This is a genomic window from Calothrix sp. NIES-2100, assembly GCF_963875285.1.
GTDB lineage: Bacteria > Cyanobacteriota > Cyanobacteriia > Cyanobacteriales > Nostocaceae > Aulosira.
In genome coordinates this window covers 4,552,064-4,609,734 of sequence record NZ_CAWNLA010000001.1, presented here as the reverse complement: position 1 = coordinate 4,609,734, position 57,671 = coordinate 4,552,064, and the positions used below count along the sequence as shown (strand labels likewise).

Genomic DNA, 57,671 nt, shown 5'->3' with positions numbered 1-57,671 from the left:
TGCTGAATTTAATTTAGATACGTTGTCGATTGTTTGTGATCAACCACCTGAAACGGTTTTTCAAGATTTACAAGCAGTAATGCAAGTTGGATTAATTCAACCCCTCTCTGAATTAGATGAAAACTTGTTGATTCAAGAGTATAAGTTCTTGCACGATCGCGTGCAGCAAGCAGCTTACACTTTAATTGATGAGTCGCAAAAACAAGTTGTTCATTTACAAATTGGTCGCAATTTACTAGAAAAAACTTTGCCAGAGAGACTAATAGATAGGCTGTTTGAAATTGTCGATCATCTGAATTACGGGATTGAGCTTGTCACAGAACAACCAGAAAGAAATGAAATTGCTCGATTAAATTTAATCGCAGGTCAGAAAGCAAAAGCGGCGATCGCTTATAGTGTAGCAAAAAAATATTTAGCGACAGGACGAGCATGGCTGGCAGCTTCAAGCTGGCAAACAAACTATGATTTTACTTTAGAACTACATTCAGAAACTACAGAAGTTTCATTCCTATGTGGTGATTTTGCAGATGTAGAATCCTGGATGGCGATCGTTTTACAATCAGCTAAAACGGTTCTTGACAGCGTAAAGGTTTACGAAGTCAAAATTCAGACCTATATCGCGCAGGAGCAGCTATTGGAAGCGATCAATACTGGATTGCAAGTCTTACTGCAACTGGGGATCAGTTTTCCCAAAACGCATAGCCAGTCAGATATTCAGCTTGAACTTGACACAATCACATCACTCCTTAAGGAAAAGCGGAGCGAGGATTTGGTTCATTCGCCGAAAATAGCTGAACCGGACAAGTTGGCGGCGATGCGAATCTTATCAAGTATCATGATTGCTGCCCATCTTGCTGCCCCGGATATGCTGCCATTGTTTGCATCAAAACAGGTCAGTTTGTCAATCCAATATAGCAATGCCTTGGTGTCTCCCTTTGCGTATGCCTTGTATGGATTCATTCTTTGTAGGACGGTGGGAGACATAGAGTCTGGCTACGAGTTTGGGCAGTTAGCTTTAAGGCAGTTGTCACAACCTGATACCCAAGCACTCAAAGCCAAAACATTGTTGAGCGTGAATATTTTCATCATTCACTGGAAAAAGCATTTTAGAGAAACATTGCAGCCATTACTAGAAGGCTATCAAAGTGGATTGGAAACAGGAGATTCAGAGTTTGCTGCCTACTGTGCTGAAGTTTACTGCTTACTATGTGTCTTTGTAGGTAAGGAACTCGTGGAGCTTGAACGCGAGATCAGAATGTACAGCCAAGTAATCCGTCAACTCAAACAGCAAGCAGCACTGACTTGGACTCAGATGCATCATCAGGTTGTCTTAAATTTGATGGAACGCTCGGTCAATCCTATCTGTCTAGTTGGCGAAGCCTACAATGAGGAGAATAGACTGCGACAAAATGAAACAGAAAATAATGGAACCTCAATCTTTTTCGTACACTTCTACCAACTTTTTCTGTGCTATTTATTTTATGAGTATTTCCAAGCAGTCGAAAACTCAATTGTAACGGCACAGTATGTGAGCTATGTAGCATCATCACCTCCTGTTCCTTTGTACTATTTCTATAGCTCTCTGGCAAGACTCGCAACCTATCTTGAAAGCAACACTCAAGCGCAGTCAGAAATTCTTAAAGAAGTTGCAGTTAACCAGGAGAAAATGCAGCTATGGGCACATTATGCGCCCATGAATCATTTGCATAAATACCACCTAGTCGAGGCAGAGAAAGCACGAGTTTTAGGTCAATTGCTTGAAGCAGAAGAGTTCTATGAGCAAGCCATTGAAGGGGCTAAAGAAAATGAATATGTACAAGAAGAAGCATTAGCCTATGAATTAGCAGCAAAATTCTACCTATCTCGTGGGAGGGAAAAGATTGCCCGAACCTATATGAAAGAAGCTCACTACTGCTATGAACGTTGGGGAGCGACGGCGAAGGTCAAGGATTTAGAAACTCGATATCCGCAGCTATTTCCTCCATCATCGAGCATGGCTCATACGCCAATACCAAAAACTTCTGTCACCACCTCTAATCATTCAGACATCGCTTTCGATTTGGCGGCGGTGATGAAAGCTTCCCTTGCTATTTCTAGTGAAATTGAACTGGAGCAGTTGCTTAGTTCCTTGATGAAGATATTAATCGAGAATGCTGGCGCACAAACCGGATTTTTACTTTTGGAAAAATCCGGAGAATGGGTAATTGAAGCTTCTGGTGAACTAAATGATGTGGCTGGCGAAAATATTTATTCTACACAAGTACTGCAATCTATCTCAACGGCAAATCACCTGCCTGAATCAATTATTAATTATGTAATTCGGACTCATGAATCTGTGATCTTAAATGATGCAACTCGTGAGGGTCATTTTATTAATGAGCCATATATTAAACACAACCAAACTCAATCACTTCTGTGTTTACCACTGCTGAATCAAAGTAAGCTCGTAGGAGTATTGTATTTGGAAAATCAATTAGCATCTGGGGCATTTACACCGGAGCGATTCTCCGAAGGAGACGCTACGCGATCGCAAGTTTTACATCTGTTATCAACCCAAGCAGCGATCGCTATTGAAAATGCCAAACTCTACTCCAAACTACAAAAGAGCGAAAGTCAGATGGCACAATTCCTAGAAGCAGTGCCAGTAGGAATTGGAGTCGTAGATACACTAGGTCGCCCTTGCTACGCCAATCAACAGGCAATTCAACTATTAGGCAAAGGAATTATTCCTGGTGCTACACCAGAGCAACTTGCAGAAATTTATCAACTTTATCTAGCGGGAACAGAGCAACCATATCCCATTGAGAACTTGCCAGTGATGCGGGCGTTGAAAGGCGATCGTACAAGAATTGACGATTTAGAAATTCGCCAAAACAATGCGATCGTTCCAGTTGAAGGGTGGGGAACTCCAGTATTTGACGAACAGGGCAATGTGATTTATGCGATCGCAGCTTTTCAAGACATCAGCGAACGCAAACAAGCAGAGCAATTACTAGCAAATTATAATCGTACCTTAGAGCAACAAGTAGCTCAACGAACAGCCGCTTTACAGAAAAGCGAGGCAGAACTGCGCGAGAGAGAACAGGAACTAAGATTGATTACCGACGCTCTCCCCGCTTGTATCTGTTATATAGATACAGATCGGCGCTATCGATTTGTCAACCGAACTTATGAGGTCTGGTTTAACCGTAGTCGAGATGAAATTTTGGGTAAGCAGGTTCGTGAAGTCATGAGCGAGGCAAGTTTTGAAATTATTGAACCGTACATGAATCGAGCGCTAGCAGGGGAGATTATAACCTATGAGGCAGAAGTCCCTTTCCCGTTGGGCAAAAAGTATCTTGCTGTCACCTCCATTCCCGATTTTGATCGCCACGCTCAAGTTAAAGGATACTATGGTTTGATTGCAGACATTAGCGAACAGCGCAACGCTGCACTACGGGAACGCCAACGTGCTGAAGAAGCATCAATTCTACAAGAGCGCAACCGCATGGCCAGAGAAATCCACGATACACTAGCCCAGGCTTTTACTAGTATCATCGTTCACTTAGATGCTGCTTCCCAACGTCTTATCCTCGATCCAGATGCTGCCCAGTCACACCTCAAAACAGGCCGCATCTTGGCGCGTTCCGGGCTGACGGATGCCCGTCGCTCAGTAGAAGCGCTCCGTCCGCAGATATTAGAAGAAGGGGATTTACATAGCGCACTTGACCGCCTCGCGTCTCAGATGTTTTCTCATACATCAGTGCATGTCGTCTGCGAAGTGATCGGCAAACCATATACTTTACTTAAAGAGGTGGAAAGTAATTTACTTCGCATTGGGCAAGAAGGGTTAACCAATGCCTTTAAGTATGCCAATGCCAGCGAAATCCGCGTTGAGTTGCGGTATGAATCATCGCAAGTCGTCTTGCAAATCAAAGACAATGGGCAAGGGTTTGAAAGCCAAAGTTTATCAGTCAGTCGGGGCTTTGGGTTACTGGGAATGAGTGAACGCGCCCAACGCATTGGAGGAGAATTGACGATTGTTAGCCACTTGGGACAAGGCACAGAAATTGTAGTGAGAGTACAAACGCCATGACCGAAAATGAAAAGGATACAGAGCCATTTGATACAGAGCCAATAAGTTTATTTATGAGTGTCTTTAATTTTGAATTCGGAGCAAAGCGACGTGACCCAATGCTCACCCACTACACCTGACTCCTCTGTAATCTGCATCTTGATCGCTGACGACCATCCATTTATGCGAGAAGGTCTAGCAGCTGTACTCGATTATCAACTGGATATGACTGTGGTTGGGCAAGCCTGCAATGGCTACGAAGCAGTAGAATTGTTCCGCCAACATCAACCCAGTATCACATTAATGGATTTGCGGATGCCGGAACTCAGTGGCGTGGAAGCGATCGCTTCCATTTGCGCTGAGTTTGCCGACGCTCGAATCATTGTCTTGACAACCTATGACAGCGACGAAGACATCTATCGGGGACTGCGAGCAGGCGCAAAAGGTTATGTTTTAAAAGATGCAGAACCAGACGAACTACTGACAGCAATTCGGTCAGTTCACAGAGGTCAGCAGTACATTCCCCCTGCCGTGGGCGCAAAACTAGCAGAACGGTTGCGGAGTCCAGAACTGAGTGATCGCGAATTGGAAGTGTTGCGCCTGATGGCAACAGGTAAGAGTAACTTAGAGATTAGCATTGCTTTGGCGATCGCTGAGGGAACGGTCAAATTCCATGTGAAAAATATTCTAGGCAAACTGGGAGTAAGCGATCGAACTCAAGCGATGATTGTTGCGCTCAAGCGCGGTATTATTACACTTTAAGAATTCAGCCAAAGCAACAGAAGAATAAATTCAGAATTATCACCTGCTCTTGAGGATAGTTTGTTTCTAGCCCTAAGAGTAAGTTGATCCCTATCCCTAAGAGTAAGTTGATCCCTATCCCTGTTGTTAGTACAAAAACTCCCCACAAGGGATGCGACAAAGTGGGGTCAATTTTTATATTCTTAGAATCAAGAAACGATATTCAATTTCTTAGTATTATTTCTAGCATTTTCATCGCTAAGATGCTATCCACATAATGCATAAAACAGCAATGAGTCAGACAAGCGATAGCAACAAGTTGCTCATGCCTATTTCAGAACAGGATCACATTCAAGGAGTAATAGAGGCATCAGTTGTTTTAGTGGAATACGGTTATTATCAATGTCCTTCCTGTCGTGAGGTTTACAGAATGATTCAAGCGATTCAGCAACAGATCCCCTTGCGCTTTGTATTCCGTCATTTTCCCCAAATTCATCTTCATCCCCAAGCTCAAAAGGCATCAGAAGCGGCAGAATCCGCCGCCGCGCAAAATAAGTTTTGGCAAATGCACAACATTTTATTTGAGCATCAATCTGCCCTTAACGATGGATATCTTCTAGAGTATGCCAGTGCAATCGAGCTTGACATTAATCGATTTCTGCGAGACATGACAGATCATGTTCATGCTGAACGGGTGACTCAAGATATGCAAGGTGGAATACAAAGTGGTGTTAGCAGTACACCAGCTTTATTCGTTAACAAAATTCGCTATAGAGACGCTTGGGATACAGAGAGATTACTCGCAGCGATTCTCGACTAGAAGCTACGCCAACACACAAGCTAGAAATAAATCTTAAAACAATTCGCAACTTTTGGAGACGCTAAAAGCGAAAGCTCCGCAACGCTTTCGCAATTACGTTTTGTGATGGGGATTTAAACCCAGACCCAAAATATGGTGCTTGTAGAAGCAGGGGACTTAAACCCCCAAAGTTGGTTAAATTTAAGCTAAATTCTCACAACTAAAGATTCTCAAATATTTCACAGGTTTCAACAGGAGGTTCATAAATGAAGATTTTTGTTGCAGGCGCAACGGGAGTGATCGGTCGGACGCTAATCGCGCAACTGCTAGCGCAAGGACATGAAGTAGTTGCGTTGACACGTTCTCTAGAAAAAGCACAAACTTTAGCGGAACAAGGTGTGGAATTGGCGATCGCAGATGTGTTCGATGCCGATGCTGTTAAAGCTGCCATCACCAGCACTCAGCCGGAAGTAGTGATTGAACAACTCACTTCCCTACCCAAAACCTATACTAGCGAGTCCATGAGCGCAGCATCAGGCCTGAATACTCGCATCCGTCGAGAAGGGGGTGCTAATGTGCTGGCGGCAGCACAAGCGTCTGGCGTGCGCCGTTATCTGAGGCAGTCGATCGCATTCTGGGCGATTCCCGGTACTGGATTAGCAGATGAAGAAACGCCACTAGCTTTTGATGCCTCGCCTGCGGTAGCAGCAGATGCTCACATAGTCACTGAAATCGAGCGTGACTTACTAGGGAACCCCAACCTAGAAGGAATTGCTCTGCGTTATGGCTTCCTTTACGGGCCTGGTACATGGTTTGCTCCCGATGGCGATGTTGCCCAACAGGTGCGCCAGCAACAGTTCCCGATTGTTGGGAATGGGGAAGGTGTCTGGTCATGGTTACACATTGAAGATGCAGCGATCGCCACAGTTGCAGCAGCAGAGCGAGGCAACCCTGGCATTTACCTGATTACGGACGATCACCCCTTAACAGTGCGCGAGTGGCTCTCAGCTTATGCCCAATGGCTCAATGCTCCACCACCTCCGCAAGTATCGGTTGAGGATGCTTTGCGAATTAGTGGTGCGGATGCTGTTTATTATGGTACTCAGATGCGAGGCGCATCGAATGCTAAGGCAAAACGCGAATTAAATTTTCAGCCTCGACCCTTGGAATGGATGGTTAACACCGCCGTGGCTCATGCCAGTTAAAAATTTAAGGGAGAGAAAGATGAAGATTGCTCAATATGGAACAGCGATCACGGTCATCCATGCAATCGTACATGGATTACATGGTTTAGCACACGTGGAAATCCCTGTTCCCCTCTCAATACTTCAGAGTTTATTTGTGGGTATTGTGATTTATGCGATTCCCATCATTGCAGTCATTTTACTTTGGACACAGTTTTACCGCATTGGTAGCTGGCTCTTGCTCTTTTCAATGGCAGCATCAGTCATTTTTGGAATCTACAATCATTTGATTGTGATTAGTTCGGATCATGTGTCTCAAGTTTCCTTTACAGGTTGGGGTCTGCTATTCCAAATCACAGCCGTCCTAACATTAGTTTTGGATGGATTCGGCTGTTGGGTTGGCATCTGGGCATTGAAAACGATTCAGGAACCAGAAAAGGTTATATGAATTGTTTTGATTATTTTAATCACCATCATCTGTTATTGTTTACTTGCTTGCTTCCAATTTAGAGCAGTTTTCTTTCATTAGAAATACACCCTAAATTAGCCAACTTCTCATTGTACGGTATCTAAATGAACCACATACTCAAGAATAAACGCGCACTCATTACTGGAGGCAGTCGCGGCATTGGGGCAGCGATCGTCAAACGTTTAGCAAGTGAAGGTGCTGATGTCGCTTTCACTTATACCAGTTCACCCGACCGGGCTAACGAAATCGTGCAGGCAGCGCAAGCATTAGGTGTCCAGGCTCTTGCCATCCAAGCCGACAGTGCCGATGCCAGTGCAGTAGTCGCAGCTGTTGAAGAGACTGTGAACAAATTGGGCAGTATTGATATTCTCGTCAACAATGCGGGTGTGCTAGCGATCGGCCCAATCGACGATTTCACACTGGCTGACTTTGATCGAACTTTTGCCATTAACGTGCGTGCGGTGTTTGTGGCGACGCAAGCCGCAGTCAAGCACATGAAAGCGGGCGGACGCATCATCAACATCGGCAGCACTAATGCCGAACGTATGCCATTTCCTGGTGGCGGTGTATATGCCATGAGTAAATCTGCTCTGCAAGGGCTTGTGCAAGGACTGTCGCGTGACCTTGGCCCACGCGGGATTACGATCAACAACGTGCAGCCCGGGCCGATCGCTACAGATATGAATCCCTCGGAGGGGGAGTTTGCTGAGATGCTCAAAAAGCAGATTGCGGTAGCCCGCTACGGCACGGTTGACGAGGTTGCGGGGCTGGTTGCTTATCTGTCCCGCCCTGAGTCCGGTTACATCACCGGCGCAAACCTGATGATTGACGGAGGGTTCAGCGCATAACTGTTTAGCGATCGCATTTATTTCTCATAGAGGTTGATAAAATATGTTTGATCTTGACCAAACTATTAAAGACCGCCACTCAACACGTAAATTCTTACCCCAACCAGTGCCACGGGCTTTGCTCGATGAAGCCCTGACTCTAGCGCAGCTCGCACCATCGAATTCAAACATCCAGCCGTGGCGATTGGTGTTTGCCCAAGACGGATGCCGCGATCGCTTGCAAGAGGCTTTGCTAAACCAAGCCAAGCAGCAGCCCACCGTCTCTCCTCTGCCTTCTGCCTTTCAGCATTACCGCCAGGAACTAGGAGCGCAAGTCTACGGTGCGATGGGGATTGCTCGTGACGATAAAGTGAACAGACAGTTGGCCGTTCTGCATAATTACGAATTTTTTGGCGCACCTGTAGTTGGTATCGTCTGTATGCACCAAGATTTGGGCTTTGCCGATGCTTTAAGTGTAGGGATGTATTTACAAACGCTGGTGTTAAGCCTAACCGCTCGTGGCATTGGCACTTGCGTAGAGGTTTCGCTAGCGACTTATCCCGAAATCATCCGCAACGAGTTGAACATTCCACCGGAATTATTAATCATTTGTGGTTTAGCCGTTGGCTATCCTGATCCTGATTTCTGTGCTAATCATTTGCATATAAGCCGTGAGTCCGTTGAGAAAAACGTCTTGTTTCAGGGCGATTGACATAAGGCTGGATTTTTTTCTACTAGTGGTTTGTCAAGTAAAGTTTGAAGGGTAAAGGAACGAACCGCGAAGACGCGAAGTACGTGAAGGAAGAAGGAAAGAAGAGAAATTGAAGAATTTATCTACTCGTCAAAGTTGATGTAACAGAACACTAGTGGTCTGTCCCATTAATTTTGAAAGGTAAAAAAACGAACCGCATTCGACGGAGTTGTTCCCGCAGGGTAGACGCGAAGTACACGAAGGAGGAAAGAAAAGAAGAGAAATGGAAAAGTTAATTTACTCATCAAAACTTTTGGGAAAGACCACTAGACGTTAAACGCAAGTCTAAAAGAGTATCTGCATTCCTACTGTCATCAATAAATGATTTCCGCTGAAGTTTTTTATTTATAAGAAAGTAAAGATGAAGATTTCTCAATATGGTTTAAAAATTCTTTGATTTGTTTGATTCAGGAGGTTTTATGTTTAGAAAGATTCTAGCTGCGATTGACCGTTCTCCAAATGGTAATGCTGTTTTTGATGAAGCTCTTACTCTAGCAAAGGCAACTAAAGGAAGCCTGATGCTGTTGCATATCCTATCTAGTGAAGAAAAGGATAGCCCCCAAACACCTACACTGCTTACTGTCGAATACCACCCATTGAATGGAGAATTTCTAGAGGATTATTGGAAGCAGTGGCAAACTTACGAAGAAGAGGGTTTCAAGTTATTGCGATCGTATACAGAAGAAGCAACCAATGCAGGGGTAAGTACTGAATTCACCCAAAATTCTGGCAACCCTAGCCGGAATATATGTGAAGTTGCTCGAACTTGGGGCGCTGACTTAATTGTGATCGGTCGTCGAGGACATTCTGGTTTGAATGAATTGATTTTAGGCAGCGTGAGTAATTATGTTGTTCACCATGCTCCTTGTTCGGTGCATATTGTTTATACTCCAGTTCCTCTTAAATCGGAAGTACCCGTAGTCAATGAAGCTCAAGTAGTTCATTAACAAGGGTAATGCAAAAGTTAGATTCATAAACTTCAAGCTTTTGCCTTAGTTGTTGTCGTGGAATTGAAATTGTTCTCAAGTAAACGCTAATTCAGGAATTTTTGACATGGATAATGTAATAGCCCCGACCAATTCACCTGTTGTAAAGCCACCCGAAGTTACATTAGTTCCCAATAACTCACTATTGACTGAGACCCCAGAAGAAGGACGACAACTAGCAGTCAAAATGTCACGATTAATTATTAAATTGACTCAGCCGGATGAAGAAAAACGCAACCAACTGCGAGATGTTTATGGCAATGATGCCATGATGCTGATTGCAGTTGGACAGACGGTTGCAACAGAGTTTGCCACGATCGCAGCTGCTAATAACTACTGGCGCAAGTAATATCTCGAAATCGTCAAATCAGTGATTTGTTCTGATTCTAGAGGAATACAGTATGAAAGTTTTGATTCAAGCGATCGTCAGTTTTTTTGTATTTATTGTCGATTTCGTCTACGGAAATCGTTCTTACCCTCGGTTTTATGTCCTGGAAACCATCGCTCGCGTTCCTTATTTTTCCTATCTCTCGGTACTGCATCTTTACGAGACGCTGGGTTACTGGCGCAAAGCTGACTTGTTGAAAGTTCATTTCGCCGAAACCTGGAACGAATTACATCATTTGTTAATTATGGAATCAATGGGTGGCGATCAGTACTGGATTGATCGCTTCGTCGCTCAACATATTGCAGTGGCGTACTACTGGGTGGTTGTCCTCATCTATATGCTGTTTCCCAAGTATGCCTACTACCTAATGCAACTTATTGAAAATCATGCCTACCATACCTATGACGACTACTTGAAAGCCCATGAAGCAGAACTGAAAGCTCAAAAAGCGCCTAAAGTCGCAATTAACTACTACCGTGATGGCGATTTATATATGTTTGAAGAAACCCAGTTTACATCAGATCATAAATTTCGCCGCCCGAAAGTGGATAATCTCTACGATGTATTCGTGAATATTCGGGATGACGAATGCGAACACGTCAAGACAATGGAGGCTCTCCAGCTACCAGAAGCACGGCAAACTTTCAAAAGTCCCCATACGGTTTTTGAATTGGTGACAACCAGTGCCGATCAACAGGATTGATTCTATAAAGTTCCTATTTGATTTTTGAACAACTAAACCATAAGGAAAATTATGAAAACACTACTGAAAAGATCCACGCTATTTCTTGCTCTAACAACCTGTGTTTGGGTTAATTACTCCTTAAGAGCTTCTGCTGATTCTACTGCTGGCTTAATCCTCAGTATGAAATGCCAGGGTGGATACAATGTCAATGTTTGGAAAAGGTATTCTTCGGGTGAACTTCTCTACCGTTCTACAAGTTCGCACGGTGATTTGAGTTTAAACAAAGGAACTAGCAAAGCGACAGAAGGCGTTCGAGTGTATAAGTTTCAAAGTGGCAATTATAAATACTGGGTATGGGACGGTACACTAGATAGCCAGCAGTCTGGAACTTTAGAGGTCTATCAAGACAATCGTCTCCTAATGCGGCAGGCTTGTACAAAAAGTTGATGGGGAGGTAAGAGCTGCTTCCTTGGGTGACTCAAACCCATATTTCCCCCTTCATTCCACAGTAGTTCTTAATGGGGTCATTTCCCTCTACTTCCTGCCTCTTCATTGAAACCCCGATCAAGCTAGCTCTGACTTTTTCTATTTTAACTATGAGCTAGCTCAAAGAAATTATTGAGAAAAATTGTCAGAGTAAAGGTAGTTTAAGGCTATGAGGATAGCAATATGGCTCTTACAAAAGTAAACACAAATATATTCCTTGTGGAAACTCTTGCTAAACTCTACCTAGAAGCCAAACCAGCCGAGATTTCTGACGAAACCATCACCCAACTCTGTGACTGGCTCATGGGTGAATTCCACCAATTACCTTTAAATCTGCAATTCTCTGATTATATGCGTTACCACAACGCTCTTGAGATGTTTGCCGATATTAGACTTCAGCAACTTTGGGTATCCGCCGATAGTTACGATTCTTCCGTTTATCCCAATCCGATCTATGGATTTATTTTTCAGGGAATGCACGATTATGACCACTACTTGACGGATAGCGACTTCAGCTTGAAGGGGGAAATCGTGGCTTATAAATTCACTGCAAAACGTGCGCCTTCTTTAGACATTCAAAAGATTCTCTACTCCGAAATTGTACTGCGATCGGCTGCCAATCTTTATTTAGGATATGCAGCTAGTCCTAAAATTGTTTTTCTATGAGCAATGACACAAAAGAACGATCATGAATAACTGTTCGTATTGCTCTTACCCATTACTCCGACATATCCAGCACCATGAAATTTGCTGGTTTTGTTCCCGCCGTTGGACAACATTACCTGTCTTTTTTGAAGTATTAACCGAACGATGACACAAACTACTCTCAATCTGACAACAGCACCAAGTCATGTTGTCCTGGCGGCTGCGGGTAAAACGGTTCTCCGTCCGGGTGGACGCGCCGCTACGGAACAACTCTTGCAATGGGCGAATTTCAAAAGGGGTGAAACCGTTTTGGAACTCGGTTCTGGGTTAGGAAATAGCGCAATTGTTTTAGCAAAATGTTACAACCTCCAGGTGATTGGTATTGAACAAGATTCCAACCGAGTAGCGATCGCCCAAGCTAAAGCCCGATCAGCTGGCTTAGATCATCGGGTTCAGTTTATTCAAGGCAATATTTTTCAGCTAGAAACTATTTCGGCATCGTTTAACTATGTGTTAGCAGAAGCCATTTTGACGATGCAAACCTCTGCTGGCAAAGCCAAAATTCTGACAGGTGTGCGCGATCGGCTTAAAGTTGGTGGCAAATTTCTCAGCCATGAACTGCTAGCGCGTGACCATTTAGAATCGCTTCGCCAAGACCTGACACAAGTGACTTGTGTGAATGCTACACCACTGCCAGAACGAGACTGGATCGACACCTTCGCTCAGGTAGGGCTAACAGTAACACAGCGGCAAATTGGTGCAATGAGACTGCTTGAGCCGGTTCAGGTACTAAGAGATGAAAGAGTAATTCACACGGTTCAGATTGCCTGGAATATTTTGACTCAGCCTGTGATTCGCGATCGCATCATCAAGATGCGGCGAGTCTTCACTCAACACCAACAAGACTTGGGCTACATCGCTTTGTGTGCTGTTAGAGAATTGTAATCAACCTGGAAATGATAGGAGATAAATCATGGTGTATCCCTCAAAAAATAATACTGAAATGACAGCTAATCTGCGGGAATTGGCAGATTACACGAAACCTGGAGTGACTCGCAAAGCTTTAGTACAAGATGAACAAAACAGTTTCTCTTTACTCTGTCTCACTGCCGGAACAAAAATGCCTGAGCATACTGCTCCTCGGAATATTTCGGTGACTGTAATCGCAGGACGCGGAGTACTCACTTTGCAAGGACGTGAAATTACTTTGCAGCCAGGGGTATTTGTTTATTTACCCGCAAACACCCCCCATGCGCTCCATGCATTGGAAAATCTTGCATTTCTGCACACATGAAGTTGAATATACAAGTGAGAATGTCATGACTCAATACGATTATGTGGTGATCGGTGCTGGTTCAGCAGGTTGTGTTGTTGCCAATCGTTTGACAGAAGATGGTGAAACAACCGTGTTGTTACTCGAAGCAGGCAATCCGGCGACTAAACCAGAGATCCAAATTCCTGTGGCTTGGCCAAGCTTGCTAGGAACGGAGGTTGATTGGGCTTACTGGAGTGAACCAGAACAACACCTCAATGGGCGGAAAATTTTGTGTTCGCGTGGCAAAGTCACTGGCGGCTCTAGTTCACTCAACGCCATGATATACATTCGAGGCAATCGCCACGATTTCGACTGTTGGCAAGAACTCGGCAATCCCGGCTGGAGTTACGAAGAAGTATTGCCTTACTTCAAGAAATCAGAAAACCAGCAGCGAGGCGCGTCCGAATTTCACGGTGTCGATGGAGCCTTGAGCGTTACTAATCCGCTTGCGCCTGCTGTCATATCAGAGCAATTTATCGCAGCAGCAGAGCAACTCGGCTACGCCCGCAATCCCGATTTCAATGGCGCACAACAAGAAGGTGCGGGATTGTATCAATTAACTATTAAAGACGGGAAGAGACATAGTGCCGCCGCCGCATTTCTTGTGCCGATTCTTGATCGTCCTAATTTAACAGTTCAAACTGGTGCGTTAGTGACTCGACTATTGTTTAAGGGAACTCGCACGGTTGGGGTAGAATACCTGCACCAAGGAACGCTGCAACAAGTTTATGTCAATCAGGAAGTGATTTTGTCGGCGGGTGTATTCGATTCTCCTAAACTGCTGATGCTTTCTGGAATTGGCAATGCAGAGCATCTGCGATCGCTCAACATTTCTGTGGTTGCTGATTTACCCGGTGTCGGTGAGAACTTGCACGATCACCCATTGGTTGCTGTTGGCTACAAGTCTACCCAAGCGCGACCCGCGATCGCACCTACTAGTAATATAGTCGAAGCTGGGCTATTTCTGCATAGCGGTAAAAGTAACGAAGTTGCACCAGACTTACAGTTCCTCTTTAGCCCGGCTCTGTTGTCTCCAACCCTTACCCATGAAGTTTCGGGAGCCACATTGGTTGCTTGCTTAATCAAACCTCAAAGTCATGGTACTGTGACGTTGCGCTCAAAAAATCCGCTCGATCCAGCCGTTATTCAAATGAACTATCTTCAGTGTGAGACTGATTTACAAGTGTTGGTAGAAGGCATTAAGATTGCCCGTCAACTTGCTCATTCGGCTGCCTTCGATCAAGTATTGGAAGAGGAAGTGGCTCCCGGTAAAGATATAATCAGTGACGAAGCACTTGCTGCTTACATTCGACAAACGGCTAATACCTATTGGCATCCTGTAGGTACGTGTAAAATGGGCAACGATCTAATGGCGGTGGTTGATGCTCAACTTCGAGTTCACGGGATTGAAGGATTGCGCGTTGTCGATGCTTCTGTAATGCCAACTATTCCATCGGGAAATACGAATGCATCTACAATCATGATTGGTGAAAAGGCAGCCGACTTAATTAGATCTGCAGGCTACACATTTCAAAGCAAGAGTGCCAAGGTGAATTAACGCTTTTACAAGCCTTCAAAGCAGTTTTTAATTGTGAAAAGACAAGCGATTGCTCCCGTCTCACCAACCCAATCCCCACTTATAACCGTGCTTCCCTCGCCCTTATTGAATTTCAACAAGTTTGCTTTGAACCCTCCACAATATTGACGTAACTCGCTTTACAATTGCTTTTACAACAATCTATCGAGCTAATTTTTTTGTACTGCTGAGTAAGATTGCCAATTACTTGAACATTAGTGAGAGATAAGGTTAGTTTGAGTAATTCTGTTTTGTCTTCTTCGCTTAATAACACTGGATATTTACCCTTTATTCTGCTTGCTACAAGAGACTGGAGGTTAGGATTCAGTACATTTATATCAAAGGCTACTCTTTCACCGCTCTCAGAAATTGGCGAAAAAGAATACTCATCTTTGTTATCAAACCAATGTCTACTTACATAAGTGTATTTTCCCTGGTGTTGTCCAAGAAAAGGGTATTTGAAATGTCTTTCCCATAAGTCAGATTTAGGATTTTCGTAATCCTGTTGAAATTCTTCAGGTAGTCCTTGCTGGTTATTTGGCCAAATAGCAGCATGATCTACAACAAAAACTGTATCTAATTGAATAACTCCCTGATTAGCAGCATCTCCGCTACAGAAAAACAAATATGATCCTCCTGTAACGTATGCAGTATTGCTGGGAGACCTTTTTAATTGTGTAGCATGGCAGTATGAGTAGAGCCATCTTTGTGAAAATACAAATGGATCTTCATTCCCACCTGGGCTATCTACCCAAACATGACCTTTCCAATCAGTAACTTGATTGTTAATTAATACTTGTCCATGCACTTCAGTTTTTTGCCTTGCATAGTCTGGATGAAAAATTAAGTAATGCAGTGGTTTCATAAATAACTAGGATTTAAACAAGCTTAAGTATTAATTAACTTAACTAGTAAGCTAAATCTTCAGTAATTACAATATATTTATCTCCTCGTGTTAGCTAAGGGAAAAGGCATAAAACCAAGAAAATTTTAGATATCGATACTATTGAGGCACAACAAGTAGATAGTGACATTTAAAACATGATCACACTTTGCTTGCAGTGTTACTGCTGCATAGGAAACTGCTGCATCATCTCGGCTAACGCCACAGCCTCACCATCTGCCGTGTATACGACCTCACCCGACATCGCAATCACAATCCTGTTTTTCCTCGCCCACTCAAACCAAGCGATCGCCTCCGACTTAGCCTGCTGCACCTCCGGTTTCCTCCCCTCCTTACAAGCTGCCACAAACACAGCCTCCGGCGACTTGATCCCTTTCCAAGTTCGTATCGCTTCTTTGAGATAGGCGATCGCCCCCGGTACATTCTGCCAACACCGTTTGACGGTACGTTAAATCTCTGCATTGAGACGAAACTGCGGAGTACAGGGTATTTCTCGTAGCTGTTGCAGCACTGATTTTTCCATAGATTCTGTAGCGCAATAATCATCCTCATCATCAATTGAGTCTATGCTTTGAAAATCTGATGTAACAGGGGCGGCGGAAGAATGATCCTCATGAGTATTTCTCTCGTTAGTCGAGTTATCTTGTTCTATCTCTTCAACGAAGTGAGTAATTTCAACTAACTCTGGTTCTGGGGTATAACAAACCCCTTCCTGGTCATAGTCCAAAATCTCGGCTTTCACTTCCTCACTTTTTTCAAGCTCAACAGCAGAGTGTTGTTGTGGCTTTGAAGCTTGAGTATGGTTTCTGTGGTATTGTTCTGCATTGAACGTGGCTTGTTCAGTTTTGCGCTTGCCGTGTTCTAATAGTCGATTCAGTACTTCACTGTTTAATTTATACTGCCAAGTTCGATCCTGCCCATTACCAGGATTTTTCTGCTTTGAGAGAATCCCCATTTCCTCAAGCAGTGTGATCGCACTCCTAATCACATGAAGACTATGCTCACCCATCAGGTCAGCGTAAATTCGCTTGAGTGGCTGGTAAACCCAAGGGGTGCGATGATTTTTGAGCTTCCACTTTGTCCAATGTCGAAAATACTCAATCAGCTTGGCAGCACAGAAGTTACCAGTAATGTCCAGATACTCTCGCCGCAATATCACCAGCACCGATGCTTTTTCGGTAGAGACAACAGTACTCATTTGTTGCCTCCAATATGCGGACGAAAAGTTAGATTAATTCGCGTGCTAACCAATTTCTTGGTCTTCGGAACTTGATGTAAGTGTGTGGACTGACAAACGGGGTGCATAACCAGCAAACTCCCATGCTCCAGCCAGAAATCAGTCGGCTTCCCTCCGATGGGCTTGATTTGGAATTTGCGAACTGAACCTAAACTAACAGATGCGATCACCGGATTTAGGCCCATCGATTGCTCTTCATTCCAGCCTGGGGGTATGAAGTCGGCTGATGGGGGCAGGAGGTTTTGGATTTGGGATTGCAGTTGAGCGTTAGCGAAGCTTAACGAAGTTATCGCTTTACCTTGATCTGCTATTTTTTGCTCTAACTCGACAACCCGCAACTCGACTGCGTTTGATAACGCTAGCTTTGCTTTTTCAAATGCTTTGACCAAATGCCGCTTGCACTGCCTAACCCGTTCGGTGTTACGACTGTAGGTCATTAACAAAGTTGCTTGGGGTTCAGTCAGTAGAGCATATTTTACTGAATTGCTTGCTCCGACTGAATTTGTGACAGTCTCCGTTTCAAACGCGACCTGTCCCCAGTCCTCTTCTATCTCATCAATATACTTGTCTAGTGTTGCTAAAAAGTTCTTGTGCTGGATACCTAAATCTTCCGCTATGAGTCTCGAATCAACTACCAACACCCCAGAATGCTCAACAACTGATAACTCGATAACTGATGTTGAATTTTTCACTTTACACCCGCCTAATCAACAATTTGTGGGTTACGGTGATCGTTTCTAAATCTGCAAAATCTGCTAGTACAGTGACGGTAATTCCACTGACCCCATCATTAGTACATTAGTACGGGTACAAAATCTCAATTCATCTTTGATTTGAAATGTCAATGCGTCCATACTAGACATTTCCAAATTTTGACGCAGTAAAATTTCGGGGCATTGCAACCAGGCCGCACCCAAATGAGTTGAGTCTTCAAAACTGGTACGCTAGTAAGAAATACTCATCAAATACCAGATTTGAACGACCACTTTACGTTCTCTTGAAGGATCGTTTCTAATTTTGGTTATTGGCAAATACTGAAAGCAGCAAGTTGAATGGATTCTTTAACAGTCAAGTTATTTGTTACTTAACCATTTGAAGACGCAAGATAGAGTCTGCTTTCTCCTCAACGCTTTTAACTGGCTTTTGTTTCGTTGTCTTCTTCCCAAGCAAACCCAAGCATTTTCCTCTCTTTACAGGCAATAACTTTTGAAATTGGTCATTTGTTAATGCTAGTTCTTAGCTCAATGATAGATTAGACATGACTACTATGACTGATAGTGGCGTAGTTAAGGCGATCGCATTGCTTTGGTCGGCGGGCGGTCGCTTCTAGTGTTTAGGCTGCTTTCAGTAGATCAACTTCAGCGCTTTCGCCCGAAATTTTCCTCTTGTTTCCTAAAATCTCTGTTTTTGCTGGGGAATCGAAAGTAACACCTTTTTCTATCTTTGATCTTTTTGGTGGCTCACCTTCCTCAAGCAAATCTCCTGGTTTGCAGTCAAGGGCTTCACAGAATCGTGCAGCTGCTTCTAGTGTGAGTGATTTAACCTTATTTTGTTCAATTTTTTGGATGAACTGAGGACTGTAACCAGTTTTTCTAGCTAGGTCGCTGGTGGGTCAACAGAGCGTCATCAGACCATCAGCAGCAAGTACCCTGTGATTCTGCATTCGATGCCGTGTGGTCGTTGTCGATGGTCGAAGTATTGCCTAGTCTCGAAACTAGGTCTTGTGAGGAGTTGTTGGATCAGCCGTTTGATCAACTGACAACTGAGGAATGGAAGCGGCTTATCAGTAAACCAAAAAGTTTTTCCCCAAAGAGCGATCGCTAATCACTCTTACGTAGAACAAGGTAGTGTAAACTACTAAATGCATAATTAATGCTTATACTGCTCTTTTGGGGTTCAAAAAATGAAATGATGAAAGTAGTGTGTAGCATATTGGCTCTTAAAATTGACTGTTTCATCAGAAGAACTGGTTTTAACAGACTCAGAAACCCTTGAAGAGGTTATTGAGTGTTTAGTAGAAAATTTTTCCATTGAAACTCAGGGGGGATGTGACCAACAAACTTTATTTGAGATTCTTATAAAAGCAGCCAGCAGTGGAGATAGTATTGAGAATACAGCCAAATTATTAAAAAATGTTCCTACAGCTAATGATATTAGATATCATCTTAATAAAATCAACAATTTTGAGGAGTTAGAGACACGAATTAATCAAGCATTGAAAAGTCGAATTCCTTTAGGTTTAAAAAAAGGATGTTTAAAAATAGCGATTGATTTAAATTTAATTTGTTATTATGGTAAGCCAACATTCTTAGAATTACCATACATATATAAAAGTGAAGCTAAATCTGGTACTCATTCATTTTTGACGGCTGCAACTTTATATGTGATTAACAAAAACAAGCGTGTAACTCTAGCCGTCAGAGGTGTTCGCCGACTAGATACTAGTGTAGCGATAATTACTTATTTATTGGCGGAACTTGAATCCCTTAAAATAAATGTAAAAAAACTCTATTTAGATAGGGGATTTTTTAATACTCCTGTAATAAGATGGTTGCAAGCATTAGATATTCCATTTATGATGCCTGCTATCAAGACAGGAAAAAAGGGAGGAATTAAACAGTTTTTGAAGGGAAGAAAAAGCTATAAAACTACCCATACTATTACAAGAGACAAAGATGACTCAGTCACCTTTGACTTATGGATTGTCTGTAAATATAGAAAAGGAAAGCGTAAAAAATATGGGGTGCAATACCTTGCTTATGTTACTTATAAAATCCAAACTAATTTAGATTATATATATCAGGATTATCGAAAAAGATTTGGCATCGAAAGTAGTTATCGGCTGCAAAATCTTTGTCGAATTAGAACAAATAATAAAAATCCCGCATTAAGATTACTATTCGTTGGTATATCTTTTCTTTTAGTTAATATTTGGGTTAACCTCCTCTGGCTTAGAATAAGTCGGAAAAGGCTCATGTTGCCGATTAATTTACCGGACACTTTTCGTACTTAAACAGATGTTAGCCTTTTTATCTCAAGCCCTACAGCGTAAATATCAAGTAGTAGAAAGCATTTATATTCCACGACTGTTAGCACCAACAAATTATCAATCAGCTAATCATAAGTAATCATTATCCATACTATGTCTGCTGGTTAAAGGAGCGAGTATTAAAAAGTATCGTAGGCTACAAAATATTTAGCGATCGCTCTTTGGGGAAAAACTTTTTGGTTTACTGCTGATGGCAGATGTTGAATAGTACTTTTTCTCTTCGGTGGCAAATTTTTTGCTTGTTTTATCCCAACCCTACCTGATTTGAATTCAGTGGGGTGTTTATTTTACCTAGGAGTTTTATTGAAGTATTTTTGCCTGGTTTTGCAGTTTTCATAAAACTTGATATTAGTCAGACGTAATTGAGATGTGGGTAAATTTCTTTGTCAGGTCTATGTTTTGGGCGTTACAGTTCCGGTTGAGTTCCGATTTCCTTCCGGAACTCAGCTAACCATATGCATTCTGTTGCAACAAGACGGTTAAGGAAAATTTTCCACAAGCGTTAATAGTTTTGTGAAGTAGAGTTTAGGTACTCTTGTCTGTGGCGCATCATCATTTCAAGCACGATGGCACTGGCACTACTTATTACGTCTGCGATCGCTTGAATTAAAAGTTTAAGTTCGATTGGTTTAGCGATATGTCGCTGAAATCCTGCCGCCATTGACTGCTGATAATTAATTTCTCCGGCATCAGCAGTAAGTGCGATCGCTCTTATTGTACAGAGCATCTGGTGAGGGCCGATGAGGTCAATGGCAATGCGGGCTTAATTTTGTTAAATAAATTTATTTGCATTTATTAAACAAGAAATTTTACTATTAAAGTATTAAAAAAAATAATAGTCTCTAAAAATTTGAATTTCGCTCTTTAAATTTACTCTATGGAACTTTCGCATAAATTTGAATACGCTCTGGTTGCTATGTTAGAAATTGCCAAAAGCTACGAAAGTAGAGAACCACGACAGATTAAAGAGATAGCAGAAATACAAAATATACCTGTTAGGTATCTGGATCAACTGCTGGGGATATTAAGAAGTGGTGGTCTAATTAAAAGTATACGTGGTGCCAAAGGTGGCTATATTTTAGCACGAAAACCTAAAAATATCACAGTGCTTGATGTTTATAGATGCATTGAAAGGTTAGATGATGTTGTATCAGTTTTTGAAACTAAGATTCAATCACCAAATGTGGCTCAGGAAATCTGGCAAGAAGCAACTGATGCAGCTCAGTCGGTTTTACAGAAATATACGCTCTTTGACCTTTGTGAAAAACTAGCAGTTCGCAAACAAATGGAACTTATGTACTATATTTAGTATAAAGATTATGTATCATGTTAGATATTTAATTTTATATTGAAGTGTTATAAACAACCAGAATTTCATAGCTTACTAAAAGCTGCACAGTTGGATATAGAAAGTGAACCAAATTTCGTTTTAGTCTGGTGTGGGGAAAGATGATTACTAAAGCTACACCACAGATTCGGCATATGGCAATCCGCTCTTGTATTTGCGAAATCTTACATCAAGGGTTGTGGACTGTTAACTGTTGACAGCTAACAGCTAAAACCGATATGTGTTCATAACTGAAATAAGTTTTTTTCAAGTTAAGTCAAAAAAACCTTAACTTTTCTACATCGACACAGAAGGCTAGAAGCTCTATAAGTATGACAGTCAACTTTATGATGCAATGCATCAATTGAGAATTTTCAGGTAGAGGATTACCCGTGCAAAAGCTTACTTCATCCTATGAATATCAAGTTGGTGGTCGCCTCAGAGTTGATGCACCCAGCTATGTAGTACGACAAGCTGACGAAGAACTCTACAATGCTTTAAAGGCAGGTGAATTTTGTTACGTTCTCAATTGTCGGCAAATGGGTAAATCTAGTTTGCGGGTACAGGTGGCTAAACGTCTACAAGAGGATGGAATTGCTTGTACAACGGTTGACCTGTCAGGTATAGGAAACAGCAACATCACTGCTGACCAATGGTATGCAGACATTATCATGCGGCTGATGCGGAGTTTTCGGTTGACTACGCAAATTAATGTCCGTGATTGGTTAGCGCAAAGACAAGACCTGTCTCCAGTGGGTCGTTTGGGTGAATTATTGCAATCTGTTTTACCGGAATTTATTAATCAATCGATTGTAATTTTTTTCGATGAAATTGACAGCACAATCAGCTTACCATTTAATACAGATGACTTTTTTGCCTTGATTCGTTCTTGCCACGAACATAAGCGTTTTACTTTTGCACTGCTGGGAGTAGCTACACCTTCAGATTTAATTAGTGATAAAACTCGCACACCTTTTAATATTGGTAGAGCAATTGAGTTAAATGGGTTTAATATTGCGGAAGTTCAACCATTAGAAATAGGGTTAGCGAATAAAGTCGAAAATCCCCAAGCTGCACTGAAGGAAATACTTGTTTGGACGGGAGGACAACCGTTTTTAACTCAGAAACTTTGCCAATTAATTGCACAACATTGGCATGGGGGAATAGGAAAACAGAGAAGCCTTTCTGCCATAGAATCGCCCTACCTGAAGAAACTGATGCAGGAGATATTGATTCCCAGTGAGGCTATAGCGGATCAAGTTTCTACAATAGTGCGATCGCATATCATAGATAACTGGGCTTCCCTGGATGAACCACCCCATTTAAGAACCATCCGTGACAGATTACTTTGCAACGAACAACGAGCTAGTAGATTATTAGGACTATATCTACAAATCTTACAAAATGGTGGTGTACCTGCTGATGATTCGCCAGAAAAAATTGAATTACTTTTATCGGGATTAGTTGTTAAAAAACAAGGTAGCTTACAAGTTTATAATCGCATCTATCAAGAAGTTTTTCATATTGAGTGGGTAGAAAAGCAATTAAAAAAGTTACGCCCTTACGCAGATTTAATTAATGCTTGGGTGAAATCAAATTACCAAGATGAAACCAACCTGCTACGAGGACAAGCCCTCAAAGATGCTCAAGCTTGGGCGAAAGGCAAAAGTTTGAGTAACATGGATTATCGCTTTTTAGCCGCTAGCGAGGAACTAGAAAAACGCCAAGTACAAAGTGCGCTCATAGCATCTCAACAAGCCAATCAAATTCTCCTCAACGCTGAACAGCAAGCGAAACAAACGATCCGCCGGGGAATGATGGGGTTATCGGTGCTGTCTGTTGTCGCTGTGACTCTCTTGGGAATCTCCGGGTTACTTACATGGCAAACTGCACAACAAAAGCGACAAGTAAGCTTGGGTGAGATTAAAGCCTTAACGCTCTCATCAGAAACAGCTTTTGAGTCTCATAATACCTTTGACGCTTTACTTGAAAGTCTCAAAGCTGGTATTAAGTTAAACCAGATGGGCTGGGATAATGCAGATACAGATTTAAAGGTGCAAGTAGAAAAGACCATTAGCCAATCTCTCTACTGGGTACGGGAACGCAACCGTTTAATAGGACATGGGGATGTAGTTACAAGAGTTAAATTTAGCCCCGATGGGCAAAAACTCGCCAGCGCCAGTTGGGATAAAACCGTGAAAATTTGGCAGCGTGATGGTAAGTTACTCCACACCCTACGCGGTCATACAGATGCAGTATGGAGCGTGAATTTTAGTCCCGATGGTAAGATGTTAGTTAGTGCCAGTCGAGATAAAACCGTGAAAGTCTGGCGTGTTGAAGATGGTAAAGAAATTATCACTTTCAATAATCAAGATTGGGTAGCTTGTGTCGGATTTAGCCCCGATAGCAAGACAGTGGCATCAATGGAATGGAATGGGACAATGAGACTCTGGAACCTACAAGGACAAGAGTTAAAATCTTTCCGTACCCATAAAGCCCCAGTCGTCGCCATTCATTTCAGCCCCAAAGGACAAATGATTGCTACCGCCAGCCGGGATGGTACGGCGAAGGTTTGGAGTTGGGATGGTAAAGAATTGTTGAACCTGGGAGGGCATGATAATTGGGTAATGTATGTTAATTTCAGCCAGGATGGTAAAAACCTGGTGACGACGAGTCGAGACAAGAGCGCGAAAATTTGGGATTTAAACGGTAAACAATTGGCGACACTGCGCGGTCATTCTGATACTGTTGCGAGTGCAGTATTCAGCCGCGATGGTCAAATTATCGCTACCGCCAGTTGGGATAAAACAATTCGACTCTGGAATCGCAAAGGCGAGGAATTGCAAGTTTTGCGAGGACATACCGATGCTGTTTGGGGGGTGAATTTAAGCAAAGATGGAAAACTTCTAGCTAGCAGTGGCGAAGATGGAACTGTGAGATTGTGGAATATGGATAACGGGGAAGCCGGAAAATTCCAATCCCTAAGTTTTAATCTTGGTGAAGCGGCTGCGGGAAGTGTTAGTTTTAGTCCTGATGGTAAAATTCTGGGTACAACTGGTCGTTACACAATGGCGAAACTCTGGAACCGTCAAGGACAGGAATTAGTGACACTGAACGGTCATAGCGATACCCTCAGAAGTTTGCAATTTAGTCCTGATGGACAAATTATTGCTACCGCCAGCCGAGATAAAACCGTCAAACTGTGGAATTTATCTGGAAAAGAAATAGCAACTTTGCGCGGACATCAAGCAGATGTGAGAAGCGCAACTTTCAGCCCCGACGGTAAAACCATTGCTAGTGCAAGCTGGGATACAACAGTTAAACTGTGGAATTTAAATGGTAGAGAAATCATGACTTTGCGCGGACATCAAGCTGGTGTGAGAAGTGTAAGTTTCAGTCCTGATGGTCAAATGATTGCTACCGCAAGTGAAGATGGAACTGCTAAACTCTGGAATCTTCAGGGAAAAGAATTGGTAACACTCAAAGGACATCAAGCTGGGATACAGGCTGTAAGTTTCAGTTCTGATAGTCAGCTTATCGCTACCGCCAGTAAAGATAAAACCGTGAAACTGTGGAACCGAAAGGGTAAAGAACTATTGACTTTGCGGGGACACGGGGGTGAGGTGAATGCTGTAAGTTTTAGCCCAAATCGAGAGACGATTGCTACAGCGAGTGAAGATATGACAGTTAAGCTGTGGAACCGTAAGGGAGAAGTGCTGCAAACCCTTGCAGGGCTTGATGCTGGGGTTAAAAGCGTGAGTTTCAGCCCAGATGGTCAGGTTTTGGCTTCTTCTGATTCTCTGGGTAAAGTCACTCTTTGGAATTTAGATTTTGATTCTAGTCCAGAGAAATTGTTGGCGCAGGCTTGTAATTGTGTGAGAGATTATTTAAAAAATAGTGCAGATGCTAAGGAGGAGGAAAGGAGTTTGTGCGTAGGCGTAGCCAGTCGTAGACATCGCATTGGTACAGTAAAAGTATCTCAGTAATTAGCTCTTGTATTGCAGAAAAGTGCTGAAAATGCAGTGACACGATATCTTAGAAGTGGGAAATACTATAATGAATGCCCATGTCTGCTAGAGATGTCTTTCATGAGGTTGTGAAAATAGCTTTACAAAAGGACGGTTGGCAGATAACTCATGACCCACTTTTGTTTAACGTGGGTGGGGTAAAAATGTCAATTGATTTAGCAGCAGAAAAACTGATTGCAGCAGAAAGAGAAAATGAAAAAATTGCTGTTGAAGTCAAGAGTTTTCTAGAGAAATCTTCTGCTATTTCAGAATTCCACACAGCGTTGGGACAATTTATCAATTATAGAGGTGCATTAAGGCGACGAGTCCAGAGCGAATTTTATATTTAGCAGTACCTTTGACGACTTACAGAACATTTTTCCAACTTGATTTTCCCAAGAAAATGGTAGAAGAAAATCGAGTCAAAATGATTGTTTATGATGTTGAAAACGAGGTGATTATTGAATGGAAAAAATAGTACGATATCGCCAGATTGTACAACAGATGCTTTCAGAGTATGGTAAACAAAAACCTGCTTACGGAAATATTGAAGTTGAGACAATTTTTGACACCGAACGAGACCATTACCAAATTGTTTATGTAGGTTGGGAAGGTCAAGAATGGGTACACAGTTGTATCATACACATAGATATTAAAGGTGGTAAAATTTGGCTGCAATGGAATGGTACGGAGGATGATATTGCAGCTGATTTAGTGAATGCTGGAGTTCCAAAGGAAGATATTGTTTTAGGATTTCAGTCACCATTTATGCGACAGTTTACCGAATATGCTGTGGGTTAACGTGGAAATGTTAGCATAATGGGCTGTAATGAAGTGCGTAGATGTAGACCATCTTAGGCATAGCATTGGTACGGTAAAAGTATCATAATTGCAAATTAATATTCAACATTGTCAATTAATATTCAACCAAGGAATTTCAGCGAAGAAATCTGTAAGTTGCTGAAGTTTCTTGACAATCTCCTCAATGTGTTCTTTAGATTCAGGGGTGGCAGAAGTAATATCCCTAAGATGTGGAAGATATTTGTTGCTCCAGTCAACTTCTACTGCATCAGCACCCTTCTCAAAACTATTAACAGTATCTTGCCAATATTCATCAATTCCTTTTAAAAACTTTTGGCATATATGTTGTTCCTCAAAATATTTAACTGTTTGCTTTGCTAAACGCTTTTGCCAAGAGTCACCAAATAAACCCCATACTCCAAAAGCAATTGCAGCAGATAAACCTATAAAAAGCACAATAGGGCCACCAATAGCCGCAACAGCAGCAATAACTCCAGCAGTCCCACCTGTAAAACCAAAACTAATACCGAGTGCTGATAAAAAGCTGACCAATTTAGCAACTAAGATGTAACCACCAAGATTTCCCAGTGCTGCTGCCCAAGCAGATAAGGCTCCGATACTACCTAGACCTGCAAGTCCACCTAAAAAAGCACCTAGAAAATCAAAAGGTATGTTTATACATACATTTAAATTCGGAAGCTTTACTTCATATGACTTCAAGAAATCTTCAATTTCATGTCTGAATTTATCAGAATTTACTTTTATGATTTGTTCAATTTCATTTTGAAGTTTCTCAACTAGATAACCAGCAAGAAACTCCTTTGCTTCTTTCTTTTCGTCATATTTGTTGCGGATAATGCTTTCTACAGACTCTACAGTAAGTAGTTGCTGTGCATAGTTTTGAAATGAAGTTCTCGTATCTTGTTTTAAATCTTGAATACGTTGATAAACTTTTTCGCGTTTCTCCTTAGTTTCTTGTTGACGACTAGATTCATTTGCTTCAAGTGCTTCTAATTGCGATCGCTGTGCATTTTTTACTTCTATATTAGTAAGAGTTGTTTCGTATCCCTCAATCAAACTAAGGTACTTTTTTGTGTTATCCTCCTTTACTGCTTTCATTTCTCTGTCAATACGATGCATACGTGCTTCAGGGAGAGATTCACCCAATATTTTGGTCAATTCATCAAATAGATGCTGACATCTATCGGGCCTTTCTGACCAAAATGTGAAAAGTCTTTGTCGTAAATCTGCTTCAGTAATAGCGCGATTTATTTGTACTCTCCGACGCTCTAAAACCGTTTCGCTTAGGTTGTTGTATAATCTTTTTGCAGCTTTCTCTGATATTCCTTTCAACTCTTCGTCAGAGATACTGGGATCAGCATGGGTCGCTACAATGAAAAGATTCCCCAGCGTCGGAAAATTACTGCATTCAGTTTCTGGGTTAGGAAGTGAACGTAGTAAGCTACCTAAGCGGATCATGTCTTCACCTTTAATATGACCCTTAGCTAGTGAAGCATACAGCAAGACATCGGCTATTTGTGCCGCGCTAGTAGCCTTCTCAACATCCTTGGACACTTCATCAGGCTGATCGGAGTAGCCTGGAAGATCAATTAAATTGCAGGCTCGTAGTAGGGGAGAATCTAGATAAACTACGGCTGCATGGGCAGGGATCTCATCATTATTGCCATGTACCCCATATTTTTGCAAAATGTCTAAACTTCCAGCTTGGATACAGCAATTTTTGTAAGCTTCCTGCTCATCCAAGCGTTGTAAGTCAATGATTTGCTTACCTTTCTCATCTTTGAGCCAAAAGTCCTCATCAACAATCAAAACATCATCTTTGCACCATTCAGGACGGTCTTCGATGTGACGAATAAATGTAATTACTCGTGTTGCAGGCTGATAACCAACTGGCAAATTTTTGCTACCCAAAAGAGCGTTTGCCATATGTGATTTGCCTGCGTCAAAGCCTCCAGTTAAGACCACATTAGGCTTTTGCTTGTAAAGCTTTAGTCGTTTTTTGAGATCATTCGGAGTAGCTGGTTGTGTTGGCAGATTCAAGGTGTCTACAGGAGAAGCCGCATCAATGTACTGATTCAGTAAGTTCAGCCTGCGATAAAGTTCAGTATATGGAGTCCCTGGATCAATCGCTTTAAGTGGTGGAATCGGTGCTGACATAGCAGTGACAATGTCAACCCCAAATATTTGCAGCCATTTTATTAAAAGCCCCATTGGAACTGTTTCAGGAGCCTGTTCATAAAGACAAACTTCTTCGTGAGAGATGCCCAGGATATTAGCAAGCTGTTCTTGACCCATGCCTGCCTTCTGACGATATGCCCGCAAATCAATATTCATCTGTGGTTCTAATCTTTTTAGTAAAAATTACTTATTCAGTTGTATAAAATAATTTATTTTATGGCGAGTAGAAATTACCCACCCCATTTTAGAAAAGTTTAGGATAAGCACCAATTAGCAAATATAATACCTTTGTTACACTCACACAATATAATTAAACCTTTAGCATAATTACATTCACAGACTAGCGATCGCATTACCCATACCCTACAACCTGATAATTATGGTAGGCAAAGCTGTACATCTTGGTAGCATTGAGTTAAGTACCTGTCAGCAATGGAGCGAGTGCGATGTACGCAGCCGTTACACAACCACTGACTTTTGAAGAATTTCTTGCCTGGGACGATGGTTCAGGTAGAGATTTTGAGTTATTGGATGGGATTCCTGTGCCATTATCAGAACCAAATGCCAATCACGAAGATTTAATCCAGAGGCTGTGTGCCTACCTTGAAAATTACTGTCAAGAAAATAACCTGCCGTATGTGTCGCGCCAGTCAAAGCAGGTGCGGCTCAAAACAGCACCACCAGAAAAAGAAAAAAGCCGAAAAGCTGATATTGTCATATTTGCTAGGGAAGAATGGCTGCGGATGAAAACTCTCTCTAGTTCTGCGGCTGCATATATTCCACCACCGGGAATCATTGAGGTTGTTAGTAACAATTGGAAGGACGACTACCTAACAAAACTTGCTGAATATGTTCGCGTAGCGTCTCGAAGAGAGGATTTAGGCGTTTTAGAGTACATCATTGTAGACTATGCGGCTTTTGGTGGTATTCGCTTCATTGGCTCTCCCAAACAGCCAACGGTTACAATTTACCAACTTGAAGATGGTGAGTATTTACCCCCAAAGGTGTTTCAAGGAAATAATCGAATTGATTCGAGATTGTTTCCCAACATTTCCTTAACGGCTGAACAGATTTTTGCCATGAGTCGCTGATTGCCAAAGAAGGAATTTACTATTGGTAGCTTGATCCAAACCTTTTTGCGGAACTGAAAGTTAGTGAAAAGTTAAGTATCTTTTGGCTCAAAAACTGCATAACTTTTATATATCGACCTAAATAAAGGTAAATCTTATTGTGATATCAGTAAACGCTAGTCATTCACAGAGATTAACTTATGCTACTGTCTTATCGCGGTTTTTGTTACGAACCAATCAGCACCAAATTACCTAAGCAGCAAGATTTTACAACTGCAAAGTATCGTGGTGTTAGTTACAAGGTTGTCAAACCTATAACGATTACAAATCAATGCAAATCTCAGTTTAAATATCGCGGTGTTACCTATATTCAGTAGTCAATGAAAAAAATGTAGGTTTTGAATAATGATGCATTTACAATTAGCTATTCAAGCTCAAGTTTATCCCAGAAAACAAAATGATATTGCAATCAATCCGCTAACAGGATATTTAATCATTTCTTTACCGCTAATTGTACTTTTAGCAATTACTGGGTATCGCAAGTGTCAAGCGCAAATTCTCCGCCGCCGAATTACTAAGTTAGAAAAGTTGTGGCTTTTAAATATTCCAGAAAAAACTTCCTAAACTTCTAAACTACAGCACCCAAAGATTGCAGCGTTAAAATCGTCGCATCTGTTAACCCTTTCACGCCAGTAATATTCATCCCCTCATAAAGCCGTTTCGCCCGCAAAATCTTGATACATTTGCCCGTTTTTACATCCCAAATCCTTACAGTTTGGTCTTGAGAACCACTGGCTACGACTTCCCCATCTGGACTAAAAGCTACGGAAGATACTAAATGTGTATGCCCAACGCAGACATGATGACATTCTGCTGTGTTGAGATTCCAAATTCTCACAGTTTGGTCATGGGATGCACTAGCAATGGTATTACCATCATGACTAAAGGCAACAGCAAATACCCAGTTTGTATGTCCAGTCAGTGTTTTGAGGCATTTACCAGTGTTAACATTCCATAGTTTCACTGTTTGGTCAGTGCTGCAAGTAGCGATGATTTTGCCATCGGGACTAAATATGGCTGAATATACGCGGCTGTTGTGTCCTTGTAATGTGCTAATGCAACTACCTGTGCTGTAATCCCACAATTTTACCGATTGGTCAGCACTGGCGGTAGCTAAAATTTGCCCATCTGGACTCCAAGCAATTCCCATGATTTTATCGGTATGTTCGCTCAAGGTTTTGAGACATTGACCTGTGCTAATATCCCATAGCTTGGCTGTACAGTCGGCGCTACCAGTGGCGAGGATTTTACCTTGGGGATGAAAAGCAACGGTATATAGCCAATCTGTATGTCCCAGTAGAATTTGGAAACATTGACCTGTGCTAATATTCCACAATCTTACTGAAGAATCTGTACTTGCACTTGCCAAAATTTGTCCATCTGGATTAAAAGCAATTCCATAAATAAAGTCTGTATGTCCTTCTAAGCTTCTAATGCAATTGCCAGTTTGCCAATCCCACAGCTTAACTGTTTTGTCATTACTACCACTGGCTAAAATTCGCCCATAAAGACTAAAAGCTACAGGTAATGCCCAATCTGTATTACCGTACCAAGTCTTTAAGCATTGACCAGTCAAATAATCCCACAGCCTAACGCTTTGGTCTAAACTGACACATACGAGTGTGTGACCATCTGGGCTGAAGGCGACGGAACAAACTTCATTAGTATGTCCATGTAGAGTTTTGATGCAAGTATGGGTTTGACAATCCCAAATTTTGACAGTGCGATCGCCACTACCACTGACTAAAATTTTACTATCAGGACTATAGGCAATGGAGTAGACGCTGTTAGTGTGTCCGGTGTAGGTTTTCAGACACTCACCTGTATGATAATTCCAAATTTTAATTGTGCGATCGCCACTGGCACTAGCTAGGGTTTGTCCATCTGCACTAAACGCCACCGAACGCACCCACCCTGTATGTGCTTGCAAAGTTCTCAAGCATTTACCTTGATGCACATCCCACAGTTTAATTGTGTGGTCAGCACCGCTACTAACTAAAGTTTCACCATCAGGACTGAAAGCAACGCAACGTACCCAATCTGTATGTCCTGTCAGTGTTTGCAAGCAAGTACCATCGTGGATATTCCAAATTTTAACAGTGCGATCGCCGCTTGCACTGGCTAAAATCTTACCTTCTGGATGAAATGCTACAGAAAATACTTCATGCTCATGCCCTGTTAACGTTTTTATACAAACCCCATCCCGGACATTCCAGAGTTTAATATTCTGGTCAGCACCGCAACTCGCCAAGAGTTCACCATCTGGGCTAAACAGTACAAAGCGCACCCAATTGATGTGTCCTTGACAAATCAGCAATAATTTACCTGTTTTCACTTCCCATACACGGACATGACAATCGGTATCGCAGGTGGCTAAAAGTTGACCATTTGGATTAAAAGCAGCAGATAAAATATTACCTAGTGTTTCCGTAAAAACACAGCGCGATAAATCTGAGCCAGTAAAATTTACATCATGCAAGTTTACACCCTGAAGATAAGCTTGCCATACAGTTAAACCGGAAAAATCATAGCCAATGAGGTCAATTTGGGCTTGATGTAGCAAATTCAGTGCATTTCCACCAACATAGCCAGTTTCTTGGGGTGATTTACCACGTAGCTGCGCGAGAATTTGCTGCAAATAATTAGCTATGTTTTCTCGACTGCCAAGTTCTGTAATTAATTGATCAATTAGAGGCTGAAGAATCAAATTAATTTGACTCTCCCGCAGATAATCTTTAGCTTGCGCTTTAATTAATGCATGACTTGTAAATAAGGGAGTATGCTTTTCCATATCCCATACCCTAATTTCCTGACATACTTGCTCAATTAATTGATTGCTGACATACTCCATGACTACAGGTTGCTGAGTAAAGCCACCAGCACTTTTTTCAATTACAGAACGCCTTTGTAATGAACTCAAAGACTCTAATAATTCACGGGGTGGGATATAAGCCACAAAATCTGCTTGTAACTCTGCTAGAGAGATAGGTTCGCGGTTGATGGCTAACCAGTACATAATCTCTCGTTCCAAAGCTGTGAGACGATGGAATTGTTGGTCAAGCAAGTCGCGAATATCATCAAAAATAAATGTACCTTGCTGGGAAATTGCCAAAAATTGGGAAACATCACCGTCAAAAAAGTCTCGGATAGAAGACGCTACAATCTTCAGAGCTAGAGGATTACCGCCATAGCGGGAAATTAAAACTTGCCATTGGTCTGGGGAGGCAGTAAATTTACCTTTAACGTTAAATAATTCCCGCCCTGCTGTTTCTAGTAAACCTGTAAGTTGCAAAGAACGCACGGGTAAACTATCGCCTTCATACTTGGCGAGTCCTTGGGGTTTTTCCCGTGAAGTGAGAATTAGACAACTTTGGTGAGAAGTTTCAGCTACACATTGCAGAAGTTGTCCGTAACCTTCACATCCAGGACGATAACGACCAGTGCGATCGCCTGCTTGTAAAATTGATTCAGCATTATCCAGAATCATCAAACATCGCGACGAACGTAAATATGTGAGTAACAGCGAAATTCTATGCTGTAACTCACTTGGTAAATTTGTTTGTTGCTGTTCAGAAAAAAATTGAATCAATTGAGCCAAAATATCTTCCACCGGTGGCGCGTTGCGGAGGCTACGCCAAATTATGTACTGGACTGGGGAATGGGAAGAAGACGCAAACAGAGATAATAAATTTCCCGCATAATTTTCTTCTCTACTCCCAATAATTTCCTGCGCCAGCTTCACAGAAAGCGTCGTTTTACCAATCCCACCCATTCCCAGCAGCGTTATTAAGCGACAATTTTCCTGCATCACCCATCGCTTAACAGTTTCCAGTTCTTCACTTCGACCATAAAAAATCGATACATCCGGTGCTTCACCCCAATCTTGGGAAGGATGAAGTGTCAAGGATGAAGTATGAAAATCATTTACTTCATCCTTCATCCTTTTGCCTTCATCCTTTCTCTCAACCACCTCTTGCCAATTCAACCCAAGCACTTGACAATAGGCTTTAAACGCCTCAGCATTAATCGCTTGCTTTCCAGCTAAGAAACGTTTCCAAGTACCTTCTGATATGCCAACAGCAAGAACGCCTTTTTCTTGCCAACAGACACCTAAAACTTCACTAGCTAACTCTATCCATCGAAAATCATCAACAGACCAACCCTTTTCACTTCTAGCTTGTTTTATCCTTGCAAGTCCCTGTGGAGAAGCTTTGAGAGTAGCCACAATTTTAAGTGCGTCCTGCGATACCCCTTCATAGATATATTTGCAGAACTACAACACTTATTGCAATAGCATAAAATTTTGCGATCGCCAAGATCAGTTATGGCGATCGCAATCAACCCAAAACTGATCTTGGAAAGTTCGGATTATATGACGAATATTTAATAAATGTATAGAAATTGTACAATATCATTTCTCTACAGATACAGAAAATTGAGATAGTGAAATTAAACTATTTACGCATGAAAGAAATATCATGATGAAGCTGTATCATTTTGAACTTTCCGGAAATTGCCACAAAGTGCGATTGATGCTGTCGCTACTAGGTGTTGAGTACGAACAGATATTGCTTGATTTTGCAACCAAAGAACACAAATCTCCACAATTCATCAAACTCAATCCATTTGGTCAACTTCCTATACTTGTGGATGGGGAAATTGTGGTGCGAGATTCTCATGCAATTTTGATTTATTTGGCGCAGCGTTATGGGAATGAAAATTGGTTGCCAACTGATGCCCAGTCCATGAGCAAAGTTATGCAATGGTTGTTCACCGCAGCTAACTACATTCGTCAGGGGCCAGAATTTGCTAGGCTTTATCATCTGTTTCAAATTCCTCTAGATGTGGAACTAGCCACAGAAAAAGCAGCTGAAGTCCTGAAAGTATTCGACGAACATTTGAGCGATCGCCAATGGCTAGAACTCAACCGTCCGACAATTGCAGATGTCGCCTGTTTCCCCTACATTGCGCTAGCTCCAGATGGCAAAATATCTCTCGACACCTATCTAAATGTGGTTGCATGGATTGAGCGGATAAAACAACTACCTGGTTACATTGGAATGCCAGGAATTTAAAACTTGAAAATTTCTGTCACTTCACTCGAAGTTAAAAGTAAAAATAAAGATGAATTCAATATCTATTTTTACTTTTTCATACATCTTTATCAAATTGTCTAAATTCATTGATTATAAATTACGAATTAATACAATGTCTTTTCATGATGGAGAAATTACAGTCCAAACCCAGGCGGGGGTGAGAGACGAGGCGCAACGTCTGTGTCACGTCATCAGCAGCACAATCAAGCCATCTGCTCAAGAATTCCTTCGCACGCAACAATTAGCAGTTGCAAGTACAGTGGATGTAAACGGTAAAGTCTGGGCATCTTTATTAACAGGACAACCTGGTTTTGTACAAGTATTGGATGAACAGAACTTACAGATTAATGTAACCCTCATACATATCGATCCCATACACCAAAATTTACAAAATAACAATAATATTGGCCTATTAGTAATTGATTTAGCAAACCGCAGGCGTTTACGTTTAAATGGCAAATCAGATGTAAATCAAGAGAAGATAAAAGTACAAATTCAACAAGCATTTTTTAACTGTCCTAAATACATCCAGGTACGTCACATAGAAAAAGCTGTGACTGATTCATTAGCAAAACCTGAAGCTTTTATTAGAGATGCTTTGAGTGAGACAAATCAACTTTGGATAGCCCAATCTGACACATTTTTCATCGCCAGTTATCATCCAGAAAGTGGGGCTGATGCTTCCCACCGGGGAGGCTTTCCGGGATTTGTGCGAGTTTTGAACAGCCACAAATTAGTGTTTCCTGATTATTCTGGTAATAATATGTTTCAGACCTTCGGTAACTTGATTGTGAATGCAGGAGCAGGTTTATTATTCATCGATTTTGCACAAGGTCACACATTACAATTGTCTGGAAAAGCAAAGGTAATTTGGGATGTCGAAAGATTAAATGAGTTTGCTGGGGCGCAACGTTTAGTCGAGTTTGATATTGAGCAGGTGTTGGAAAGTAGAAATGCTTGTTCTCTGCGTTGGTGCTTTGGAGAATATTCTCCTTTTAACCCTGGATAAGAGGGCAATTCTTTATATCAATAGTATTTATAATTTCAATTTTACACCTTGATGATTCTCTAAATAAAAACTATACTTTATGTTCGCGCTGACTTTCAAGAATTATTTTGTCTATTCTTAGATACCATTCTGTGCCAAAATATTCATTAAGAAGAATAATTAACTTTTCTCCTGAAACAAGCTCAATTAGATGATCTTTGTTTGCTAGTTCTTCTGCTTGAGGAGTAAAACGGTGAGTTGTAAACAATACTCCTTTGTTATAACCTCCGTATTCTACTACACCACGAATATTACGTACAATATCTAAACCAACAGGATGGTTGTATAGCTTGCATTCGACTGCTATTTTATGTTTTTGTCCAGGCAATTCTTTGGTTGCAATTACATCAAGACCACCGTCTCTAGTTCCAGGTGTTAATACCGTATCATATTCCATTTGATGATAAAGCCTTTCGATTAAATGCTCAAATTGTCTAAATTCTAGTTCTATGATAAATTTAATTTTTTCTGCATTACTACCAGGTATACCTATAAACTTTGCACGAATTATACTCATAGCATCAGTCAATCCCCATATTCGCCTGTCAGGTAACAGTAAACAGTGAGCTAAAAGATAATTGTCAAGAACATCTATTGCTTTTTTAGGGTAGTGTGGTAATAGTTCTAAAATCCATGTGTTACCTTCCCAAGGGGGAGGATTATTATTGTCCTGAAAATACATAACTAGCCTCATGTAATAAGGATTTTTTGCCAACCATTCACTTGGATTAGCTTGATATCTGGGAAAATTAAGAAGCTGCATTAAATTTAAATCGTCGTATCTAAAAGAACTCGATCTAATCAATAATTTGTTGAGTAATTTATATACTTCATCCTGGCTTCTTGTATGAATATTTACAAGATATTCTTGAGCGTGTTTATCAGTAGGAAAGCAATCATCTATAAACTTTATCTTTTTATGTGTATTCAGCAATAAGTCTAACCATTCATTAAGAGTTATTTTTGTTGCATCAATAGATTGCATATAATAAATTTATTATAAATTAAATTTAAAAGATAAAATTTGCGGTACTTAGTATACCATGAATTCTGTATTATGAATGTAGTAGTAGTATGTGTAAAACACAACTTAAGGCTTAACAAGGAAGCTTCTAAGTTCATCCATTAAATCCAAAATTATTTCTAAGCAAACAAGAACTGCCCCGTATTACTAGCTTCTAAATTCAGTCCAATATTGTTGCTGGTGAAGCCAGTCACGCCATGCAATTCGACCAGGACTTGACCGGAACCAAATCCGCTATTGCTTTCAATTTCATCGCTGAGGCGATCGCACGATCTCGCATAATACTTCTAACGGTCACTGCCGCATTCTTTCCAGAATTACAAAATGTATTCTTTGTCAAGGTCAGTTTTTCAAGGGCTGCTGCGCTACAGAACTGATCTTTTATTATGTGGAGCGATCGCGTAATCCTAGAAAGATAAAGATCCGCACACTGCCAACACAAGCGTTAATAACTATGCCGCAAAATCCTCTTGATATCGGTATCGAAGCAGCCCCCAGCAAAATTATTAACTTCGCTGCTTTCAAGAATGCAGCGCATAACAATATTCTCATGTCTTTTCCTGCCAAACTCACCCGAAATCAGTTAAGGAAGGCTCAGGTAAAACACAAGGCTAAGTATGACTCGCAACATACTCAAGAGAGTTTAAAAGCCGAAGTTGCGGCTTTGCAACAGGAATTGGCAATTGTCAAGCAGCAGAAAGCTGAATTAGAAAATCTATTAAAACAGCAGGAAGAGGCGATAAAAATCCCTGTTTCAGAGATACAAATCGAGGTTGATTTAAACAAACTCGCGCATCAAATAGCAGAAATTACTCAAACTGATTACTTTCAAAAATTGCAAATAGAAATTGAATCCCTTAGCCATACCAAAATACATTAATTACGAATTATGAATTAAGAATTAGTTATGCTATGTCTAAAATTATTGCAATTCACTCATTCCGGGGCGGAACTGGTAAATCTAACATAACAGCAAATTTAGCAGTAACAATGGCACTACAAGACAAACGAGTTGCTATTGTAGATACTGACCTGCAATCTCCTGGTATTCATGCTCTATTTGGGATTGATGAAACAATTGCATATAAAACATTGAATGACTATTTATGGAATGGTAGTTCCATTGCTGATACCGCCTATGATGTTACTTCTTTTATAGCAATTTCTCCAGGTAAGATTTTCCTAATACCTTCTAGTATCAATGCTGATGAGATTGCCAAAATTATCACTGAAGGATACAACGTTAGCTTACTTAATAGTGGATTTAAAAGATTAATTCAAGAGTTAGAGTTAGACTACTTATTTATTGATACCCATCCTGGCTTAAGCCGAGAAACTTTACTATCTATAGCTATTTCTGACTTATTAATTGTGATTCTGCGTCCGGATCGCCAAGACTTTCAAGGCACAGCAGTTACTATTAATATTTCTCGTCAATTGCAAGTTAGCAATATGATGATGATAGTTAATAAAACTCCAAGTCGCATGGACTTTTCTTCGCTACAGCAAAAAATAGAGAAAACTTATAATGTTCCAGTCGCAGGTATATTTCCGCTTTCAGAAGACATGGCACAACTTGGTAGTAGTGGATTATTCTGTTTGCAATATCCTGACCATTCTTTTACTCAAAACTTGCAAAATTTAACAGAGAAAATAAGTTAAATTTTAAAAATTAAACACTAAAATCGGAAAAATATTTAGATAAATTCATCAAGTAACCGTAAGACAATGACTGAAAATGTTCAAGAACAAGCAATAACATTTGAAACTGCTTTAAAAGTAGCAGATGAATCCGTATTTGCTAAACATAAGAGACATTTAAAAAATATTGAAGTAGCTGTATTGCGGGGAGCTTTACAAGGTCAGAAGTATGACCAAATAGCAGCAGAATGTGACTATGCTCCAGAGTATATCAAGCATGATGTGGGGCCAAAATTATGGCAGATACTTTCATCTAGCTTAGGCGAAAAAGTCAGTAAAACAAATTTGATGGCTGTTCTCGCACAAAGAACATCTGAAAAATTTAAAGTTGAAGAATTTTCTTCATTTCCTAGTCTGCAATCCTCAGTATTAAATTCTCAATCTCCAGAAATAGAGTCACCTGTTGGACTGATACCATTGGATTCTACTTTGTATGTAGAACGTCCTCCGGTAGAATCTCGCTGTTATGAAGAAATTACTAGGTCGGGGGCATTAATTCGCATTAAAGCACCTAGTCAAATGGGTAAGACTTCTTTAATGGTAAGAATTTTAGCTCATGCTAAACAACAAAATCCTGCGGAAGTACGTACTGTAGCTTTAAGCTTGCAGCGAGCAGAACGTTGTATTTTTAATGACTTAGATAAATTCTTGCGTTGGTTTTGTACTTCGATTACTCGTAAGCTTCAGTTACCTCATAAAGTTGAGGATTATTGGAGTGAAACTTTTGGTAGTAAGAGTAACTGTACAGCTTATTTTGAAGACTGTTTGTTGCCAGATATAAATGGTGTTTTAGTCTTAGGTTTGGATCAGGTTGAGGAAGTATTTTTACACCCAGAGATTGCCGATGATTTCTTTACACTATTACGTTCCTGGTATGAAGAAGCAGCTTATGGAGATAGCGGTAATCCTCTGTGGCAAAATTTCCGTTTGGTTATTGTTCATTCCACAGAAGTATATATTCCTCTAGATATTAATAAGTCCCCATTCAATGTAGGTTTAGCAATTGAGTTGCAAACATTTACTTACCAACAAGTATTCAATTTAGCCCAACTTTATCGAATTAATTTATCTGAAGCTGAATTGGCACAATTGATGCAGCTTGTGGATGGACATCCATATTTAATACAACAGGCTTTATATCATCTAGCGCAGCAAGATTTGACTTTAAAGCAGTTAATCCAAACCGCAGCTAAAGATGCAGGTATTTATAGTAATCACTTGCATCGCCATTTGAGAAGCTTACAAGAACATCCGCAATTAGCAGCAGCGTATGAAGAAGTAATCCATTCCTCAAATCCTGTAGAATTGGAACAGATTTTAGCATTTAAGTTGCACAGCATGGGGTTAGTTAAGCTGCAAGGAAATCAGGTGATATCCAGTTGTGAGTTATATCGACAATATTTTGAAGAAGCCTTGCAATCAAACGCTACGCATAAATAAGTTGCCATCAACCTAAGTCCTTTGGCATTATGTCTTTGAGCTTGATTTTAGCAAAAGCAAGAAATAGCGCGATCGCTCTCTGATTTTATCCGAGAAATCTATTGTATTTTTATTAGGCGAGCGCTCACAGCAAAGAATAACTCAACATTGAGCAGCGTAGACTAAAAAATGCGTGAGACAAAAAGCCTCACGCATCCTACATTTTACGTATGATTTAGAGTGTAAACTAATTCACTCCCTCCACACCGAAGTAATTAGCTAACGTTAACACCACCTCTTGAGTCAAACCCTCAGATAACTCTGGCAAATAAACACGGACAGCGTTCCTGACAGCAGCATCGAATTGGGCAGCTTTAGCCGTAGCATTACGGACAAATGGCTCAACTAATTTGATTAATTCGTAACTGCTGCTCAAGTCAGTATTCTGAATTGCCCGATCTAGTGGTGGGGCTGTGGGGTCGGGGAACTCTGGAAGGATACGGCTGACAAAGGTGACGCGGTGGAAAATGCGCCAGCAAGCGGGGCCGCCTTGGGGTTGTTGTGCTTGACGCAGTGCGATCGCATTGGGGGAATTACTCTCTTCTAACCACTTGCGGTCAACAACGGTGTTAAAGAAGGTGTCGTAGTTTTCCGTATTGGGAGTAAGGTAAAAGCTTAAGAAGCGGTAGGCGTTGACTTTACCAGGAGTGTCCAAAGGATTGCCGTTGGCATCATACACCCGGATGGGACGACCAACTTCGTCTCGCATCAAGTTACCTCTGTCATCCATTTGAAATCTCTGTAAGTCAGCTTGGGTATTGTTTTTGACTTCAATTTTGAAGGATTGACTGGCTTCTTTAGTTTTGGATTTGGTGAGGTTTAAACTGCCACCAAAAGATGCTTTTGCCTCCAAATCTAAAGTGACACTACCTATTGCAAAAGAACCGGAAGCATTTATACTACCATTACCTGTAAAACTATAAGCACCACTGGTACTTTCTTGTTGGACATCGGTTGTTTCTGTCGATTCAGCGTAGAGTCCACCGTCTGCTGTCCAGATATAGCTGTTGACTAAGTTACGCTTACTGTATTGCTCTGGCAAATTATTGTTGTTAGTCAAAGCATCAACTAAACCAGTGATGGCTATCCCAACCGCCAACCCAGTCGGCCCACCGGCAGCTAAACCTGCAATTGTGCCATTGTCTGCTCCAACTCCAATACCAGCTGCACCAGGGGGTGTGGTGCGAAAGTCTTCGTAGTAGGTACGTAAGCGGGTTTCTTCGGACTGGATGCGTTGGCGTAGGGTGTAAGCTTCGCTGGGTTTGAAGTAACTTTGTTCGCGGTAGCCTGTCAAACCTCTATAATCTGGATCTAAAACTTTGCCGTTTTGATCATAACCGACAGCACCATCTAGTGTGCCTTGTTTGGTGTAATCAGGTTTGATAGGGAAAGGAATAATATTGGTATCTTTGGGAATATTCGGATTAGGAATCATCCTGAAAGATACTAGGGCGCGGTTATGTGCCAAGCGGATGGCATACATATCGGCAGTTTCCGATTCCACTAGAGCAAAGCCTAAGTTTGATGGTTGATAACGACGAGGCATCGTTTTGTTAAGGCGTTTGTTGATATCTGGGTCTTCCCAAGCGCCACCCAAACCCACAGATGTCATTTTGCTGACATTGGTTTGGTTACTTTGTTGCTGGTTACTCGACCATTTCAACTCGGTGTCTAATTTGGCTGAAGCACCAAGTTTAACGCTGGCTGCAAGAATATCCCTGGTGATAATTCCAAAACCCAAAGGAGCAGTTACAGAATCAATATGCTGACTAACTTCTCCAGATAAGGATGCTTCAAAGGAGGAATTGAAACTACTGTCTCTACTAGCAGCTAGGGTGTAAGAAACGCTATTAGCTTCGACAAATTCTACAGTAGTACTATCTACATAGTCGCGTACTGAATCATCGATAGGGCCGGCGGTGAGGTTTTCGGAAGGAACGGGGGGCGCACCTTCAATGTAACCTTTGATTTGTGGTGCAAATTGAACTTGGCTGACCCATTCTGTAATTAAGTTACCGACTTTGTAGCCTGTGAGCAAATACCATTGCCCATTGTCGATGAAACTGTAGCAGCGTTTGTGAACTCCGGTGATTTCGCCATTATTGCCTGTTTGGATGTCTGCATATTCGCCAATACCAGGACGGCTAGTTATTTTACCGTGGAAGCGGTTGGCAATACTACCCAAAGCATTCCGCACGAGGGCAATTTCATCGCCTATGGGTGCTTGGGACAGGGTTTGTTTGAGAGTACTATTAGCAGATGGTGTGAGATGATTACCACGCAAACTGCTGTCATTGACGCGGGTAACTTGCGGTTCTTGGGCTGCGGGGTTGACGGGATCTGATTCAAATTCGTAGTAGGCGATGAGGTTTTCTCTTTCTCCTTTGATTTGACCAAAGAGGTTGTCGAGGATTTGTTCTGGGGTGCGGGACTGTTTCCAAATGCGGATTTCGTCCATCTCGCCAAAGTAGTCTTTACCCAAGTTGAATTCGTTGAGGGTGAGGTTTGGCTCGCTAATCGGATTAGTTTGGGCAGGGATACCGTTGAGGTAAAGTTCTAGTTTGGAGGCTGTGGGGTTGGGGTCTACAACCCAGCTAGCACCAAGAATCCGCGCTTCGCTGTTATCGATGGTGTTGGTGGTGGTGTTACCGATACCTTCGTTTATGAACCATTCACCTGCTAGTTTAGAGCGATCGCTTGTCCCTTGTTGAACTTCATTGGCGGTTAGAGCACGATTCCACACGCGCAACTCGCTAATTGTACCCCGCAAGTAGTTAGGGGAACTACCAACAATCCTTTTGCCTAGAGGTGTGTCTGTCGGTATACCAAAACACTTACTTAGTTCTAAGGATTGGAGATTAGTTACGGGTACACCAGACAAAACCGGCGCGTTGGGATTGAGTAAAGTACCATTCCAATACAATCTGATGCTGTAACCGTTATCTATTTTGATGGCGGTGACGGCAATTTTGATAGCAGTATTGAGACTAATGGAATTTACAGGGCTATAAACTATTCGTTGTTCAGAATTACTATTTTCATAGGCAAAATAAAGGCTGTAGTTACTACCAGAATCTCGCTTCAAAGCCATCCATGCGGTCAATTCTGGCTGATTTCTCCCCAATCTGCCTTTTTGCAATATGGGATAAATATCTCTATCGAGACTACTTAAACTCAGGGTGAGTTCAATACTCAATTGATTTTCTACACCCAAGGCTACTTGATTACCACAATCGAGGTAATTATCAACACCGTTAAAATTTAAAGCGTAAGCTTCCAAGTAGGTGGCGGCGATATGTTCCCAAGAATTTGTCCACAGGATTTGACTGGTGCGGAGGTAGCGGTTTCTCACTCCGGCAATTACATTGTAGGCTTTGAGAGGAGATTTTATTTGTTGGGGATTGCCAATAATTGTGCCATGATTAGCCTCATTGCCAGTGCGATCGCTCACATTGCGATTCTCAAAGTAGTAGTAGGCAAGTAATCCCGCTTCGTTGCCATTTAACCGACAATCTTTATAGATATTAATTTCCCCAGCACTGCGTACACCTCGCCAAATGCGGATTTCATCTATTCCGCCTTGCAAGAAGAAGGTTTTACCAGGGTTATTCATCACCCCAATTAATAATCTACCTTTACCTTGATAAGTCGTAGGGGCAATATCTTTGGCAACCTCTACGCCATCACGGTAAATTATTCTTTGACGAGTCTGGATATCGAAGGTACAGGCGTAATGATGCCATTGATCGTCATCAGCTAGGTCTTGCTCCGTGTTTAAATCATTGCGGTAAAAACCAAAGCTGAAACGATGGTTTTGGCGAAAACCGATGTGTAATTGTTCATTGGTTCTGTCTACCCCTTGGGAGAGAATCGCTGAGAAAAAGGTATTGGCGGTGACACTAGCAGCTTCCCGTTTTGCCCAGAATTCAATGGTAAAGGACTGATTGAGCAGGTTGATATTACCAGCTTCAATGTAGTCATTAGTACCATTAAATTGCAGACCAGAGTTAACATCTTGGTTTTGAATGCCCAAACAATAATTCGATGTGGGAGAATTTTCTGAGACAATCCAAGCATGATTGATGTCTCTCCTTTCGGGACGAATCCAAGCTTCTAGGCTGATATCTCCCTGATTTGCCATCCTGTTAGCATCACCTGTGAGATGACCACTCTCAATTTTCAACGCATTTCCGGGGGCTGCTGTCACCCAAGCATTGGGTTGAGATACCCCAGTCAGAGGACGAGTAGCGATGTTCTCGACGTTGTTAGCGTTGGTCAAACCTGCAACTTCTACGAGAATTGAACCATATTTGAGATTATAGGGAGAGTTGAGGGCAGTGCCTTGATTACTGAAACTGCTGTAACGGTGATAATCGTATTCGATTAAATTGATGCTTGTTCCCGCAGGTATAGTTGCATCTAGGGTAATTGAGTCCACTGCTATTGTTTTATCGCCAGGTGCGATCGCTTTTCGTAAAGAAATAGTCCCCGCACCAATTACCAAAACTGCACCTACTTCGTAGCGTTGTGTTGCAGGTTCAGCCAGGGTAATGATATCCACAGTACCCGTTACCGATTCGACTAAACGACCGAGGTATACTGCTTCTCGTGCTTGTCCACTCAACACCTTAGCAAAACTGCCACTATTACGGGGAACTCGATCCCAAATCTCGGTAATTTGTAGGGAACTGTTAGTTAAAGTTAGTTTGCAGACATTGGCATCTAGACTATCGGCAATATTTACCGTTGTCCCATCTAAATTAGTATCGTCGGCTGCAATCACCTTCATTTCACTGCGTCCCAAACCAGGCGATCGCTCTTGCAATTTGACGCTGTTAGATAGCAAGATATTAGAGCGGGAAACATTAGTATCGTAAGCCACAGTAAAGAACTGGTCAGTATTGCCGCGGAAGTACAAATTCACCATGCCATTGGCGCTTTCAAACAATTGCGGTGCATCGTTTGTCCAAGCAAAATCTAACAATCCTCCTACCACATTCAACCCACTGGGATCGATATGAATTAACCGCATAGGGAAAGCAAATTTTCCTTGCAGTTGTTTGCGTTTATCGAGTAGTTCTGCTTGTAAAGTTTGCACTCTTTCTCTAACTACGTCTAACTGCTTTTGTAAATCAGGGATGGTTTCTGTGCGAATTTTAGTGATTTTCTGCTGAATTTGGTCAATTTGAGAATTGTAGAGGTCAATTTGACTCACAGTACTATCAGTCAGACGTACCTTAGCACTTTGATAGCTAGATATAGAGTAAGTACCACCATATCTCCTACCATCTTGGTACTCTACGCGGGAAGAACCACCAAAGTTAGGTTCATCGTAGAGAATGATATATGCTCCGGCATCTAAATCTACTGAAAAGATTGGTATCGATAACCGGGGATGTTCGCCTACCTGCAATCTTTGTTGTTGACCCTCAAAGCTAGGCAAAGAATAGACCGTTACGCCATTATTCGCTAGATTTGTTTTTAGTTGTTGTTTCTGAGATAAATCTTGCTCAAGAGTAGCAATGATTCTCATTTGATTATCAATCTCAGATTCCAAAGATGCGATCGCATTTGTTGTATTCGGAATTTCTATTTGTTCTAGTTGATTGATACGTTCTATATATATGTTTGGGTTTTTCGCTGTGATATCAATTAGAGGTAAATTAATTACATCAGGAATTTGTGACAATCGACCCCGTTTAGTCACCGCAAAATCCAAAACCGCGACTTTCTTTTGATCGTTATTAGCCTTTCCGGTAGCTACCGCCACCATCACCCGCGCACTTTGTTTGGTCGGTGCAGGCTTATTTTCATAACCGGCTGGTAATTCTTCTTGTTGATAGTAAAGTAACGCCGATATCCCTTTTCCCGCAACAGTACGACTATCACCAAAGCTAAAACTACAACGACGAATTCCGGGATTATCGCCTACAGGTGCATCTGATTGTACCCACTGCAAATTACCGACAATTCTGCCATTATTCAAACTATCAGTTTGGTCGTAAACAATTTGACCATTACCTTCATCAAATTGCCAGTAGGTAATCAATCCTGGCTCATTTCCAGCTTTACGGATATTTTGAGTTTCTGCAACTTCAATTTCTGAACGTTCCCGTCCCCAAATAGATAACTCATCGATAGTTGCTCTCAAGGAAGAAGCAGGTTGTGTTCCGCCATACAAAGAACTCACATTTCGTCCTACTAGCAAGTAAGTTCTCTGGGTTGAATTGATGGGATATTTAGGTAAAAGTAAATATTGATTTTCTCTTCCCCCAGTATTGACAACTTTATCGCCAACTTGAATTCTCACTAAACCTGAATTTGCAGGTGAATTTGGTTCTGTAGGACGTACTAAGGAAATACTAATATGATTCCATTGCCCCATATTAATTACATTGGGCAGAGAACGTAAGGTTTGAGATTTCTTAGCATTATCGTTATAAGCAGTAACTTCTAACCCATAACCAGGAATTGTTTGTCCATCAATTAATATTTCTGTTGCTACCAAACTAACAGTAAAGATAGCATTGGGCATCCCTTCAGAGTAAATTACACCTGTGGTTTCTGGTTTAATCCAAGCAGAAATATTAAATTCATCTTTATTGATGATTTGGCTTTTAGCTTCAATATAAGTATTACCATCTAGCCGTAACGCAGTTTCTGCAAAACCTAGTTTTTCAAAAGCTGCTGGACTTTCTGTACCTTTAGTGTTAAATAATCCATCACTAGACCGTTCAATATTATAGGCATCTAGGCGATTAGTCTTTTGATTATGGACAAATATTTGCCAGCGTTTGATATCAGGAATACCCGATGGTACTTGAACTACAGCAAATCTTCCATAATTTAAATTCCGGATAAAATTTAACTCTAATGTCGGTTCATAAAATGGTCGATTATTCATATCGGTAGCACCGAGAGTATCTTTGGCACTACTTTTAAGAATTTTATTCCGACTCCGACGATAACGCACCTCACGCGAGGTTTTGAGTTTGTTACCAGAAAGAATAAATCTATCAACTAACAAGGTATTGTTAACAATCGGGATGTCCTTACTATCAGCACCTTTGACTGTGATATTATTCGCATCTTTCTCATCAACAGATTGACGGAATAAATATAGATATTGTCCATCACTGAGGACTTTAAATGGTGCATCGGCTGTTAATCTAGCTGTAGATGAACGGAATACATCAACTTCAGAACGATTGAGAGCAGGTTCACCATTTGTTTTTACCGATGGTAATACTTTATTAGGAATAATCCCAAAGCCTACTTCAGCTATTTCATTAGGGAAAGTTAATAATTCTGGTGTCGGCGACCAATTTCTAGCATCAATAGGATTGGGGCTATTTTGTTGGTCAAGAACAGTGTAATAGATGCGGCGATCGCTATCCATCGCCAAGGATATCAATACCCCTGTATGTTCTACCAGAGTTGTGTACTGATAAGCTCTGTTAGTATATGTCTGTAAATAGTTGTCCCATTGAGGCTGCATATTTTTCTCCTAATTATTAGTTCAGTTCATGGTTATTTGATAAGTTAAATCTAAAGAACTTACACTGATAAATCTTTGTGTAAGTTCTATTAGTTTAAGTAGCTACAACCAGAAAAAATTAATTTGAGTTATAGATAAATCTGGCTGATTTTTCAAGCTTAGAAAAATTTAATTACCAGCTTGATTGAGCGAATAATTAATAGAAGTTTCTCCAGTAGTTTGTGGAGAATCTATTTTTGCATAACGAGGATTGCAAGCTTGTGCAAATAATAAAATGCTGAATGATAAGGCAAATGTAAACAGTTTGTTCCAGCGCATATTGTTCAGAGAATTTGTTAAAGTCTTCATCAGTTCAACTCCTTGATTGCAGGTGTTATTTTATCTTTATAGAATTTGCCAAGTTAAAAGTCGATACAGAAAAGTTAAGGAATTAAATGTAGAAGCTAACTTAACTTGAGACTTAACTTTTACAGCATCATGCTTAACTAGAGGGAAATCTGCAATTTTTGACGTGATAAAGGCTTTCTTTCCAGCAATTGAAGGGCAATTCTTTTACCTGTACACCAGCCGTAATATCCATAAGTTGCGGATCTAGCAAAAGTTTTCTCAAAACCTACAAAGTAAAGTGTAGGGTCAACAATAGATTGGCATTTACCATCTGTTTTTGGCAATAACCTATCGTTCACATTAAGATACAATTGCGGCTGTTTGAATATTTTATTAATGCCAGGACGAAAGCCAGTACCTAAAATAATTGCATCGTAATCTTGTGATACACCATTGGTAAAGATTACGCCTGTGGTTGTGAGTTGCTGAATACTATTAGAGATGACTCGAATATTACCTTTTTTGATTTGTTTAATAGTACCTCTATCTACCCAAGCTACACGGCCTTGATTAACTTCCACATCCATTGGCCCTTTCTCTTCTGGATAGATAGAGTATGCACTCAAATCTAAAGCAAAACGCTGAATAAATTTATCAGTTTCCTTGATGTCTGCTTGTAATTCTTCTGGAGAAAAATCTATGGCTTTTTCCATAGCTTCTATTCGAGAATCTATTGTATTGTTATTAAACAAACGTTTAAAATATGACCTACTGCGCCATAACCAATATTGTAGCGATCGCAGTCTCGGATAAAGAGGAAATACCCAACGTTTACCGCGAATTAACATATCTACACGTTCAGCACCGTGTTCATATAAATCTAATGCTATTTCTGCTGCTGAATTCCCCGAACCAATGACTAAAACCTGCTGATTTTGATAAGGAATGCCGTTTTTATAGGCACTACTATGAATAATCTCACCTGAAAAATTTTCTTTCCCCACAAACTTTGGTATCACAGGTTGATTAGTTAGCCCAGTACATATAACAAGAACCTTGCAGTGTAGAATGTCTTTAGTTGTTTGTATTTGCCAGTTATCATCTATTTGATTTTGATTATAAATTTTGGTAATATTTTGTACTTCTTCACCAAAACGAATATGTGAATCAACTTGAAAGTGATCTGCATATTCTGTTAAATACCCCACCATTTCCGCTTTCGTCTTAAATGTGGAATATTTTCCCTTACCTTCAAAAAAAGGTAAAGTAAAATAAGGATTTTGGCTAACTAATCGCTCGTAGGCGTTTTTCCAGATAGTTGCGACAGTTTCACCTTTCTCTATCACAACAAAGTTATCAATTCCAAATTTTTTTAAACTTGCAGCTACAGTAATACCGCAAAAACCAGCCCCAATAATGATAACGTCTAGTTCAGCGTTCATAAAATTGACTTGGATTGTAAAACTTAACTCTTATCTTTATAAAATTTGTGACTTCAATAGTCGATATAGATTAGTTAGGGAATTTGAGCCGTTGCCAACCTACTTAACTCTCGTTCCTGCTTCCTCTATTCATTAGTTAAGTTTGCAAGTTAAGTTATTTCCCTGCCTAACTCCTTAACTTTTCTGTATCGACACTGCAATCGTCTACTTCTAAATATAAGTAGTTAGACTAGCTATAACGAAAGAGTTGAAATGAACTTAATAACTTTGCTGTTACGTTCTTCTTGGAAAATTCTGACTCTTGCTACCTGCATTGGGTTATTAAGTGGGTTTAGTACAGCCGGATTACTTATAACAATCAATACACATATTAATCAATCATCCCTGAAAATAACATTAATTTGCAGTTTTATCAGTCTTTGTTTTGTCAAATTTTTAACAAATATTATTTCTAAATATTTATTAATAAATTTAGCAGAAAAAGCAATTGTAGAATTACGCCTCACATTGAGCGAGAGAATTTTATCTGCACCACTATATGATCTAGAAAAGTTAGGGAAACATCGTATATTAGCTACATTAACAGACGATGTTTTAGCAATTTCTCGCACAGTCTACATTATTCCTACGTTGTGTATTGATATGACCATCGTAGTGAGTTGTCTTTTGTATTTATTTTGGTTATCCCCAACGATATTTTTTCTGGTGGCCATTTCTCTATTGCTAGGAATATTTAGCTATCAACAGATTGCATACAAAGCAACCTCATTTTTTACCCTAGCTCGTCAGCAAGAAGATCAACTTTTTAACCATTTTCAGAGTATAACTGAGGGAACTAAAGAACTAAAGCTTCACAAAGAACGACGACAAATATTTTTAAAGCAAGAACTTAAAGAAACGGCACAATTATCTAGACGCAATAATGTAGTTGGAATGACTATATTTGCAGTTGCTGCTAGTTGGGGAAATAGCTTATTTTTTGTAGTTGTAGGATTGGTAATTTTTGCTTTGCCTATTTTCCAAACTATCCCCACTCATATTTTATCTGGATATGCATTGACTATTCTCTACTTGCTTTCACCTTTAGACTACATTATGAGTGCTGTTCCTACCTTTAGCCAAGCAACTGTTGCTTTACAGAAGCTTGAATCTCTTAAACTATTATTGTCGAATCGCTGTTATGAAAGTAATTTAATGAATTGGGATGAAGCAGATAATTTTTGTTACAGTTTAGAATTTTTGGGTATCACTCATACTTATCATCAAGACTCAGAAGATACAGCTTTTACTCTTGGCCCAATTGATTTGACAGTTTCGGGAGATGAAATTGTTTTTATTGTTGGTGGTAATGGGAGTGGAAAATCTACGCTGATCAAATTAATCACTGGTTTATACATTCCTGAAAGCGGAAAAATTTATTTCAATGGCAAATTAGTGACTGCGGAAAATCAAGAGTGGTTCCGCCAACATTTTTCAGCAGTGTTTTCTGATTTTTATCTATTCGATAATTTATTTAATTTAGGTAAAAATATTACTGATGATAAAATTAAAGACTATTTAGTTCAATTACAACTGGATAAAAAAGTTCAAATAAGCAATGGAATCCTTTCTACCACTTCATTATCTCAAGGACAGCGAAAACGTCTAGCCTTATTGACAGCTTATTTAGAAGACCGTCCTATATATGTATTTGATGAATGGGCTGCCGATCAAGATCCTATATTTAAAAAAATTTTTTATACCCAAATATTACCTGAATTGAAAAATAAAGGTAAAACTGTAATAGTAGTCACTCACGATGACCAATATTTCTATTTATCCGACAGGATAGTCAAGTTAGATTATGGCAAGGTAGAGAATATTTATACTTGTCTCATGCCTAGTGAACAAAATTTATTTTAATTCAGATATGTACCTTAAAGACAGCACTAAAAAACGCAGCCATGCCTACATGGGCATAGGTTGTAGCAGCACTCATGCCCAGAAAACTCTCTTCGGTAGCACCTACCAGCGAAAACCCTTCGGTGTAGCTGTCGAGATATCAATGGCGGGAGCAGGGAGTATCATACCAGATGCACTGTATAGGAGTACAACAGTCAGCGAAATGATGGACAAGTTAATAACTGGCGGGAGATGGTAATGACATTTGATTGACTGCATATTCAACCAATAGGCTTACTATACTGTTGTAAAAGCACTAATTTAGGCATATTTATGCTATAGCGATCGCCTTTTTATCCTGCTCAATTTTTCGTTCCTGATGTTGTGCTTCATATTCACCAAATTGCTGAATAAGTTGAGCAACTAATCCTGTCCATCCAGTTTGATGACTGGCTCCAATTCCGGCTCCATTATCACCATGAAAATACTCATGGAATAAAATTAAATTCTGCCAGTGTGGGTCATTTTGAAACTTCTGTATCCCACCATAAACAGGTCGTTGACCAGAGGAATTTTGCAAGAAAATTCTAGTTAACCTTTGAGATAATTCTGATGCAACTTCCCAAAGCGTCATCATCTGACCAGAACCTGTGGGACATTCCACTTTGAAATCATCGCCCAGGTAATAATAGAATTTTTGCAGAGATTCTATTATTAAGAAATTCACCGGAAACCAAATAGGGCCGCGCCAGTTAGAATTACCACCAAATAAACCACTGCTAGATTCAGCAGGTTCATAATCTACACGAAATTGCGAACCCTTGACATCAAAAGTATAGGGATGTTCGGCATGAAATCTGGAAACTGCGCGAATACCGTAAGGACTGAAAAACTCACTTTCATCAAGCATTTTTTGCAGAATACTTCTTAATTTATCCCGTGAAACAATTGCTAATAATCTTCTAGCACCAATTCCTTTTGTTTCCATACAAGCTACATTTTGCCGCAAGTCAGGACGGTTTTGAATAAACCATTCCAGCCGCTTCTTAAAGCCAGGAAGCATCTTTAACGTTTCTGGTTCCATGCTTTCAATAGCAAATAGGGGGATTAATCCCACCATTGACCGGACTTTTAAGGTAATCTGCTGTTCATGTAAATGTAGCACATCGTAGTAAAATCCATCTGATTCATTCCACAAACTGGCTTCCATTTCGCCAATTTTATTCATCGCATCGGCTATGTACAGAAAATGCTCAAAGAATTTTGTGGCAATATCTTCATAAACAGGATTAGTTTTGGCTAATTCTAGAGCAATCGCTAACATATTTAAACAATACATCCCCATCCAACTAGTACCATCAGATTGGTCGATGTGTCCGCCTGTAGGAAGGGCTGCACTGCGGTCAAATACTCCAATATTATCTAATCCTAGAAATCCCCCTTGAAAGACATTATTCCCCTCAGCATCTTTACGATTTACCCACCATGTAAAATTGAGCATTAACTTTTGAAAAACCCGTTCTAAAAACTGTCGGTCTGTGCGTCCATAAATCTTCTGTTCAATTTTATAAATGCGCCAAGTTGCCCAAGCATGAACAGGGGGATTAACATCACCAAATGCCCACTCATAAGCAGGAATTTGCCCATTGGGATGCATATACCATTCCCGTGTGAGAACATCCAATTGGTACTTCGCAAAATCTGGGTCAATCATTGCTAAAGGAATGGTATGGAATGCTAAATCCCAAGCTGCAAACCAGGGATATTCCCATTTATCAGGCATAGAAAGAATATCTTCATTGTAGAGATGGAACCACTCTTGATTTCTACCATTTTGCCGTTCTGCTGGGGGTGTTGGTGTGTTGCGATCGCCTTTCAACCAATCCTCTACAATATAATGATAAAATTGCTTGCTCCAAAGCATTCCGGCAAATGCTTGTCGTTGCACATTACGCATATCTTCACTTAGAGGATATGGAGTAATACGTTGATAAAATTCATCAGCTTCTTGTTGTCGTCGGCTAAAAATTAAATCAAACTCCTTACCAAATGGTTCAACTAAATTGGCTGCATTACTCAGTCGTAATTTGATAGTTTGAGTTTCACCAGTCTCAACTTTTAATACATAACTGGCAGATGCTTTTGTGCCAATCTTATCAGGATTTACGGCTGTTTTCTGACCATTTACAACATAGTCATTAATCCCATCTTTTACATAAGACGAGGTATTGGGAGAAGCAAATAATCGCTCTATATTTGTCTCATTGTCTGTAAAGAGAACCTCTTTTGTTTCTTGACAATACAGCCACCTATTTCCTAAACTTGGGTGAGATGCTTCAATAATATTGAAGCTACGATCTGATTTAATCTCTTTTAAAGTAGGTTTATCTGCATCTCCATTCCAACACCAAGTATTGCGAAACCAGAGGGTAGGTAACAGGTGCAATGTCTTCGCTTCTGTACCTCTGTTGACTACTTTAATTTGGATAAGAATATCTTCCGCAGAATGCTTGGCATATTCCACAAAAACATCAAAATAGTGATTATCATCAAACACGCCTGTATCTAGTAGTTCAAATTCTGGCTCTTGACGATTTCGGCGTTGATTTTCTGCAACTAATTGGGAGTAGGGAAAGGCTGTTTGAGGATATTTATACAGCGCTTTCATGTAGGAATGTGTGGGAGTGCTGTCTAAATAAAAATAATATTCTTTAACATCTTCACCGTGATTACCTTCATTACCAGTTAGACCAAAAATTCTTTCTTTGAGAATAGAATCTTCACCATTCCAAAGAGCGATCGCAAAACAAAGTCGCTGATGATTATCAGAAATCCCGAAAATCCCATCTTCACCCCAACGGTAGGCGCGAGAACGAGCCTGATCGTGGGTGAAATAGTCCCAGGCTGTACCGTTGGGGCTGTAGTCTTCGCGTACTGTTCCCCATTGGCGATCGCTTAAATATGGCCCCCATCTGCGCCAATGAGCTTTGTGATGTAAAGCTTCTTGTAATCTAATTTCTTCCTGGGTTGGAGTTGTCATCATAGCATTGTACTTTCATTAATTTGCTATCTGGAGTATCCCGTTTTTATCTAAGATATAGCTGAAGTTTTGGTTAAACTTGATAGAAATATTAGTAAGTAAAAATCTAGGATAAACTCAGGAAAAACTTATGTTAATTTTTGTTGGTAGTGTCAATTGATATTGATGAAGAGTTAATCCGATATCTGAGTTATAAGAACACTAACCCTCAGTTGCTAACCAAGCACGTAAAACTTCTGCAACAGTCCACGCCTGGGCAATACATCCCCGTGGAGTCATCGGCGCATCACCATCAAAAATTTCGCTGAGACTACCAAGACCGTGTGCGGTGAGATGATTAGCCATTGGTTGGAGAAATTGACGCGCCTGCTGAAGATTTTTATAGACGCGCAGGTGTGCAAGGACAAACGGCCCTAATAACCAACCCCAAACAGTACCTTGGTGATAAGCACCATCACGTTGATACTGATTTCCTCCATATTTACCTTGATATTGGGAATGGTCGGGGTTAAGGGAACGCAACCCATGCGAAGTTAGTAACATCTGCCCACAAATGTCTACGACTCCTCTTTGTTGGGCTGGCGTGAGGGGACTTTCGGGTAATGAAACCGCAAAAATTTGGTTCGGACGCACAGAAGAGTCATTTCCATCAGGACTATCTAGCACATCGTAGCAGTAGCCTGTATCCTGATTCCAAAAGCGAGAAAATCTGACTTGAGCGCGGTTAGCAATAGCCTCATACTCTTCATGGGGCTTGCCAAGAAGATGGGCAAACTTTGCCATTGTCCGCAAAGAATTATACCAAAGAGCGTTCACTTCTACAGGTTTACCAATACGCGGTGTTACCACCCAATCTCCGATTTTGGCATCCATCCAAGTTAGTTGCACACCTGTTTCCCCTGCATACAGTAAACCATCGCTGGAATCGAGGTGGATGTTGTAACGTGTGCCGCGACAGTGCCAATTGATGATATCTGCCAACACGGGAAACAGTTCCATCAGCAAATCATCATCCTTAGTCACATTGTAGTAAGCTCGAATGGCTTCAAAATACCAGAGAGTTGCATCAACTGTATTGTATTCTGGTATTTCACCTGCATCTGGGAAACGATTGGGTAACATTCCCTGGTCTACATACCTAGCAAAAGTGCGGAGAATTGAACGTGCTATTTCTGGGCGACCAGTGGCAAGAGTCAAACCAGGTAGGCTAATCATTGTATCGCGTCCCCAGTCACCAAACCAGTGATAACCAGCGATGATGGTTTTGCCATGAGGGTCTTCGGGAACGGAGCGATCAACGATAAATTGGTCAGCAGCCAAAACTAAACGATTGACCCAAGCAGGACTGGATGATTTCCAGAGTCCAATTAACTTTTGTTCAAGAGCTTGACGATGTTCGAGTGCTGCTTCAGCATTTAAGTCTGGTTGCTTCTGAGTACTGGCAACTAATGTGTAGGTGCAGCCCGTCGTAGACATCGCTTCCCCTGGATTGAGTGTAACTTCAAAGGTAGCAGCGTGGAGGTGGTCTTCTTTGTCGCTCAATCCCCGATAACGCTCAACTGCTAAGTCAAAGCCATAATACCAATTGTGAACAGGCGATGCACTGCCACAGTCACTCAACAGATACAGTGGTACAGCACCGGGATAAGCAGTTACACAAATTCCCTGTTGTACCTGCTCAACAGACATCTGCCAGCCGTTGCTTTGGGTATCGCCGTGATAATCACGGTAGTTGACTATTGCTTTGAGCGTCAACTTTAGCGGTTGGGTAGCACGACGCAAAGTATACTGGACATAAGTTGTGTTAGCTCCTTGCTGCATCCATACCCGTTTTTCTAACAAGGCATCAGCAACAGCAAAACGCCATACGGGAATTGTACCTTCCAAAGAAAAACGTTCAATGTATTGATAACCGTGAGGACTGACGATACCATCTACCCAACGGTTTGTGTTGAGAGAATAAGAGCAAGTATCATACAGAACAGTTTCATCTAGTTTTGCTAGCATTAAAGTGCGACCCAGCGGCGGTTGCAAGGCTGCTACTAGTAACCCGTGATAGCGGCGGGTTAATAAACCTGCCACCGTTCCAGAAGCGTAACCACCAATACCATTAGTAACTAACCATTCCCGTGACTCTGCGGTGTCGAGATTGCCGCAGATTTCCCGTCCAAATTCAATACACATAAGTCAACACTCTTTCTGGCGATCAATATTTGGATTATTGTTAACTTCTCGTTTCTTACAGGATTGCTTTTGAGAAACTACTTCTGCACCACCCGCATCACATGACCATCTGGATCTCTGACCAAAAAGCCCTTTTTAAACCCCAACTTCTCCTCAGAAATCGCCACAACACTAGGAGAAACAAACGTAGATTTATTGATTCGCAACTGTTGAGCGACTGCTTCTGCATCCTTGACTACCAGGGTTGTTTGCCAATGTAGCAAATCATTGGGACGCGCATCATTTGGTAAAGAACGCCCATCTTTTGGTGTCAAATATTCCAAAAATTCAATCCCAGGCCCAGCAAGGGAACGCAAACCACTAATATGCAACTTGGCTCCTTCAACATTATTAAGATGCTCCTGTTCTGTACCGTAATTCATGCTTTCTCCCGCCAATCTCAAGCCAAGTAAATCACGGTAAAATTTCAAACTGGCTTCGGTGTTGGATACAACGATCGCTGTATGGTCAATTCCCAAAAATAACTGATTGCTCGGTTTTTGCCACTTCGGATCGCCTTTTCCTGGGGGAAAGTAGATAATCTCTAGGTTGTGTCCGTCTGGATCTTTGAAATAGAAAGCGCGAATTCCTGCTGCTGCTTTGTTAGAGTTGGGGATGCGCTGGGGTGCAGTGGAGGCGTGTTGCACCTTGAATTTACGTAAATGCTGATAAGCTTTATCCATATCGCTAACTGCTAACGCAATATGTTGAAACCATCGGTCATTGCTACGTGAATCTACAGGGATAGGTTTGCCTTTTGGTGTCAGATATTCCGTTAGTTCAATCGACTCGTTGCCCAACTGCATCCGCACCACCCGCAACCGTACCCCAAACAGTCCTTGCAGCTTTTCGTACTCAGTACCCAACACTTCTACATCTGAGACTTTCTGGAAGGATAACACCTGAGAGTAAAAATCAACGGCTTTATCCATATCAGAAACCGTCATGCCTACTGATTCTATTGCGGAAACTACTGCTTGTGACGGTAATTTTTGAATCTGGGCTGTTTGTGTGGAACGGTTGTTTTCCCGTCGGTAAACCTGGGATAAAACCGGATTTTGTGTCAGGGCAATTGTGGTAAATACTCCAACTGATAGAATTACCCCAGCTATTTTTTTACTGAATTTTGCAGCCATAGTGACACTCCATCAAATTTAATTTTTCATTATTCGATGCTTTAATTTAGTAGGGTAGATTTTTTGCTATTGCACTGTGGCTGCATCCCCAAGACAGAACCATGAGTGTATTTAACAACCCCAGAAACAGGAATGACTTCTTGATAGCAATACTTGCAAAACCAGTAAATATTTCCAGAACGGATGTGGCGAAGTACTAAATGAGAGCAAAAAAGA

General features: G+C 41.0%; 42 protein-coding genes and 2 pseudogenes (1 of these 44 cut by a window edge). 30 read left to right on the top strand and 14 right to left on the bottom strand.

Annotation, left to right across the window (positions count from 1 at the left end; translation table 11 throughout):
• From AACU32_RS18885 to AACU32_RS18815, 15 genes are all read left to right on the top strand, one after another.
• On the top strand, positions 1-4,075 hold the 3' portion of the coding sequence (locus tag AACU32_RS18885) for an AAA family ATPase (RefSeq protein ID WP_096608072.1). It extends 1,919 nt beyond the left edge of the window; only the last 4,075 of its 5,994 coding nucleotides appear in the window; its start codon lies off the left edge, out of view; its stop codon occupies positions 4,073-4,075.
• 90 nt (positions 4,076-4,165) lie between these two features.
• Entirely contained in the window at positions 4,166-4,816 is a 651-nt protein-coding gene (locus AACU32_RS18880) for a response regulator (RefSeq protein WP_339378069.1), read from the top strand.
• A gap of 271 nt (positions 4,817-5,087) precedes the next feature.
• Entirely contained in the window at positions 5,088-5,615 is a 528-nt protein-coding gene (locus AACU32_RS18875; protein ID WP_096608071.1) for a thioredoxin domain-containing protein, read from the top strand.
• 245 nt (positions 5,616-5,860) lie between these two features.
• A complete protein-coding gene (locus AACU32_RS18870) occupies positions 5,861-6,799 on the top strand; it encodes an NAD-dependent epimerase/dehydratase family protein (RefSeq protein WP_096602262.1) in 939 nt (312 codons plus the stop codon).
• 19 nt (positions 6,800-6,818) lie between these two features.
• Positions 6,819-7,226 carry a hypothetical protein gene (locus AACU32_RS18865; RefSeq protein ID WP_096602260.1) on the top strand — a complete coding sequence of 136 codons (408 nt, stop codon included), beginning with the start codon at positions 6,819-6,821 and terminating at the stop codon, positions 7,224-7,226.
• Positions 7,227-7,351: 125 nt separating this feature from the next.
• On the top strand, positions 7,352-8,095 hold the full coding sequence (locus AACU32_RS18860; protein WP_096602258.1) for an SDR family oxidoreductase: 744 nt from the start codon (positions 7,352-7,354) through the stop codon (positions 8,093-8,095).
• A 43-nt stretch (positions 8,096-8,138) separates the two neighbouring features.
• Positions 8,139-8,786: a nitroreductase gene (locus AACU32_RS18855; protein ID WP_096602256.1), complete on the top strand. Its 648-nt coding sequence runs from the start codon at positions 8,139-8,141 to the stop codon at positions 8,784-8,786.
• Positions 8,787-9,244: 458 nt separating this feature from the next.
• Positions 9,245-9,772 carry a universal stress protein gene (locus tag AACU32_RS18850; RefSeq protein ID WP_096602254.1) on the top strand — a complete coding sequence of 176 codons (528 nt, stop codon included), beginning with the start codon at positions 9,245-9,247 and terminating at the stop codon, positions 9,770-9,772.
• A 106-nt stretch (positions 9,773-9,878) separates the two neighbouring features.
• Complete coding sequence (locus AACU32_RS18845) at positions 9,879-10,160, top strand: hexameric tyrosine-coordinated heme protein (protein WP_096602253.1); 282 nt, start codon at positions 9,879-9,881, stop codon at positions 10,158-10,160.
• A gap of 52 nt (positions 10,161-10,212) precedes the next feature.
• Positions 10,213-10,902 carry an alternative oxidase gene (locus AACU32_RS18840; protein WP_096602252.1) on the top strand — a complete coding sequence of 230 codons (690 nt, stop codon included), beginning with the start codon at positions 10,213-10,215 and terminating at the stop codon, positions 10,900-10,902.
• Between the two features lie 51 nt (positions 10,903-10,953).
• Positions 10,954-11,331: a hypothetical protein gene (locus AACU32_RS18835; RefSeq protein ID WP_096602251.1), complete on the top strand. Its 378-nt coding sequence runs from the start codon at positions 10,954-10,956 to the stop codon at positions 11,329-11,331.
• Between the two features lie 222 nt (positions 11,332-11,553).
• On the top strand, positions 11,554-12,036 hold the full coding sequence (locus AACU32_RS18830; protein WP_096602249.1) for a transposase: 483 nt from the start codon (positions 11,554-11,556) through the stop codon (positions 12,034-12,036).
• Positions 12,037-12,180: 144 nt separating this feature from the next.
• Positions 12,181-12,960: an SAM-dependent methyltransferase gene (locus AACU32_RS18825; protein ID WP_096602247.1), complete on the top strand. Its 780-nt coding sequence runs from the start codon at positions 12,181-12,183 to the stop codon at positions 12,958-12,960.
• A gap of 28 nt (positions 12,961-12,988) precedes the next feature.
• The gene (locus tag AACU32_RS18820) at positions 12,989-13,309 is read left to right on the top strand and encodes a cupin domain-containing protein (protein ID WP_096602245.1); all 321 of its coding nucleotides are present in this window, start codon (positions 12,989-12,991) and stop codon (positions 13,307-13,309) included.
• A 25-nt stretch (positions 13,310-13,334) separates the two neighbouring features.
• Positions 13,335-14,888 (top strand): GMC family oxidoreductase N-terminal domain-containing protein, encoded by a 1,554-nt coding sequence (locus tag AACU32_RS18815; protein WP_096602243.1) that lies wholly within the window; start codon positions 13,335-13,337, stop codon positions 14,886-14,888.
• Positions 14,889-15,000: 112 nt separating this feature from the next.
• Here the strand turns inward: AACU32_RS18815 and AACU32_RS18810 are convergent, their stop codons facing one another.
• From AACU32_RS18810 to AACU32_RS18795, 4 genes are all read right to left on the bottom strand, one after another.
• Positions 15,001-15,714, bottom strand: a complete 714-nt coding sequence (locus AACU32_RS18810) for a hypothetical protein (protein WP_339378068.1) — start codon at positions 15,712-15,714, stop codon at positions 15,001-15,003.
• Between the two features lie 544 nt (positions 15,715-16,258).
• Entirely contained in the window at positions 16,259-17,008 is a 750-nt protein-coding gene (locus AACU32_RS18805) for a hypothetical protein (protein ID WP_096602239.1), read from the bottom strand.
• Positions 17,005-17,739 carry an alpha-ketoglutarate-dependent dioxygenase AlkB gene (locus tag AACU32_RS18800; protein ID WP_096602237.1) on the bottom strand — a complete coding sequence of 245 codons (735 nt, stop codon included), beginning with the start codon at positions 17,737-17,739 and terminating at the stop codon, positions 17,005-17,007. Before AACU32_RS18800 ends, AACU32_RS18805 begins: the two co-directional genes overlap by 4 nt.
• Positions 17,740-18,380: 641 nt before the next feature.
• Positions 18,381-18,605, bottom strand: a complete 225-nt coding sequence (locus AACU32_RS18795) for a helix-turn-helix domain-containing protein (protein WP_445223229.1) — start codon at positions 18,603-18,605, stop codon at positions 18,381-18,383.
• Between the two features lie 387 nt (positions 18,606-18,992).
• Between AACU32_RS18795 and AACU32_RS18790 the strand changes: the two are divergent.
• Positions 18,993-20,175 (top strand): annotated as a pseudogene (locus tag AACU32_RS18790) (ISH3 family transposase).
• 423 nt (positions 20,176-20,598) lie between these two features.
• Here the strand turns inward: AACU32_RS18790 and AACU32_RS18785 are convergent.
• Entirely contained in the window at positions 20,599-20,823 is a 225-nt protein-coding gene (locus AACU32_RS18785; protein ID WP_096602231.1) for a response regulator, read from the bottom strand.
• 150 nt (positions 20,824-20,973) lie between these two features.
• On the opposite strand from AACU32_RS18785, the gene AACU32_RS18780 reads away from it, so the two are divergent.
• The 4 genes and pseudogenes from AACU32_RS18780 to AACU32_RS18765 all read left to right on the top strand — a co-directional run bounded on the left by AACU32_RS18780 (position 20,974) and on the right by AACU32_RS18765 (position 26,231).
• The gene (locus AACU32_RS18780) at positions 20,974-21,405 is read left to right on the top strand and encodes an RrF2 family transcriptional regulator (RefSeq protein WP_096602229.1); all 432 of its coding nucleotides are present in this window, start codon (positions 20,974-20,976) and stop codon (positions 21,403-21,405) included.
• Between the two features lie 410 nt (positions 21,406-21,815).
• The gene (locus AACU32_RS18775) at positions 21,816-25,409 is read left to right on the top strand and encodes an AAA-like domain-containing protein (protein ID WP_096602227.1); all 3,594 of its coding nucleotides are present in this window, start codon (positions 21,816-21,818) and stop codon (positions 25,407-25,409) included.
• A gap of 80 nt (positions 25,410-25,489) precedes the next feature.
• Positions 25,490-25,908: pseudogene (locus AACU32_RS18770) on the top strand (XisH family protein).
• Positions 25,896-26,231, top strand: a complete 336-nt coding sequence (locus AACU32_RS18765; protein WP_096602225.1) for a XisI protein — start codon at positions 25,896-25,898, stop codon at positions 26,229-26,231. Before AACU32_RS18770 ends, AACU32_RS18765 begins: the two are co-directional and overlap by 13 nt.
• 111 nt (positions 26,232-26,342) lie before the next feature.
• On the opposite strand, the gene AACU32_RS18760 is transcribed toward AACU32_RS18765, so the two are convergent.
• Positions 26,343-28,586, bottom strand: coding sequence for a dynamin family protein (locus tag AACU32_RS18760; protein ID WP_096602223.1), 2,244 nt, complete (start codon positions 28,584-28,586; stop codon positions 26,343-26,345).
• Between the two features lie 290 nt (positions 28,587-28,876).
• Here AACU32_RS18760 and AACU32_RS18755 point away from each other — a divergent pair, with 290 nt between their 5' ends.
• From AACU32_RS18755 to AACU32_RS18745, 3 genes are all read left to right on the top strand, one after another.
• Positions 28,877-29,521 carry a Uma2 family endonuclease gene (locus AACU32_RS18755; protein ID WP_096602221.1) on the top strand — a complete coding sequence of 215 codons (645 nt, stop codon included), beginning with the start codon at positions 28,877-28,879 and terminating at the stop codon, positions 29,519-29,521.
• Positions 29,522-29,700: 179 nt separating this feature from the next.
• Positions 29,701-29,877, top strand: a complete 177-nt coding sequence (locus AACU32_RS18750) for a DUF4278 domain-containing protein (protein ID WP_096602219.1) — start codon at positions 29,701-29,703, stop codon at positions 29,875-29,877.
• Between the two features lie 28 nt (positions 29,878-29,905).
• Positions 29,906-30,124: a hypothetical protein gene (locus tag AACU32_RS18745; RefSeq protein WP_096602217.1), complete on the top strand. Its 219-nt coding sequence runs from the start codon at positions 29,906-29,908 to the stop codon at positions 30,122-30,124.
• A 4-nt stretch (positions 30,125-30,128) separates the two neighbouring features.
• On the opposite strand, the gene AACU32_RS18740 is transcribed toward AACU32_RS18745, so the two are convergent.
• Positions 30,129-33,785 (bottom strand): NB-ARC domain-containing protein, encoded by a 3,657-nt coding sequence (locus tag AACU32_RS18740; RefSeq protein ID WP_096602215.1) that lies wholly within the window; start codon positions 33,783-33,785, stop codon positions 30,129-30,131.
• Positions 33,786-34,038: 253 nt separating this feature from the next.
• Between AACU32_RS18740 and AACU32_RS18735 the strand changes: the two genes are divergently transcribed.
• Positions 34,039-34,635, top strand: a complete 597-nt coding sequence (locus AACU32_RS18735) for a glutathione S-transferase family protein (protein ID WP_096602213.1) — start codon at positions 34,039-34,041, stop codon at positions 34,633-34,635.
• A gap of 133 nt (positions 34,636-34,768) precedes the next feature.
• On the top strand, positions 34,769-35,665 hold the full coding sequence (locus AACU32_RS18730) for a pyridoxamine 5'-phosphate oxidase family protein (protein WP_096602211.1): 897 nt from the start codon (positions 34,769-34,771) through the stop codon (positions 35,663-35,665).
• 70 nt (positions 35,666-35,735) lie between these two features.
• Here AACU32_RS18730 and AACU32_RS18725 read toward each other — a convergent pair whose 3' ends face one another.
• Entirely contained in the window at positions 35,736-36,689 is a 954-nt protein-coding gene (locus tag AACU32_RS18725; RefSeq protein ID WP_096602210.1) for a restriction endonuclease, read from the bottom strand.
• Between the two features lie 493 nt (positions 36,690-37,182).
• On the opposite strand from AACU32_RS18725, the gene AACU32_RS18720 reads away from it, so the two are divergent.
• The 3 genes from AACU32_RS18720 (at position 37,183) to AACU32_RS18710 (ending at position 39,869) form a co-directional block, all read left to right on the top strand.
• Positions 37,183-37,608 carry a hypothetical protein gene (locus AACU32_RS18720; RefSeq protein WP_096602206.1) on the top strand — a complete coding sequence of 142 codons (426 nt, stop codon included), beginning with the start codon at positions 37,183-37,185 and terminating at the stop codon, positions 37,606-37,608.
• Between the two features lie 32 nt (positions 37,609-37,640).
• The gene (locus AACU32_RS18715) at positions 37,641-38,390 is read left to right on the top strand and encodes a MinD/ParA family ATP-binding protein (protein ID WP_096602204.1); all 750 of its coding nucleotides are present in this window, start codon (positions 37,641-37,643) and stop codon (positions 38,388-38,390) included.
• Between the two features lie 66 nt (positions 38,391-38,456).
• On the top strand, positions 38,457-39,869 hold the full coding sequence (locus tag AACU32_RS18710; RefSeq protein ID WP_096602202.1) for an AAA-like domain-containing protein: 1,413 nt from the start codon (positions 38,457-38,459) through the stop codon (positions 39,867-39,869).
• Between the two features lie 226 nt (positions 39,870-40,095).
• Here AACU32_RS18710 and AACU32_RS18705 read toward each other — a convergent pair whose 3' ends face one another.
• From AACU32_RS18705 to AACU32_RS18695, 3 genes are all read right to left on the bottom strand, one after another.
• Complete coding sequence (locus tag AACU32_RS18705; RefSeq protein ID WP_096602200.1) at positions 40,096-47,406, bottom strand: LamG-like jellyroll fold domain-containing protein; 7,311 nt, start codon at positions 47,404-47,406, stop codon at positions 40,096-40,098.
• Between the two features lie 168 nt (positions 47,407-47,574).
• Positions 47,575-47,754: a hypothetical protein gene (locus AACU32_RS18700; protein ID WP_096602198.1), complete on the bottom strand. Its 180-nt coding sequence runs from the start codon at positions 47,752-47,754 to the stop codon at positions 47,575-47,577.
• Between the two features lie 137 nt (positions 47,755-47,891).
• On the bottom strand, positions 47,892-49,175 hold the full coding sequence (locus AACU32_RS18695) for a flavin-containing monooxygenase (RefSeq protein ID WP_096602196.1): 1,284 nt from the start codon (positions 49,173-49,175) through the stop codon (positions 47,892-47,894).
• Positions 49,176-49,427: 252 nt separating this feature from the next.
• Here AACU32_RS18695 and AACU32_RS18690 point away from each other — a divergent pair, with 252 nt between their 5' ends.
• Together AACU32_RS18690 and AACU32_RS18685 are read left to right on the top strand one after the other, a co-directional pair.
• Positions 49,428-51,077, top strand: coding sequence for a cyclic peptide export ABC transporter (locus AACU32_RS18690; RefSeq protein ID WP_096602194.1), 1,650 nt, complete (start codon positions 49,428-49,430; stop codon positions 51,075-51,077).
• 7 nt (positions 51,078-51,084) lie between these two features.
• The gene (locus tag AACU32_RS18685) at positions 51,085-51,315 is read left to right on the top strand and encodes a hypothetical protein (RefSeq protein ID WP_339378065.1); all 231 of its coding nucleotides are present in this window, start codon (positions 51,085-51,087) and stop codon (positions 51,313-51,315) included.
• Between the two features lie 72 nt (positions 51,316-51,387).
• Here the strand turns inward: AACU32_RS18685 and AACU32_RS18680 are convergent, their stop codons facing one another.
• The 3 genes from AACU32_RS18680 to AACU32_RS18670 all read right to left on the bottom strand — a co-directional run bounded on the left by AACU32_RS18680 (position 51,388) and on the right by AACU32_RS18670 (position 57,455).
• Positions 51,388-54,096 carry an MGH1-like glycoside hydrolase domain-containing protein gene (locus AACU32_RS18680; RefSeq protein WP_096602190.1) on the bottom strand — a complete coding sequence of 903 codons (2,709 nt, stop codon included), beginning with the start codon at positions 54,094-54,096 and terminating at the stop codon, positions 51,388-51,390.
• A gap of 201 nt (positions 54,097-54,297) precedes the next feature.
• Positions 54,298-56,280 (bottom strand): amylo-alpha-1,6-glucosidase, encoded by a 1,983-nt coding sequence (locus tag AACU32_RS18675; protein ID WP_096602188.1) that lies wholly within the window; start codon positions 56,278-56,280, stop codon positions 54,298-54,300.
• 77 nt (positions 56,281-56,357) lie between these two features.
• On the bottom strand, positions 56,358-57,455 hold the full coding sequence (locus AACU32_RS18670) for a VOC family protein (protein WP_096602186.1): 1,098 nt from the start codon (positions 57,453-57,455) through the stop codon (positions 56,358-56,360).
• Positions 57,456-57,671: the final 216 nt, after the last annotated feature.

What these genes read in the sequence shown, in the direction of transcription:
- AACU32_RS18760 (WP_096602223.1), bottom strand. Translation starts at nt 28,586, where the DNA reads ATGAATATTGATTTGCGGGCATATCGTCAGAAGGCAGGCATGGGTCAA.
- AACU32_RS18750 (WP_096602219.1), top strand. Translation starts at nt 29,701, where the DNA reads ATGCTACTGTCTTATCGCGGTTTTTGTTACGAACCAATCAGCACCAAA.
- AACU32_RS18870 (WP_096602262.1), top strand. Translation starts at nt 5,861, where the DNA reads ATGAAGATTTTTGTTGCAGGCGCAACGGGAGTGATCGGTCGGACGCTA.
- AACU32_RS18780 (WP_096602229.1), top strand. Translation starts at nt 20,974, where the DNA reads ATGGAACTTTCGCATAAATTTGAATACGCTCTGGTTGCTATGTTAGAA.
- AACU32_RS18860 (WP_096602258.1), top strand. Translation starts at nt 7,352, where the DNA reads ATGAACCACATACTCAAGAATAAACGCGCACTCATTACTGGAGGCAGT.
- AACU32_RS18805 (WP_096602239.1), bottom strand. Translation starts at nt 17,008, where the DNA reads ATGAGTACTGTTGTCTCTACCGAAAAAGCATCGGTGCTGGTGATATTG.
- AACU32_RS18865 (WP_096602260.1), top strand. Translation starts at nt 6,819, where the DNA reads ATGAAGATTGCTCAATATGGAACAGCGATCACGGTCATCCATGCAATC.
- AACU32_RS18730 (WP_096602211.1), top strand. Translation starts at nt 34,769, where the DNA reads ATGTCTTTTCATGATGGAGAAATTACAGTCCAAACCCAGGCGGGGGTG.
- AACU32_RS18855 (WP_096602256.1), top strand. Translation starts at nt 8,139, where the DNA reads ATGTTTGATCTTGACCAAACTATTAAAGACCGCCACTCAACACGTAAA.
- AACU32_RS18820 (WP_096602245.1), top strand. Translation starts at nt 12,989, where the DNA reads ATGGTGTATCCCTCAAAAAATAATACTGAAATGACAGCTAATCTGCGG.
- AACU32_RS18840 (WP_096602252.1), top strand. Translation starts at nt 10,213, where the DNA reads ATGAAAGTTTTGATTCAAGCGATCGTCAGTTTTTTTGTATTTATTGTC.
- AACU32_RS18705 (WP_096602200.1), bottom strand. Translation starts at nt 47,406, where the DNA reads ATGCAGCCTCAATGGGACAACTATTTACAGACATATACTAACAGAGCT.
- AACU32_RS18675 (WP_096602188.1), bottom strand. Translation starts at nt 56,280, where the DNA reads ATGTGTATTGAATTTGGACGGGAAATCTGCGGCAATCTCGACACCGCA.
- AACU32_RS18785 (WP_096602231.1), bottom strand. Translation starts at nt 20,823, where the DNA reads ATGCTCTGTACAATAAGAGCGATCGCACTTACTGCTGATGCCGGAGAA.
- AACU32_RS18715 (WP_096602204.1), top strand. Translation starts at nt 37,641, where the DNA reads ATGTCTAAAATTATTGCAATTCACTCATTCCGGGGCGGAACTGGTAAA.
- AACU32_RS18825 (WP_096602247.1), top strand. Translation starts at nt 12,181, where the DNA reads ATGACACAAACTACTCTCAATCTGACAACAGCACCAAGTCATGTTGTC.
- AACU32_RS18815 (WP_096602243.1), top strand. Translation starts at nt 13,335, where the DNA reads ATGACTCAATACGATTATGTGGTGATCGGTGCTGGTTCAGCAGGTTGT.
- AACU32_RS18690 (WP_096602194.1), top strand. Translation starts at nt 49,428, where the DNA reads ATGAACTTAATAACTTTGCTGTTACGTTCTTCTTGGAAAATTCTGACT.
- AACU32_RS18710 (WP_096602202.1), top strand. Translation starts at nt 38,457, where the DNA reads ATGACTGAAAATGTTCAAGAACAAGCAATAACATTTGAAACTGCTTTA.
- AACU32_RS18680 (WP_096602190.1), bottom strand. Translation starts at nt 54,096, where the DNA reads ATGACAACTCCAACCCAGGAAGAAATTAGATTACAAGAAGCTTTACAT.
- AACU32_RS18755 (WP_096602221.1), top strand. Translation starts at nt 28,877, where the DNA reads ATGTACGCAGCCGTTACACAACCACTGACTTTTGAAGAATTTCTTGCC.
- AACU32_RS18720 (WP_096602206.1), top strand. Translation starts at nt 37,183, where the DNA reads ATGCCGCAAAATCCTCTTGATATCGGTATCGAAGCAGCCCCCAGCAAA.
- AACU32_RS18850 (WP_096602254.1), top strand. Translation starts at nt 9,245, where the DNA reads ATGTTTAGAAAGATTCTAGCTGCGATTGACCGTTCTCCAAATGGTAAT.
- AACU32_RS18875 (WP_096608071.1), top strand. Translation starts at nt 5,088, where the DNA reads ATGAGTCAGACAAGCGATAGCAACAAGTTGCTCATGCCTATTTCAGAA.
- AACU32_RS18745 (WP_096602217.1), top strand. Translation starts at nt 29,906, where the DNA reads ATGATGCATTTACAATTAGCTATTCAAGCTCAAGTTTATCCCAGAAAA.
- AACU32_RS18845 (WP_096602253.1), top strand. Translation starts at nt 9,879, where the DNA reads ATGGATAATGTAATAGCCCCGACCAATTCACCTGTTGTAAAGCCACCC.
- AACU32_RS18835 (WP_096602251.1), top strand. Translation starts at nt 10,954, where the DNA reads ATGAAAACACTACTGAAAAGATCCACGCTATTTCTTGCTCTAACAACC.
- AACU32_RS18725 (WP_096602210.1), bottom strand. Translation starts at nt 36,689, where the DNA reads ATGCAATCTATTGATGCAACAAAAATAACTCTTAATGAATGGTTAGAC.
- AACU32_RS18765 (WP_096602225.1), top strand. Translation starts at nt 25,896, where the DNA reads ATGGAAAAAATAGTACGATATCGCCAGATTGTACAACAGATGCTTTCA.
- AACU32_RS18685 (WP_339378065.1), top strand. Translation starts at nt 51,085, where the DNA reads ATGTACCTTAAAGACAGCACTAAAAAACGCAGCCATGCCTACATGGGC.
- AACU32_RS18735 (WP_096602213.1), top strand. Translation starts at nt 34,039, where the DNA reads ATGATGAAGCTGTATCATTTTGAACTTTCCGGAAATTGCCACAAAGTG.
- AACU32_RS18670 (WP_096602186.1), bottom strand. Translation starts at nt 57,455, where the DNA reads ATGGCTGCAAAATTCAGTAAAAAAATAGCTGGGGTAATTCTATCAGTT.
- AACU32_RS18695 (WP_096602196.1), bottom strand. Translation starts at nt 49,175, where the DNA reads ATGAACGCTGAACTAGACGTTATCATTATTGGGGCTGGTTTTTGCGGT.
- AACU32_RS18830 (WP_096602249.1), top strand. Translation starts at nt 11,554, where the DNA reads ATGGCTCTTACAAAAGTAAACACAAATATATTCCTTGTGGAAACTCTT.
- AACU32_RS18700 (WP_096602198.1), bottom strand. Translation starts at nt 47,754, where the DNA reads ATGAAGACTTTAACAAATTCTCTGAACAATATGCGCTGGAACAAACTG.